At 58.2% G+C, this 57,318-nt stretch carries 50 protein-coding genes, 2 tRNA genes and 1 pseudogene (1 of these 53 cut by a window edge); 21 read left to right on the top strand and 32 right to left on the bottom strand.

Annotation, left to right across the window (positions count from 1 at the left end):
• Positions 1-375: 375 nt before the first annotated feature.
• Positions 376-519: pseudogene (locus M5G26_RS23095) on the top strand (helix-turn-helix domain-containing protein); the annotation flags it as partial.
• A 424-nt stretch (positions 520-943) separates the two neighbouring features.
• Here M5G26_RS23095 and M5G26_RS23100 read toward each other — a convergent pair.
• The 7 genes from M5G26_RS23100 to M5G26_RS23130 all read right to left on the bottom strand — a co-directional run bounded on the left by M5G26_RS23100 (position 944) and on the right by M5G26_RS23130 (position 6,928).
• Positions 944-1,933 (bottom strand): Abi family protein, encoded by a 990-nt coding sequence (locus M5G26_RS23100; RefSeq protein WP_273916572.1) that lies wholly within the window; start codon positions 1,931-1,933, stop codon positions 944-946.
• A gap of 277 nt (positions 1,934-2,210) precedes the next feature.
• A tRNA-Thr gene (locus M5G26_RS23105) sits at positions 2,211-2,286 on the bottom strand.
• Positions 2,287-2,715: 429 nt separating this feature from the next.
• Positions 2,716-3,951 carry a methyltransferase gene (locus M5G26_RS23110; protein WP_273916573.1) on the bottom strand — a complete coding sequence of 412 codons (1,236 nt, stop codon included), beginning with the start codon at positions 3,949-3,951 and terminating at the stop codon, positions 2,716-2,718.
• The gene (locus tag M5G26_RS23115) at positions 3,932-4,621 is read right to left on the bottom strand and encodes an ABC transporter permease (protein WP_007909164.1); all 690 of its coding nucleotides are present in this window, start codon (positions 4,619-4,621) and stop codon (positions 3,932-3,934) included. The genes M5G26_RS23110 and M5G26_RS23115 overlap by 20 nt, the downstream gene beginning before the upstream one ends.
• Entirely contained in the window at positions 4,621-5,313 is a 693-nt protein-coding gene (locus M5G26_RS23120; RefSeq protein WP_007909165.1) for an ABC transporter permease, read from the bottom strand. The genes M5G26_RS23115 and M5G26_RS23120 overlap by 1 nt, the downstream gene beginning before the upstream one ends.
• Positions 5,314-5,391: 78 nt before the next feature.
• A complete protein-coding gene (locus M5G26_RS23125) occupies positions 5,392-6,141 on the bottom strand; it encodes an ABC transporter substrate-binding protein (protein ID WP_034153033.1) in 750 nt (249 codons plus the stop codon).
• Between the two features lie 13 nt (positions 6,142-6,154).
• Positions 6,155-6,928 (bottom strand): ABC transporter ATP-binding protein, encoded by a 774-nt coding sequence (locus tag M5G26_RS23130; protein WP_007909167.1) that lies wholly within the window; start codon positions 6,926-6,928, stop codon positions 6,155-6,157.
• A 554-nt stretch (positions 6,929-7,482) separates the two neighbouring features.
• Here M5G26_RS23130 and gabP point away from each other — a divergent pair.
• Complete coding sequence (gene gabP, locus M5G26_RS23135; RefSeq protein WP_273916574.1) at positions 7,483-8,874, top strand: GABA permease; 1,392 nt, start codon at positions 7,483-7,485, stop codon at positions 8,872-8,874.
• Positions 8,875-8,944: 70 nt separating this feature from the next.
• Here gabP and M5G26_RS23140 read toward each other — a convergent pair whose 3' ends face one another.
• The 4 genes from M5G26_RS23140 to M5G26_RS23155 all read right to left on the bottom strand — a co-directional run bounded on the left by M5G26_RS23140 (position 8,945) and on the right by M5G26_RS23155 (position 11,947).
• The gene (locus M5G26_RS23140) at positions 8,945-9,397 is read right to left on the bottom strand and encodes a hypothetical protein (protein WP_134176235.1); all 453 of its coding nucleotides are present in this window, start codon (positions 9,395-9,397) and stop codon (positions 8,945-8,947) included.
• 6 nt (positions 9,398-9,403) lie between these two features.
• A complete protein-coding gene (locus M5G26_RS23145; protein WP_008080543.1) occupies positions 9,404-9,817 on the bottom strand; it encodes a hypothetical protein in 414 nt (137 codons plus the stop codon).
• A 28-nt stretch (positions 9,818-9,845) separates the two neighbouring features.
• A complete protein-coding gene (locus M5G26_RS23150; protein WP_443218395.1) occupies positions 9,846-10,820 on the bottom strand; it encodes an alpha/beta hydrolase family protein in 975 nt (324 codons plus the stop codon).
• Between the two features lie 68 nt (positions 10,821-10,888).
• Entirely contained in the window at positions 10,889-11,947 is a 1,059-nt protein-coding gene (locus M5G26_RS23155) for a PDDEXK nuclease domain-containing protein (protein WP_077570299.1), read from the bottom strand.
• A gap of 287 nt (positions 11,948-12,234) precedes the next feature.
• Between M5G26_RS23155 and M5G26_RS23160 the strand changes: the two genes are divergently transcribed.
• Positions 12,235-12,486, top strand: a complete 252-nt coding sequence (locus M5G26_RS23160; RefSeq protein WP_273916576.1) for a YceK/YidQ family lipoprotein — start codon at positions 12,235-12,237, stop codon at positions 12,484-12,486.
• Here the strand turns inward: M5G26_RS23160 and M5G26_RS23165 are convergent.
• The 9 genes from M5G26_RS23165 to M5G26_RS23205 form a co-directional block, all read right to left on the bottom strand.
• Positions 12,473-12,835, bottom strand: coding sequence for a hypothetical protein (locus M5G26_RS23165; RefSeq protein ID WP_273916577.1), 363 nt, complete (start codon positions 12,833-12,835; stop codon positions 12,473-12,475). The genes M5G26_RS23160 and M5G26_RS23165 overlap by 14 nt on opposite strands.
• Positions 12,832-13,713 (bottom strand): alpha/beta hydrolase, encoded by an 882-nt coding sequence (locus M5G26_RS23170; protein WP_273916578.1) that lies wholly within the window; start codon positions 13,711-13,713, stop codon positions 12,832-12,834. The genes M5G26_RS23165 and M5G26_RS23170 overlap by 4 nt, the downstream gene beginning before the upstream one ends.
• Positions 13,710-14,501, bottom strand: a complete 792-nt coding sequence (locus tag M5G26_RS23175; RefSeq protein WP_273916579.1) for a TSUP family transporter — start codon at positions 14,499-14,501, stop codon at positions 13,710-13,712. The genes M5G26_RS23170 and M5G26_RS23175 overlap by 4 nt, the downstream gene beginning before the upstream one ends.
• 77 nt (positions 14,502-14,578) lie before the next feature.
• Positions 14,579-15,658: a hypothetical protein gene (locus tag M5G26_RS23180; protein ID WP_273916580.1), complete on the bottom strand. Its 1,080-nt coding sequence runs from the start codon at positions 15,656-15,658 to the stop codon at positions 14,579-14,581.
• A gap of 558 nt (positions 15,659-16,216) precedes the next feature.
• Positions 16,217-16,292, bottom strand: a tRNA-Phe gene (locus M5G26_RS23185).
• Between the two features lie 104 nt (positions 16,293-16,396).
• The gene (locus M5G26_RS23190) at positions 16,397-16,669 is read right to left on the bottom strand and encodes an oxidative damage protection protein (RefSeq protein ID WP_016772129.1); all 273 of its coding nucleotides are present in this window, start codon (positions 16,667-16,669) and stop codon (positions 16,397-16,399) included.
• Positions 16,666-17,733, bottom strand: a complete 1,068-nt coding sequence (mutY, locus tag M5G26_RS23195; protein ID WP_273916581.1) for an A/G-specific adenine glycosylase — start codon at positions 17,731-17,733, stop codon at positions 16,666-16,668. The genes M5G26_RS23190 and mutY overlap by 4 nt, the downstream gene beginning before the upstream one ends.
• A complete protein-coding gene (locus tag M5G26_RS23200; protein ID WP_273916582.1) occupies positions 17,730-19,955 on the bottom strand; it encodes an AsmA family protein in 2,226 nt (741 codons plus the stop codon). Before M5G26_RS23200 ends, mutY begins: the two co-directional genes overlap by 4 nt.
• Positions 19,956-20,033: 78 nt before the next feature.
• Positions 20,034-20,438: an acetyl-CoA sensor PanZ family protein gene (locus M5G26_RS23205; protein ID WP_150692936.1), complete on the bottom strand. Its 405-nt coding sequence runs from the start codon at positions 20,436-20,438 to the stop codon at positions 20,034-20,036.
• Positions 20,439-20,755: 317 nt separating this feature from the next.
• On the opposite strand from M5G26_RS23205, the gene M5G26_RS23210 reads away from it, so the two are divergent.
• The 7 genes from M5G26_RS23210 to M5G26_RS23240 all read left to right on the top strand — a co-directional run bounded on the left by M5G26_RS23210 (position 20,756) and on the right by M5G26_RS23240 (position 26,581).
• Positions 20,756-22,420, top strand: coding sequence for an OFA family MFS transporter (locus tag M5G26_RS23210; RefSeq protein ID WP_273916583.1), 1,665 nt, complete (start codon positions 20,756-20,758; stop codon positions 22,418-22,420).
• A 270-nt stretch (positions 22,421-22,690) separates the two neighbouring features.
• Positions 22,691-23,284 carry an imidazoleglycerol-phosphate dehydratase HisB gene (gene hisB, locus M5G26_RS23215; RefSeq protein WP_007909204.1) on the top strand — a complete coding sequence of 198 codons (594 nt, stop codon included), beginning with the start codon at positions 22,691-22,693 and terminating at the stop codon, positions 23,282-23,284.
• Positions 23,284-23,922 (top strand): imidazole glycerol phosphate synthase subunit HisH, encoded by a 639-nt coding sequence (gene hisH / locus M5G26_RS23220; protein ID WP_007909206.1) that lies wholly within the window; start codon positions 23,284-23,286, stop codon positions 23,920-23,922. The genes hisB and hisH overlap by 1 nt, the downstream gene beginning before the upstream one ends.
• Positions 23,923-24,183, top strand: a complete 261-nt coding sequence (locus tag M5G26_RS23225; protein WP_003220751.1) for a DUF2164 domain-containing protein — start codon at positions 23,923-23,925, stop codon at positions 24,181-24,183.
• 42 nt (positions 24,184-24,225) lie between these two features.
• Entirely contained in the window at positions 24,226-24,963 is a 738-nt protein-coding gene (gene hisA / locus M5G26_RS23230) for a 1-(5-phosphoribosyl)-5-[(5-phosphoribosylamino)methylideneamino]imidazole-4-carboxamide isomerase (protein ID WP_003220753.1), read from the top strand.
• 9 nt (positions 24,964-24,972) lie between these two features.
• The gene (gene hisF, locus M5G26_RS23235) at positions 24,973-25,743 is read left to right on the top strand and encodes an imidazole glycerol phosphate synthase subunit HisF (RefSeq protein WP_007909211.1); all 771 of its coding nucleotides are present in this window, start codon (positions 24,973-24,975) and stop codon (positions 25,741-25,743) included.
• 82 nt (positions 25,744-25,825) lie between these two features.
• A complete protein-coding gene (locus M5G26_RS23240) occupies positions 25,826-26,581 on the top strand; it encodes a substrate-binding periplasmic protein (RefSeq protein ID WP_134176251.1) in 756 nt (251 codons plus the stop codon).
• On the opposite strand, the gene M5G26_RS23245 is transcribed toward M5G26_RS23240, so the two are convergent.
• From M5G26_RS23245 to gpmI, 5 genes are all read right to left on the bottom strand, one after another.
• Positions 26,562-27,935, bottom strand: a complete 1,374-nt coding sequence (locus M5G26_RS23245) for a Vps62-related protein (RefSeq protein WP_273916584.1) — start codon at positions 27,933-27,935, stop codon at positions 26,562-26,564. The genes M5G26_RS23240 and M5G26_RS23245 overlap by 20 nt on opposite strands.
• A 118-nt stretch (positions 27,936-28,053) precedes the next feature.
• Positions 28,054-28,830, bottom strand: a complete 777-nt coding sequence (locus M5G26_RS23250) for a divergent polysaccharide deacetylase family protein (protein ID WP_273916585.1) — start codon at positions 28,828-28,830, stop codon at positions 28,054-28,056.
• 2 nt (positions 28,831-28,832) lie between these two features.
• A complete protein-coding gene (locus M5G26_RS23255; RefSeq protein WP_016986344.1) occupies positions 28,833-30,152 on the bottom strand; it encodes a S41 family peptidase in 1,320 nt (439 codons plus the stop codon).
• 34 nt (positions 30,153-30,186) lie between these two features.
• Positions 30,187-31,473: a murein hydrolase activator EnvC family protein gene (locus M5G26_RS23260; protein WP_034153012.1), complete on the bottom strand. Its 1,287-nt coding sequence runs from the start codon at positions 31,471-31,473 to the stop codon at positions 30,187-30,189.
• 282 nt (positions 31,474-31,755) lie between these two features.
• Entirely contained in the window at positions 31,756-33,285 is a 1,530-nt protein-coding gene (gene gpmI, locus M5G26_RS23265) for a 2,3-bisphosphoglycerate-independent phosphoglycerate mutase (RefSeq protein WP_134176254.1), read from the bottom strand.
• Positions 33,286-33,438: 153 nt separating this feature from the next.
• On the opposite strand from gpmI, the gene M5G26_RS23270 reads away from it, so the two are divergent.
• From M5G26_RS23270 to secB, 3 genes are read left to right on the top strand one after another with little or no spacing between them, the layout of a single operon-like run.
• The gene (locus tag M5G26_RS23270) at positions 33,439-33,852 is read left to right on the top strand and encodes a rhodanese-like domain-containing protein (protein ID WP_016986346.1); all 414 of its coding nucleotides are present in this window, start codon (positions 33,439-33,441) and stop codon (positions 33,850-33,852) included.
• A gap of 1 nt (position 33,853) precedes the next feature.
• Positions 33,854-34,108, top strand: coding sequence for a glutaredoxin 3 (gene grxC / locus M5G26_RS23275; protein WP_038359971.1), 255 nt, complete (start codon positions 33,854-33,856; stop codon positions 34,106-34,108).
• Positions 34,109-34,165: 57 nt separating this feature from the next.
• The gene (gene secB / locus M5G26_RS23280; RefSeq protein WP_007909233.1) at positions 34,166-34,651 is read left to right on the top strand and encodes a protein-export chaperone SecB; all 486 of its coding nucleotides are present in this window, start codon (positions 34,166-34,168) and stop codon (positions 34,649-34,651) included.
• Positions 34,652-34,775: 124 nt separating this feature from the next.
• Here secB and M5G26_RS23285 read toward each other — a convergent pair whose 3' ends face one another.
• Positions 34,776-35,231, bottom strand: coding sequence for a tRNA (cytidine(34)-2'-O)-methyltransferase (locus M5G26_RS23285; protein ID WP_123449393.1), 456 nt, complete (start codon positions 35,229-35,231; stop codon positions 34,776-34,778).
• On the opposite strand from M5G26_RS23285, the gene M5G26_RS23290 reads away from it, so the two are divergent.
• From M5G26_RS23290 to M5G26_RS23305, 4 genes are all read left to right on the top strand, one after another.
• On the top strand, positions 35,230-35,670 hold the full coding sequence (locus M5G26_RS23290; RefSeq protein ID WP_273916586.1) for a hypothetical protein: 441 nt from the start codon (positions 35,230-35,232) through the stop codon (positions 35,668-35,670). The two genes, M5G26_RS23285 and M5G26_RS23290, sit on opposite strands and share 2 nt — an antisense overlap.
• A 193-nt stretch (positions 35,671-35,863) precedes the next feature.
• On the top strand, positions 35,864-39,166 hold the full coding sequence (locus M5G26_RS23295; RefSeq protein WP_273916587.1) for a leucine-rich repeat domain-containing protein: 3,303 nt from the start codon (positions 35,864-35,866) through the stop codon (positions 39,164-39,166).
• Positions 39,167-39,277: 111 nt separating this feature from the next.
• Complete coding sequence (locus tag M5G26_RS23300) at positions 39,278-41,275, top strand: leucine-rich repeat domain-containing protein (protein ID WP_273916588.1); 1,998 nt, start codon at positions 39,278-39,280, stop codon at positions 41,273-41,275.
• Between the two features lie 110 nt (positions 41,276-41,385).
• Positions 41,386-43,581 carry a leucine-rich repeat domain-containing protein gene (locus tag M5G26_RS23305; protein WP_273916589.1) on the top strand — a complete coding sequence of 732 codons (2,196 nt, stop codon included), beginning with the start codon at positions 41,386-41,388 and terminating at the stop codon, positions 43,579-43,581.
• 654 nt (positions 43,582-44,235) lie between these two features.
• Here the strand turns inward: M5G26_RS23305 and ntrC are convergent.
• From ntrC to glnA, 5 genes are all read right to left on the bottom strand, one after another.
• The gene (ntrC, locus tag M5G26_RS23310; protein WP_007909238.1) at positions 44,236-45,672 is read right to left on the bottom strand and encodes a nitrogen regulation protein NR(I); all 1,437 of its coding nucleotides are present in this window, start codon (positions 45,670-45,672) and stop codon (positions 44,236-44,238) included.
• Positions 45,669-46,754, bottom strand: coding sequence for a nitrogen regulation protein NR(II) (glnL, locus tag M5G26_RS23315; RefSeq protein ID WP_007909240.1), 1,086 nt, complete (start codon positions 46,752-46,754; stop codon positions 45,669-45,671). The genes ntrC and glnL overlap by 4 nt, the downstream gene beginning before the upstream one ends.
• A gap of 231 nt (positions 46,755-46,985) precedes the next feature.
• Complete coding sequence (locus tag M5G26_RS23320; RefSeq protein WP_150692943.1) at positions 46,986-47,609, bottom strand: DUF4124 domain-containing protein; 624 nt, start codon at positions 47,607-47,609, stop codon at positions 46,986-46,988.
• Complete coding sequence (locus tag M5G26_RS23325) at positions 47,606-48,118, bottom strand: DUF4124 domain-containing protein (RefSeq protein ID WP_273916590.1); 513 nt, start codon at positions 48,116-48,118, stop codon at positions 47,606-47,608. Before M5G26_RS23325 ends, M5G26_RS23320 begins: the two co-directional genes overlap by 4 nt.
• Positions 48,119-48,350: 232 nt before the next feature.
• The gene (gene glnA, locus M5G26_RS23330) at positions 48,351-49,757 is read right to left on the bottom strand and encodes a type I glutamate--ammonia ligase (protein WP_007909254.1); all 1,407 of its coding nucleotides are present in this window, start codon (positions 49,755-49,757) and stop codon (positions 48,351-48,353) included.
• A 328-nt stretch (positions 49,758-50,085) separates the two neighbouring features.
• Here glnA and thiI point away from each other — a divergent pair, with 328 nt between their 5' ends.
• Both thiI and typA read left to right on the top strand, forming a co-directional pair.
• Entirely contained in the window at positions 50,086-51,540 is a 1,455-nt protein-coding gene (thiI, locus tag M5G26_RS23335; protein WP_038359980.1) for a tRNA uracil 4-sulfurtransferase ThiI, read from the top strand.
• Between the two features lie 139 nt (positions 51,541-51,679).
• Positions 51,680-53,500 (top strand): translational GTPase TypA, encoded by a 1,821-nt coding sequence (gene typA, locus M5G26_RS23340; protein WP_038359982.1) that lies wholly within the window; start codon positions 51,680-51,682, stop codon positions 53,498-53,500.
• Between the two features lie 219 nt (positions 53,501-53,719).
• Here typA and M5G26_RS23345 read toward each other — a convergent pair whose 3' ends face one another.
• Positions 53,720-54,157, bottom strand: coding sequence for a YkgJ family cysteine cluster protein (locus tag M5G26_RS23345; RefSeq protein WP_273916591.1), 438 nt, complete (start codon positions 54,155-54,157; stop codon positions 53,720-53,722).
• A gap of 259 nt (positions 54,158-54,416) precedes the next feature.
• Between M5G26_RS23345 and M5G26_RS23350 the strand changes: the two genes are divergently transcribed.
• Together M5G26_RS23350 and M5G26_RS23355 are read left to right on the top strand one after the other, a co-directional pair.
• Positions 54,417-56,867, top strand: a complete 2,451-nt coding sequence (locus M5G26_RS23350) for a glycogen/starch/alpha-glucan phosphorylase (RefSeq protein WP_223025639.1) — start codon at positions 54,417-54,419, stop codon at positions 56,865-56,867.
• A gap of 167 nt (positions 56,868-57,034) precedes the next feature.
• A protein-coding gene (locus tag M5G26_RS23355) for a DUF2339 domain-containing protein (RefSeq protein ID WP_273916592.1) crosses the window boundary here: on the top strand, positions 57,035-57,318 show its 5' end (the start). It continues 3,301 nt past the right edge of the window; only the first 284 of its 3,585 coding nucleotides appear in the window; the start codon lies at positions 57,035-57,037; the stop codon falls past the right edge of the window.

Raw genomic sequence — 57,318 nt, forward strand, 5'->3', positions numbered from 1 at the left:
TGCCAATTCGTTATCAGACGAATGGGTGGCAGCTATGCGCGGGCTGATAAACCGGAGATACAGGAACCCGGCAGACCCGAAGGTCTCCCACGCACAGCCGCCATTGCACGGTAATGCAGACACAAAAAATGCGCCGGCAAACGTGAGTTGGGGCGCTGGTGCGCCTGTATCTTACCCGGGTTATCAGGCCCGGTCGCTGAATTGGCAGCGACGGGTTTGACGGTAGCTTGGGAGGTAGCAGGCGCGCAATTGTGGCCAGTAGTGGCTTTGCTTGGATTCTCGTTACTGCAGATTTCTCAGGATTTCGCGCCGTGCGTTTTGTCGGTCATGACTTGTCCTTAGCCTTTTCTAAGCAACAAAACGAGGAGATCAGCGATGGTCGATGAACTGGAGCAATTCCAGCAGGATTTACTGGAGTCTGTACGTCAGATGAAGGCCGGTGAAGCCGCGCGCGTAACGCCGATGCCGTTCTCTGCGGCGGAGAAACCAAGCGTCGAGGCATCAAGCACTCTTGGACTGGGAAACCGGGTTGCCATTGAGTCAGGCGGTTCAGTGCGCTGAGAAACGCTGCTCATGCAATTACACTTTTTTATGGGCTCGCCATAATTATTGCCAGTTCATAATTTGGCATAAAAGCGGAAATTTGAGCGTTTTGGTCAGAAGCTGTGCTTTTTGGGAGAAGGGCGTCTGGCAATTAGATCGACGTGTGCGGAGGAGAGACTCTATTTCTACTGAAGGTGAAACGCGGTTAAAGATATAGACGCCCAGAAACAACAAAGCCCCTGCATTTCTGCAGGGGCTTTGTTTTGTATGGTGCGGTACCGGACGAACGGATCCACGGTTGGCAATCTGTGGTTTAGGCACCACATTTTGCTTTTAGGCCTGCGTTCGCTCCTGACATTTCTCCAGACGCAATGGCAAAAAAACAAGACGTATGTCTTCCCTACCCCAAACACCACTGCGGTTGCCGTTTCCAGTCATCTGGAAATCCCATAAGTCTCAAATAACGCGGCTCTCTTTCGTCCATCATTTCGGCCAAGTGAAATTTCCAATGGCTGTCTGGACTGATCAAATCGGTTAGATACGCTAGCATCGTTAGTACTATGAATAGCCGCTGCTTGGGCTGAGGCCGATCGCCAGGTGCATTTTGGATGACCCATTCTTTAGGTAAGGATGGTCGAATCGAGAGCTCTCTGTTCCATAGTCGTGCGTGGTGGGCGCAGCAGTTTCGAATGAAGGTCAAAGTGTGGAGCCAGGAGGCCAGTACTTCGAAGGGGAGATTGAATCTGCTCGCGATCGCTTTTTTGTCGACGCTTTTGCCTATGGCATTGAACAGGGTGGATACCGTCCCAAGGCTAAGCTCTTCCAGAACAGCCCAAGCGGGCGGCAACTCGGGATTGGAATATGTTGATCCGTAGAATCGAAAATAGTTATCGCACGTGCGATTTTCAATTCGCTGCTGCTGGATCTGATCTGCTCGGCTGCTCTTTTTTATACGATCAATCTCACGTCCAAGTTTGTTGCGTTCCTTGCTCAGTTGATCTCGCAGGGGCCGCAATAAATCCGAATGTGAGTATGACGAGGAGAAGATTGACGCATCAGCTATCCAATCAGGCCCGTACTTCGGGCACATGTGATTGCTGATAGTCGCTCGTATGGCGACTTCGACACGTTCGATAGCATCCATGGTAATGCGTCGCAACGAACCATCGAAACGGTAGATGTCGACGACTGCTTTCAGAGTGCTACCAGGTTTGAAGGTGTGTTCAGGGTTTGTTTCCTGAAAAGGGCGCATATAGGGGCTCAAGCGAAACAGCGTGACCACTTCCAGGAAACGCATGGCGCGCTCGTCGTTTGCGACTTGCAGGCCTCGTTGCTTTAGCAGTTCCAATTGCTGTTCTACGCTGAGGGCCGGCTTGTCGAAGGGCCTCATGTAGTTTTCTCCAGGCAAAAAAAACCCGCACGATTTGAGCTTGCTGACAGGGTCAACCTAGGCTTGGCGGGTGTGTTGGGGTGCATTATAGGTAGGTGTAAGAGCCCGTCAATGTTGGGCTGATGTGAAATTGTAACGGGTCGAGGCGCGCGGGCTGAGTTGGCCTGTTGATTGAGTGGCGTCGCTGATCGCATCTCAGCGATGCGGAAGCTTCTACGGAGTTCTAAACGCCAGAAACAACAAAGCCCCTGCATTTCTGCAGGGGCTTCGTTTTGTATGGTGCCGGCACCAGGAGTCGAACCCGGGACCTACTGATTACAAGTCAGTTGCTCTACCAACTGAGCTATACCGGCGTTGTGGGCGACGATTATAGCGATTGGGAAGATCCTGTAAACCCCTGAATTCAGACTATTTTTGCATCGCGGTAAATTAAGCTCTGCGCAGTGCGCAACGTAGGATTCGCGCCTTACGCACGATAGGGCTGTTTTGCAGGGCAGGCAGTGGAGTTTCGGCTTTCGCGAGGCTGCAATTATTCACTCGGCGAGCCCATTATCCGGCGGTTATGTCGTTTTGATTGGCAGCTTATGCACAACTGAGAGGCGCGAGGACTGGCTTAGGCGAGGTTTTGTGAACCCATTCTCATTTTGTTCGCAAATCCCTGTTTTACAGGTTTTTTATTCATGTGAACAAAAAATGACCAGTGCTGTTAACGCAGCGAAACAGGCGCAGATATTGGATCCATGGGAAAACCATCAACAGAGTTATCCACAGGCTGTGATGTTTTAAACGCGTTCGGCCAGTAGCAGCAAATTACGCGGAGTCAGCGGGGTGTCGCAGAAGGTACCTAGGCGGACGGTGTAGCCCTGTTCTTCAAGGAAAAGCGCCCGATCCAAATTCAGCCAAAGCTCCAATGGCCGTCGGAACAGCCCGCGAAGCAATTCGAGGTTGCGAACTTCGGTCAATCGCTGCCAACCGGCTGCTTCGAGTCCGGACCAATCTGGCGAACCGATTGTGGATAACTCTTTGAGCGCAGCCAGATCGCGACAGTAATCGGCGAACGGTTTTTCCAGCCAAGCGCTGGGCAGGGAGGGCGTTGGCAGGTATTCGTCAACACCGCGCACTTGTCGTTGCAACAGGTCGAAGGCGAGGCGGCGGGACATTGAGGTGTCGCGCTGACGTCGGACGCGTGCACCAGCGGTGACAGTTTCGCTCATCGGCAGCGCCAGATCTTCCAGCGAGAGCTGTAGGAGCGATGCCGATCCTGCGCAGGACAATGCCTGATATTCGCTACTTCTGATGCGGTTGTAGCAGCAGGGCGCGATCGCCATTCGTTGGCAACCGGCTGCACTGGCCAGTTGCATCAAGCGCACATGCAGATCACCACACGCATGCAGGGCGACGGGCGTGTGAGCCGCGCTCAATACAGCAGAGGCATCAGTCGCCAGTACGTCTTGCTCCACATGCAAAGCGTGCAAGTGATGACGCTGACTTAACGCCTGACCGCTCGCGACCAATAAAGGATCGTATTCAACGCAAGTCAGTTGCTGCCCCGCGCGCAACAAGCGTCGCCCCAAATGCCCCTTGCCCGAACACCAGTCCAGCCAGTGCGTCGGTTGTGAGGCAAAAGCCAAACGGCTGGCAAATGCCTCGATCTGCTGCCACTTGCGTCCCGGCACATCGACATTCAGTCGATGGCCCGCAGCTTCCAGTGCATGCCCCGGCAACTCACCAACAGCACTCAGCTCAGCCGACAACGCCGCCAATGAAGCGAACGGTTCCGGCGCATCGACAAGATCAGCGGGTTGGTTGTGAGCACTTTCCGCGTCTTCCAGCGACCGTCCGCGTAGCCACAAGGCCAGCTCCGGGTAGGATGCTTCCCAATCAAGCGAAAGATGAGTGAACGGTCGAGGTTTCCACAGCGCCTGATGCTCAATCAAAAAAGCATCCAGCGCGGTGAAGCGGGCGAGTAAGTTCTCGCCCGTCAGCACGTAGGAAGTATCAGCGCCCTTGGCAGGCATCGACGCGCAGCCAGCGCTCCAGCAGCTTGAAGCCGCGCACGAGCACGTAAGCCATCAGCAGATAGAACACGCCAGCAGCGAAGAAGATCTCCACCGGCAAGTAAGTGCGGGCAATGATCGTGCGCGCCATGCCGGTCAGTTCCAGCAGAGTCACGGTGCTGGCCAGCGCACTGGCCTTGAGCATCAGGATCACTTCGTTGCTGTAGGCCGGCAGACCGATGCGCGCGGCACGCGGCAGGATGATGTAGAACATCGCTTTCGGCTTGGACATGCCCAACGCTCGCGCCGCTTCGATCTCACCCGGCGGAATCGCCTGAATCGCCCCGCGCAGGATCTCGGCGATGTACGCCGCCGTGTGCAGTGTCATGGTCACCGTGGCGCACCAGAACGGATCGCGCAGGTACGGCCACAACGCGCTTTCACGCACCGCATCGAACTGCGCCAAGCCGTAATAAACCAGAAACAGCTGCACCAGCAGCGGCGTGCCACGGAAAAAGAAGATGTAAGCGTAAGGCAGCGAGCGTACGTACCACAGCTTCGAAGAGCGGGCGATGCCCAGCGGAATCGCCAGCAGCAGACCGGCAATCACGGCGATGGCCACCAGTTCCAGGGTCAGGGTCGCGCCCTGTGCCAGTTTCGGCAGCCACTTGATGATGACTTCCCAGTTCATTAAGCGCTCCTCGCAAAGCCGCGAGCGGCGCGTTTTTCCAGGAAGTGCATGCCGGTCATCGCCAGCACGGTCAGGCCCAGGTACATGATCGCGGCGACCATATAGAAGGTGAACGGTTGTTTCGACACGGTCACGCCGATTTGCGCGTGACGCATGATTTCTTCCAGGCCGATCACCGAGACCAGCGCGGTGTCTTTCATCAGGATCATGAACAGATTGCCCAGACCGGGCAGGGCGATGCGCCACATCTGCGGCATGATCAGCCGGGTGAAGATCCGCCATTTCGACAGGCCCAGGGCCTGGCCGGCCTCACGGTGGCCTTTGGGAATGGCGAGGATCGCGCCACGGAACACTTCCGTGGCGTAGGCGCCGAAGCACAGGCCGAGGGCGATCACACCGGCGGCGAAGGCGTTGAGTTGCAGGTCGGGGTTGCCGAAGAACTCACCGAGGGCGCGCATCAGGTTGACCGTACCGAAATAGATCAACAGCACCCAGAGCAATTCCGGGACGCCACGCACCAACGTGGAATAAGTGCCGCCAAGCCATTGCAGCGGCTTGTACGGGGAAGTCTTGGCCAAGGCGCCGAGCAGACCGAGCACCAGTCCCAGGCACAGGGCCGTAAGGGCCAGTTGGACGGTCATCAGCGCGCCGGCAGCGAGGGCCGGGCCGAATCCGTAGAGGTCGATAATCATGGGTTTCTGTTCAAATTGCGGCAGGCAAAGTCGGGAGCCGGCGCCGTTGCATCACGGCGCCAGTCCCACAGGTCAGGATCAGTAGATGCTGAACGGGAAGTACTTGTCGTTGATCTTCTTGTAGGTACCGTCGGCGACGATTTCCTTCAGCGCGGCGTTGAGCTTCTCACGCAGTGGATCGCCCTTGCGCACAGCGATGCCGATCTTGTCGCTTTCTACGACCGGGTCACCTTTGAACTCGTAGTTCTTGCCAGCGTCGCTTTTCAGCCAGTCATAGTTGGCGTACTTGTCAGCGAGGATCGCGTCGACACGACCGGAAGTCAGGTCGAGATAGGCGTTTTCCTGGGTGTCGTAGAGGCTGACTTTGATGTCATCGGCGTAGGTGTCTTCCAGCCAGGTACCGGCCAGGGTCGCACGCTGGGTACCGATGGTCTTGCCTTTCAGCGAGTCCTTGTCGGTTTTGAAGTCGACGTTTTTCGGTGCGATGAACTGCAGCTTGTTCGAGTAGTACGGGTCGGTGAAGTCCACCGCGCCTTTGCGCTCTTCGGTAATCGACAGCGAGGAGATCAGGAAGTCGAACTTCTTCGCGTTCAGGGCCGGGATGATGCCGTCCCAGTCGGAAGTGACCACAGTGCACTCGACTTTCATCTTCGCGCAGAGGGCGTCGCCGATGTCTTTGTCGAAGCCGACGACGTTGCCGCTGGCGTCTTTATTGTTGAACGGCGGGTAGGCCGCTTCGATGCCCATCTTCAGGGTTTCAGCCATGGCACCGGCGCTGAACGCGAGGGTGACGGCGGCGGCCAGGAAGACCTTCTTGAAATTCTGCATGCATGTTGCTCCGTTAGCGGTTGCTGGACATGAATTGTTTGCAGCGCGCCGAAAGCGGGTTTTCGAACACCTGCTGAGGCGATCCTTGCTCTTCTATCAGGCCCTGATGAAGGAACACCACTTCGCTGGAGACCTGACGGGCAAAGCCCATTTCGTGGGTCACGAGCAGCATGGTGCGGCCTTCTTCGGCCAATGCGCGGATGACACTAAGTACTTCCTGAACCATTTCCGGGTCAAGCGCCGAGGTGGGTTCGTCGAACAGGATCACCTTCGGCTGCATCGCCAGCGTGCGGGCAATCGCCGCGCGTTGTTGCTGGCCACCGGACAATTGCGCCGGGTACGCGTGGCGCTTGTCGGCGATGCCGACCTTGGCCAGCAGCGCTTCGGCGACTTCGATCGCCTCGGCCTTGCTCTGGCCGAGCACGCGCCGCGGTGCCTCGATGATGTTGTCGAGGATGCTCATGTGAGGCCACAGATTAAAGTTTTGAAACACAAAACCAATCTCGGAGCGCAGGCGGTTGATCTGTTTGCCATCGGCGGCAACCAGTTCGCCATTTTTGGCGGCCTTGAGCTTGAGTTCTTCACCGGCCACCAGAATCTGGCCCTGGTGCGGGTTTTCCAGCAGGTTGATGCAACGCAGGAACGTGGACTTGCCGGAACCGGAGGAACCGAGGATCGAGATCACATCGCCGTCGCGGGCGGTCAGCGAGATGCCTTTGAGCACCTCAAGCTGTCCGTAGCGTTTGTGCAGGTTGCGGATTTCAAGCGCGGGCGTGGCCTCAGCCATGTGCGTTCCTCATATATGTTGCGCTCCAGCTGTTGGATGGCCTTCCTGGCGAGGCGGCCAAGCTAGCATAGCGTTTCAATGGCAGCCAACAGCGCTACGAGCGGTTAACGGGTGGCGTGTGGCAGGTTGTCGCATCGGCGCAGCAGACTGTCGCCCCATCAACAACCGAACGGGTGTTTGATCGTGCAAACCCGAGGGTGTCGCGTAAAAAAAGGCGCGATGTTGCCAGCTTTGGCGGGGTGTTGGAAGCGCTATCCGGCCGAACGTTCCTGAATCGCCCTTTTATTGTGCATCCCACACTTTTTCAGTGTGTTTCTGGTGCGCGAATTCGTCCTGAAAGTGAGTCGCAGGGTAACGCTCTGGCGGATTGCCATTAAATCCAAGGACTTGCGATGACTGTCCGGTCGCGCGCAAAGCCGCGGCACAGAAGAGTTTGAAACATTTTGGCGCAAAACTTGCGTGCAGAATAAGGAACGCCCCGTTGGTTTCTTTTTACGAGAAAGAAAATGCCAGACGGGCCGGACGCAATCGCTTTCCTTGCAAAGGTAGTTTCGATGAGCAGTACCTCAAGCTCCAATGGCCTCGAACAGGGGCTCAAACCGCGTCATGTGACCATGTTGTCGATCGCCGGTGTAATCGGCGCCGGTCTGTTCGTTGGCTCCGGCCACGCCATCGCTGCCGCCGGCCCTGCCGTGCTGCTGGCCTACGCCGCCGCCGGTACCCTGGTGGTTTTAGTGATGCGCATGCTCGGCGAAATGGCCGTTGCCTCGCCGGACACTGGCTCCTTCTCAACGTACGCCGACCGTGCCATCGGGCACTGGGCCGGTTTCACCATCGGTTGGCTGTACTGGTGGTTCTGGGTCTTGGTGATTCCACTGGAAGCCAACGCCGCCGCAACCATTCTCCATGCATGGTTCCCTGATGTCGGCATCTGGGCGTTCGCACTGGTCATCACCCTGTTGTTGACCGTCACCAACCTGTTCAGCGTAAAGAATTACGGCGAGTTCGAATTCTGGTTCGCGCTGATCAAAGTGCTGGCGATCATCGGCTTCATCATCCTCGGTCTGGCGGCGATCTTCGGCTTCCTGCCGAACAGTCAGGTCAGCGGTGTTTCGCACCTGTTCGACAGCGGCGGCTTCCTGCCTAACGGCATGGGCGCGGTACTGGGTGCGATCCTGACCACCATGTTCTCTTTCATGGGGACCGAGATCGTGACCATCGCGGCCGCGGAATCGAAGAACCCGGGCAAGCAAATCTCCAAGGCCACCAACTCGGTGATCTGGCGGATCGGCCTGTTCTACCTCGTGTCGATCTTCATCGTTGTGGCTCTGGTGCCATGGAACGATCCTACGCTGGCCAACCTCGGCTCCTACCAGACCGTGCTTGAGCGCATGGGCATCCCGAACGCCAAGATGATCGTCGACATCGTGGTTCTGGTGGCGGTGACCAGCTGCCTGAACTCGGCGCTGTACACCTCGTCGCGCATGCTCTTCTCCCTCGGCAAGCGCGGTGATGCACCGGTCATGGCGACTCGGGTGAACAAAAGCGGCACGCCTTACTGGGCGGTCATGCTGTCCACCGGCGCGGCGTTCCTGTGCACCTTCGCCAACTACGTGGCACCGGCCGCAGTGTTCGAATTCCTGCTGGCCAGTTCCGGCGCCATCGCCCTGCTGGTGTATCTGGTGATCGCGTTCTCGCAACTGCGCATGCGTAAACAACGCATGGCACGCGGCGAGAAAATCGTCTTCAGCATGTGGCTGTTCCCGGGCCTCACCTACGCGGTGATCATCTTCATCGTCGCGGCCCTGACCATCATGTTGTTCCAGGAAGCGCATCGCGTGGAGATCCTCGCGACTGGTTTGCTGAGTCTGATGGTGGTGGCTGCCGGTTTGCTGGTGGCACGCCGTCGCAAGCTGGAAAAACGTGGTGCGGTGGTGTTGAACTGATCCGTTACGCGTAATGCAAAACGGCCGCTGTCAGTGATGACGAGCGGCCGTTTTTGTTTACGAGCGTTGTTTATTCGCTCTTGCCTTCCTGTGCTTCCACCGACTTGCCATAAGCATCCAGCGCAACCCCGAAATCGGTGATGAACTGCGGTTCGCTCAGCCAGGCCTGGGCCTCTTCGATCGTTACGCCTTCGGCCCACATGCGATAGTCGATCAGCATGTCGGCGGCCAGGTGGGTGGCGGCCATGCCTTCGTTGTCGGCGTTTTCCATGTCCAGCAGCTCTGGATGGTCAACGATGACGAACGCCAGTTCGCGCAGCAGGGTCAGCAGCATCTCGTTGCGGCTGATGGCTTCGGCGTCGCGCATTTTGCTGAACATCGCCAGGGTGTATTCCGGGATCGGCTCGGCGAGGTGGTCGAGGTCTTCGTCCTGCTCCAGCGGCTTGCGGCCGACCATACGGATTTGCTTGGCTTTGGCCTTGGCGCGTTTGGCGCGTTTCTGTTGCTTGTTCAGGGATGCCATGGGAACTCAGTTCTTCTGTTGGGTTTGCGCGGCGATCGCGTCGGACGCCGCCACATAGTCGGCCTGGAAGGCCGGGGATTCGATCCATGCCAGGGCGCCGGCCTCGTCGGTTTCCTGCGACCACTGGCGATACTCGATCAGCGCGGCGAGGATGAAATCCATCGCGCCTTCTTCGCCTTCCTGCTCGTAGACCAACTCCAGCAGCGGATCTTCTAGGAACGCGGTGCACAGGGCTTGCTGGCTGATCTTCTCGGCGTCGATCATTTTCTTGAACAGCTCGGTCAGGTCCACCGATTCGAAGTCGATGCGGTCATCGTTCGGGTCCAGCTCGACCGGCGCTTCGGCGCGTTTGGTGCGGTTCTGCTTGGCCTTGGCTTTGGCCCGGGTGGCGCGTTTTTGCTGCTTGTTGGCGGAGGCCATGATGTGTTCCGTCGTGCGTTGAGAGGGCTCAGCTGCGCGGGACTTGCCGCCCGGGGGTGTCGGGGGCCAGTGCGCCGGTTTGCAGCCAGGTCAGAGCGATGGGCCATAGTGTGGCTTGGTATGCGCTGCGAAAAAAGGCGAAATGTCCGACTTGTTGTTCGCCGATGTCCTGCGGGGTGATGCGCAGGTGGATTTTTTCAGCGTTGTCGAAGTAATCGAGCAGGCGTTCGATGGCCGCAATCGTGCCGTAGGGATCGTCGCTGATGCTGATGGCCAGAGTCTGTGCGCGGACATTGGCGAAGGGCAGGGCGCCGGTCTTTTTCATCAGCACGCGACCACTTGGGCGCCGTTCGTAAAGCGCGGCAGGCGCGCTCCAGTCGTGCACAACGCCTGTCGGCGTATCTTCCAGCCAGCCGAGTCGCTTGCCGGGGAAGAAGCCGCAGAATAGCGTCAGCAACGGCATCACGACGTGCCATTTGCCGAACATTCGCCAGCGCTGTTCCGGCGCGTAGTCGCGCCAGTAGGCGAACTGCGCGCCGACGGTGACCAGCCGTCGGATAACCTGCCCGGACTCGCCCAGGCCCGCCGCGCAACCGCCAAAGCTGTGGCCGACCACATCGATCGGCTGACCGGGAAACTCTCGTTGCGCGCGTTTGAGCATCGCTTCGAAATCCAGTGCGCCCCAATCTGTCCACGAGGCGTTCAAGCCTTTGATCGAAGCGGGTCGCGATTCGCCGATGCCGCGGTAGTCGTAGGTCATCACGTCGAAGCCGTTTGCGAACAGATAAGCCGCGAAACGCGAGTAGTGGCGGCAACGTACCGACGTGGCGGCGCTGATGATCACTACAGGGCGTTGGCTATCAGGCAAGAACTGACGCCAAGTGAAACCGCCAAGTGCAATGCCGTCGGCGGCAGCTTCTTTGAAAGGCTCACCTTGCTCAGCAGTCAAGGTTGGCGACCCTGACTGCATGTCTTGCCTTGCGGGCGTGTCCTGACAGCTCATGACGCTCGACCTTGAAGAGTAAGCTGACAACGATAGTCTCAGCGCCGCCCAGCAACAATCCGCAAGTTTTACTCGGTGGATTGAGTGAGCCTGCGCTCTTCGATCAACGCCTGCTCGCGATTGAGTTCCGCGCGTAACTCGTCTTCACTCGGCAGGATCGTCTTGTAACTGCTGGCAAACAGTTGCTCATTGCCCTTGAGCATTGAGTAGCGCGCCACCGAGTCGTTGCTCTCGGCAGACAGAATAATCCCGACTGTCGGCTTGTCGCCCTCGCTGCGCATGAGTTCGTCGTACATGCGCACATACATGTCCATCTGCCCGACATCGCGGGCGCTGAGCTTGCCGCGTTTGAGATCAATGATCACAAAGCATTTGAGCAGGTAGTTGTAGAACACCAGATCGATATACAGATCGACGCCGTCGGTACTGATGCGTTGTTGGCGGGCGACGAAGGAAAAGCCTTTACCCAGCTCAAGCAGAAAGCCCTGCAGATGGTCGATGAGCGCTTGTTCGAGACCGCTTTCCCTGACCTTGCCTGCTGAGGGCAGACCGAGAAATTCGAGCATGACGGGATCACGAATGAATTCACGCGGGTTGCATTTCAGCGCTTCAATGTTGGTGGTGGCTTCTTCGATCACATCGGCTTTGTCGCGACTCATGAGAAGCCGCTCGTAGTAGAGCGTAAGTATCTGGCGATCGAGGGCGCGGCTTGACCAGTTCAGGTTGGCGCATTCGTCCATGTACCAGTGGCGTGCTTTTTCATTGGTCACGCCCAGAAGCCGACGATAGTGGGTCCAGCTCAATTCGTGACGCAGTGCGTCACGAATTGGAAACGCCTGATAAAAGAGGCGCATATAACGCAGGTTGGAAGCGTCAAACCCCTTCCCGAATTGCGCCGTCAGATCCTTCGCCAACAACACGAGCAACTGTTTTCCATAGCCCGCACGCTGGGCTCCCTCTTGTTCAAACTCGACAATATGCCTGCCGATCTGCCAGCAGGTTTGCACTTGAATCGTGTCCACCGCACGCAGCACTTTTTGCCGCGCCTGGCGAATCAATTCGCCCAGCTCCCCCAGCAACGAATCGATTTTCGGGTCTTGCGTGTCAGCAGGTTTTAGCGGGCTCATTGGCTCTTCCACATCGTTGGAAACAGGCGTCAAAGCATGCCAAGAGTCGCTGCGTGGGTATGTCGGGCGAGCCGGTGAAGTCGGAAGGAAGAGGGGATTGGTATTGCAGGACGTTGCCGGTGAAAGAGGCGTCAGACAGAAAGGGTCTGTAGTCCTTTTCGTACATGCTCGTGAGTCGTGGTGATTGCAAAGCCTGGGCGCGGGTACAATCCCGCGCCTCATCTTTTGTGACGTAGGGAAGTGCTGGTTTGAAAGGGATTTTGCGTGTTGTTGGTGTTGCAGGCCTCATGTTGCAGTTGACCGGCTGCGGAACGTTTATCGGGCGTTTGAATGACGGTTTGTCCGATGCCCAGTATTACCGAGGGGTTGATGGCAACCTTCACCTGCTGGGTGTGCGTGGCGGTGGTAGCGATGGCATGCCGGCGGCGATCGTCTGTTACATGATGATTGTCTGCCCGGTCATCACCGTCGTCTCCCTGCCAGTGGATGCCGCGCTGGATACGGTTCTGCTGCCGATTGATTACATCAATACGCTTTAGGTTTCTTTGCGCGGCGCTTGCTTTTCGGCGTGTGCACGGGCTCTTGCACTTTGCGATAGATCCACACGCCGAACACACCCACTGCCAACAGAAACACTGTGCCAACGCTCTGCCAGAAAAACTCGAACCAGAACCGCCGAGGCTGCAGGGCCAGGGTGTAAGTGCTGCGCGGGCCGCGATTGTTGGTGGTGATGGAGCCGGTGATCCAGCTGTCGATCAGCATCCAGATCGACAACCCGATGGCTAAAGTAATCAGCAGAGCAGCGAGAACAGTCAGCCAGTACGTCACGCGACTTGGCCGATAGGGTGGTGGATGGGGCAGGGGGATGCGGGTTTTCCTTTGACTCATGACGCTTGTGACCTGTTTCCGGTATTGATGAACCGCGCTATCTCGTTGGCCAATTCCACTGCGCGCGGCGGGTTTTCCCTGAGCCACGTCGATACCGCGTGGTCGCAGCCTGGCAGGACGATTTTTTTCAACTGATGAGGTGCCAGGCTCTTTTCAATGGCCTCGATGACTTCATACGGAATCGCGCTGTTGATCTCGCGTGCGCCTATTTGCAGCGTCCCGGCAGACGTACCAGCGATCCCGCCAAAAGTGGTTGCCTGAAGACCATCGTATTCGCCGATCACCAGCAAGACCTCGCCGTCGAACGTGCGCAGGAACTTCAGCGATGGCGAGTCGAGAAAACCGTAAGGCACCGAAATGGCACGTTTGAAGGGTGGGCCAAACGGTTGTTGCCAGGCCGCCTCCGCGTACAGGGCCGGACAGATCAGTACGATGCGTTTGACTGAAGCGCGATGCGCCTGCGCCACCTTGAGCGCGAGTGCGCCGCCCAGGCTGTGTCCGATCACCGTGTTGAGCACGCCGCCAAGATGATCGGCAAACTGCAACGCCTCCTGAAGGTTCTGCGCCAGCGAAGTGCTTTCGAGGGCGATGTCGGCGTTGTGGGTGTGGCCGGAGAGATTGAAACTCAGGCTGCCAATGCCCAGTGCCTGCAAGGGGTGCAGGATGGCGTTGAGTCGCGAATAGTCAGAGCGGGCGCCGTGAATGGCCAGCACCTTCGGCGTTGACGTTTCCCCGGCCGAGTCGGCCAGTACCCGCCCCTCCAGTTGATAGCCGGCGAAGGTTTGCGCAAAGAAAAACTCAGGGCCGGTTGGCGCATCGTCGAACTGCAATCGAGAGCGAAGTCGAGATGCGTCGGTCAACGCCAACCGATTGATCATAGCGCTGCCAGGGAGTGGAGGACTGCAACGCGCAGTGGATTGGTCTCCACGCTCAGAAGCTTGATCGCCAAGGCGCAGCAAACCACGATCAACATGGGCTTGATCAAGCGCGGGCCGACCCGGACAGCCGCTCTTGCGCCCAGTTGTGCGCCGACGAAGGCCGCCAGCGCCATGGCAATCGCGATCGGCCAGATGATTACGCCTTTGGTGATGAAGACTGACAGCGACCCCAGGTTGCACGAAGCGTTGGCCAGTTTGGTGAAGCTCATGGCTCGCATCATGCCAAGCCCGCAGAGCAGCACGAAACCGACGATAAAGAACGAGCCTACACCTGGGCCGAAGATACCGTCGTAGAAGCCCAGTATCGGCGCTACGGTGAACGAGAACAGCAGAATACCGATTCGTTTGCGTCGATCCTCATTGGCCAGTTTCGGCGAGAGCGCAAAGTAGATCGCCACCAGAATAAGCATGACGGGCACGCACACTTCCAGATAGCGCTTATCAATGGAACTGACCAAGAGAGCCCCGCTGGCGCCCCCCAGGAACGCGCAGATAACCAGGAAGCGTCCTTCGCGCCATTCAATCATGCCCTTGCGAGCAAAAGTGACCGTGGCCGAGATAGTTGCCGAAGCGGCCTGGAACTTGTTTGTGGCAATCGCACTGATCGGGTCGACACCGGCCAGAAACAGGGCAGGCAAAGTAATCAAGCCGCCGCCTCCGGCAATCGCATCAAAAAAACCGGCGCAAAATGCTACGAGCGCCAACATGCCAATTACATCCCAAGCCATTACATTTTCCCTTTTTATAGTTATTGGCCAGCCATCCACATGGCTGGCCATTCAGCAGCTTTGACGTGCGCTGAATATCAGCCCTGAATCAGTAGCGGATCATCTGAAATGACAATCGGGGATGAGAACTTCGACAGGCCGAAGATGCGCACCAGCACTCGTCGGTTGTCTTTGATGACATCGCGACAATGCAAGGCCCGAACGTTATTGATCACCATGGCCGACTCTTGCGTCAGCGTGTATTGCACCGGTGTTGCTTTACTCACGCTTTGGCAAAGCGCGGAATAAGCCTCTTTTATAAAGTCCGAGGCGTTGTCGTTGACCGAAAAACGGTACGAATTGAATCGCGCGGCGAATCCGACGTTGTCATCGAACTCCAGAATCGAAACATTGCGGCCATCCTCGCCCTTGCCATTGACGAAAGAGTCGCTACGGGTGAACTGGAAGCTGCCCGTCGTCAGTGCCAGGCATCCGGTGACACCGATTTCGTCCAGCAGAGGTGGCAACGGAATTACCGAGGTGGGCTCCAGGCTTGGATTCCACAGGGCCGAGAGTATCAACGATGATGGTGAGGGCGAGTGCCCGTCTTGCGCGTTCACCGCGCACCAGTACGGCGCTTCGGTGTGCGGGCCGAGCGCGAGACCGGAGTGGGAGCTCAGCTCTTTGATTTCCGGTTCATCATTGATTTTGGTCAGTCCACCGCCCTTGAAGTTGGCGACGAGGCGGACCAGTTTGCCTTCGTTGTCCATGTCGTAGGCAAAGGAGCTGTTATCCACCAGTTTCAACAGAATCTGATTGCGTGCCGCCAGACAAAGTACGTCGTGACGATTCTCCAGAGCGGCCAGGTCGGGCAGTTCATCCGGAGGGCTCGTGTCGGTGAATGGTTGCATCCCCTCAAAGATCAGCAGGGAAACCAGGCCGTCGGAGTAAGCGCCAAGCAGTTCGGATTGATCTTTGGAAAATGAAAACTTCAACTCAGTCGCTGCCAGCGAGGCTTTGGACTTGGCGCCAGCGGCTTGGGGTCCGCCCATGGCTGCCAGTTCTTCAGAGAAGGTGCGCAGCAGCGTTGCTTGTTGCTTATCAAAACTGAAAGTTCTGACTTCCTGTTCAACTAAAGACTCAACGGTTTTATTAGTGTGTTGTAGGACTTCGGTCATTGTTTACATCCCTGTCGTATCGGCTCCCTTTGTATTTTTTTGTGGGAGCTGTTGGCTGTTTCGATGATGCAATGCGTGCCGAGCGCACGCACAGATCCGGACGTGGGCGAGTTGATACAGGTCTGGTTTTTTCGGGAGGGCGCAGGGGGCTGTGACGCGACAGTTCAAACAAGTGTTGAATGCCTCGTCGGTGTTTGCTGTCGCTTGCCTGACAGCTGAAACAACAGCAGATGACCTGCGCTGAGGTCTTGTCCTCCATGACAACGTTATGACCGGCTTTGATCTGCGAGCTACCCTGCTCGCAGGCACAACTTTCCTGATGCCTGCAACAACCTCGGAAGGTTCCGATAGTTCGAAGGCGCGGAGTGCGTTATTGGGGTGGTGCGTTAAATGCGTGTCATCTTTCGACAGTCATTAATGACCTGCCGGAAAAAAGCTGGCTGAGCCTAACATCAAAATAATGGCCAGCAAAAGCACTGGAAGAGGGGATGAAGTACGGCTTATCAAATCGCAGGCATAAAAAAACCCTGAATCTTGCGATTCAGGGTTTTCGGTATTTGGTGCCCAGAGACGGAATCGAACCGCCGACACGGGGATTTTCAATCCCCTGCTCTACCGACTGAGCTATCTGGGCAACGGGGCGCATTAAAAGGGTTTTTCGGATTTACGTCAACGACTTTTTTAAAATTTCTTAAATTAATTCCGTCGCTTACGATCCGACCCCCGATTTTGCGGGGTTTACTCTGCAGGCGGAACGTAGCCTTCGGCCTTGGCGTATTCCTCGCCGGAGAAGTACTTGTCCATTTCGCCCTGAAGATATTTGCGGTCTTCGGCGTTCATCATGTTCAGACGCTTTTCGTTGATCAGCAGGGTCTGGTGTTTCTGCCAGTCAGCCCAAGCCTTGGCCGAGACGTGGTCAAAAATATCCTGACCTTTGGCGCCCGGGAAAGGGGCGCGTTCCAGCGCGGGCAATTCTTCTTTGTACTTGCGGCACATTACGGTGCGGGTCATGGCGACTCTCCTGCATTCAAGACGGCGGCCGCGCGTTCGAGCAAGGTTTTGACCGGGGCGGCGAGGCCCAGGCGCGGCGGGGTGGCGAGGTTATACCAGAGCCAGTCGGCCTCGGCCACGTGATGGGCGGCCTCCTGCACCTGAACCAGCCAGGGTTCGATGGACAGCTGGAAATGGCTGAACGTGTGGACGAGGCTCGGCAGCGCCTGCTGCTCGCCCATGGTCAGCGAATGCTGATCGGCGAGATGTTGCAGGTCATCGAGGTCGTCGAGTTCCGGCAGGCTCCACAGACCGCCCCACAAGCCGCTCGAGGGGCGACGGTAAAGCAGAATCGCCCCTTCGGCGTTGGCCAGCATCGGCATCAGCGTGCGCTTCTGCGGAATGGCTTTGCGCGGCTTGGGAATCGGGTAGCGGGTTTCGAGGCCGAGCATGTGCGCCTCGCAACCACGCTCCAGCGGACATAGCAGGCAACTTGGCTTGCTGCGCGTACACAGCGTGGCGCCGAGATCCATCATCGCCTGGGTGTAGGCGTTGACCCGATCGTGCGGCGTAAAGCGCTCAGCGTTGGCCCAGAGCTGTTTGGCGACCTTCGGCTCGCCGGGGTAGCCCTCTTGCGCGGTAAAACGTGCCAGCACGCGTTTGACGTTGCCGTCGAGGATCGGCGCGCGCAGCCCCATGCTGATGCTCGCAATGGCGCCAGCGGTGGACAGGCCAATGCCCGGCAGATCGGTAAGCTTTTCAACGTCACGGGGAAACTCTCCACCGTACTGGCTGACGACGATCTTCGCAGTCTTCTGCAAATTGCGCGCACGGGTGTAGTAACCCAGCCCGGTCCACAGGTGCAGCACCTCGTCTTCTGGCGCCTCGGCTAGCGTTTCGACCGTCGGCAGCGCGGCCATGAAACGGTCGAAGTAATTGAGCACGGTGCTGACCTGGGTTTGCTGCAACATGATCTCCGACACCCACACCCGATACGGGTTGATGTCCTGCTGCCAAGGCAGATCGTGGCGGCCGTGGCGGTCGAACCAATCCAGCACCGCCGTGGAAAATTGCTCCGCTCTCATCGCTTGAACAGCCCCTTCAATGCGTTTTTCAGTTCCGGACTGACCTTGTCACCGAGTTTCTCGTCGATCTTCTCACTGAGCTTGTCGCCGGCCAGTTTGGTCGCGACCTGACCGAGGCGATCGTTGTCGACGCGGCAGGCCTTGGCGCCCAATTCCAGTGGGCCTCGGCAACGCAGCGGCCACTCGATGCCGACGAATTTCTCACCGACCTGGCAGGCCGGATCCGGCATGGCGCTGGTGTCGCCTTCGACGATGATGCCGACGCGATAGTCCATGCCGAGCACGCGCAAATCGATGTCGCCGTCACCGTTGACGGTCATGCCGGGGATGCGCACTTTCAGGTCAGGGTTGCTGGCGATGCCGTTGCGGAAGGTCAGGTTGCCTTTCAGCTCCTGGAACGGCGTGTCCTTGCCCCGTGGCTCACCACTGAGGGTTTTGCGGTTGAGCGTGGCGATGCCTTTGCACAGTTGCTGCTCAAGATTGGCGTTGAGCAGCACACCGTTGTTGATCACAAAACTGGCGTTGCCGTTAAGCGTGTCGATCAGCGCCTGTTGGCTGTTGCCGCTACCGGTCACGTTGCTGGTGAGGGTCACCAGGCCTTTGACGGGCGGGTTCTTGCCTTGGCTTTCGAGGATTTTTTCTACAGGCACGCGATTGAGCTTGGTCTGCAGGTTGAGCACCGGTGCGCTTGGGCGTACATCGAGAGTGCCGTTGGCTGCGAATTCGCCGTTGTACAGCTCGCCACTCAGGTTGCTCAAGGTCAACAGGCCGCCCTGACCGGTGGCCTTGAGCGCTGCGTTCTGGATCGGCAGTTTGTCGAGGGTCAACTGGCCAAAGGTCAGGTCGGCATCAACGTCGAGTTTGGCCAGGCGTTCAACCGGCAGCAGGCGCTCGGTGCTCCAGGCGGTTTTGCTCGGTTTGTCCGGCAGAGGCGTGGAGCCGGCCCCGGCCATCGCATCGGCTTCGGTGCTGGCGACTTCGGCCTGACGCACTTGCGTGGCGCTATTGGCTTGCGCCGATTTCGGCGGCAGGTAGCGGTCGACGTTGAACGTGTCAGCCTTGAGGACTGCGCGTAGCGATTGTTTGGCGAAATCTTCGACGGCAAGACGACCGCTGAAGCTGCTGTCGTCAAGTTTCAGGTTGATGTTGTCGAAAGCGATGCTGCTTGGGGTCGCTGCAACGCGGCTGACCAGTTCGACTTTGCTCAGGCTGCCTTCGGCCATGGCCGGCAGCTTCTGGCCGATGCTGTCGACGAATTTCGCCAGATCGAACTGGGCGATGGAGATGCCGCCGGTGATCTGCGGGGTTTTGTCGAGGTCATTGGCTTTCAGTTCGCCCAAGGCGCGCAACTGGTTGGCGGAGATCTTGATGCCGGTCCATTCGGCGACGTTGGCGGCTTTATCGAGCAATAACTGCCCTTGGGCAGCAAAGGTCATGGTCTTGCCCTGCAGCGGATCGCCAGCCAGTTCGCCGGACAGCTTCAGGTCTTCGAACTTGTAGCGTTGCAATGCGCGTTCGATACGCAGCTCGCCGGTGAGCTCGGTGCGCACGCGCAGAACTGGCTGATTGGTGCCGAGGAATGCGGTGGCTTTGATCGGGATATTGGTCGAATCGTGAACTGGACCTGTACTCAGCTGAATGCTTTCGGCGCTGAATTGCTTGCCGGTCTTTTCGTCGTTGTACTCAACGCGGGCGTTATTGACGGTCAGGCTGTCAATGTCGAGGCGGATCGGCTGCGGTGGCTTTTCCACGGCCGGGATGGTTTCACTGGGCGGTTGGCCTGCAGTAGCGGCTGGTGGCGTTGCTCCGGCCGGGGCCGGCACCTTACCGATGTCTTCCCAGTTGCCGTGGCCGTCCTTGTCGCGTTTCAGGCGCAAATTCAGACCTTCAACGCGCACATCGCTCATTTGCACTTCACGGCGCAACAGCGGTAGCACGCGCACGGACAGGCCGAGCATCTGCAGATCGGCATACGGTTCGGTCGGATTGATCAGGGTGGCGACGCTGGCTTCGTGCAATTCCAGGCCGAGCCACGGGAACAGGCTCCAGCCAATATCGCCATTGAGCGTCAGCTCGATGTGGGCCTTGTCGCGGGCTATCTGGCGGATCTCGTCTTTGTAGTCGTTGGGATCGAAGAGGTGGGTCAGGGCAAAGCCTGCTGCCACAATGATCAGCAACAGCCCGAGAAGTACCAGACCCAGGATTTTGCCGAACGCTTTCATGGGCGAGTCCTTGTAGTTAGTCGAATTCGTAATTTAGCCGGGGAGTATAGCGCCGCAACCGCCCGGTTCGCTGTGACGTCATGTTGCCAGGACCTCCAGCCGTACCTGCAACTTGGCGGCCAGTGCCTGAGCCTCAAGATGCTCCGCAGGGGCCAGCAGACGCAGTTCGGCCCCCGCTTGCGACGCCATTTTCTGCGCTTGGTTCACCAGTCGTTCGGCCACTCCACGGCGACGGGTAACTTTTCTTACGCATAAATGGGACAAGTACCAGACGTCGTGGTGCCTTTGCAGAAAGCCGGCACCGAGCAGGCGGTCGTTGAAACGTCCGGCAATAAAACTCCCGTCCGCGAGGGCGCTTTCGATCAGCCCGGCCTCCCCGGAAAACGGCGCGAACAGCCACTGCGGGGCGTCGCGATAGATCTTCTGCAGATCCTGTTGATCCTGATAACTGGCGTCTTTCAAGGCTTGGACAATGACTGGCATACGTTCCCCCGCAGGAATGCTTCTGTAGGAGCTGCCGAACGCTGCGATCTTTTGATTTTGCTCCCGCAAAAAAGATCAAAAGATCGCAGCCTTCGGCAGCTCCTACACGTTTGGAGATCAGATGACAGAAAAAAGGTGATATCAGTTTGGTTTTTCTGTCACGTGCAAATGGTAACCTTCGCCCGTTCGTCCGTCCTTCTGCGACTTAACGTCGCGCCTTCAAGGAGCTTCACCCAAAAAAACGGTCATGCCTGCGTGCATAAAGGCCGGGGGTGAACAGTGGCTGGCGAACCATACTAATAATTGGGGGATACACAATGAGCACGAGCATCACGGCGGACGGCCTTCGCGCCGACCAGCCTGCGTTCCTGTCCAAGGAACGCATCATCGCCAAGCCCGGTTTCAACCGCTGGCTAGTTCCACCGGCCGCTCTGGCCATCCACCTGTGCATCGGCATGGCCTACGGCTTCTCGGTGTTCTGGTTGCCGCTGTCCAAAGCACTGGGCGTTACTGCTCCAGTGGCTTGCGCACCGGACATGAGCTTCATCGCACAGGTATTTTCGTCGCAATGCGACTGGCCGATCTCCATGCTCGGCTGGATCTACACGCTGTTCTTCATCTTCCTCGGCTGCTCGGCAGCGATCTGGGGTGGCTGGCTGGAACACGCAGGCCCGCGCAAGGCCGGCGTGGTATCGGCACTGTGCTGGTGCGGCGGTCTGCTGATCTCGGCGCTGGGTATTTATACCCACCAGATCTGGCTGATGTGGATCGGCTCAGGTGTGATCGGCGGTATCGGTCTGGGCCTGGGCTATATCTCGCCGGTGTCGACCCTGATCAAGTGGTTCCCGGACAAGCGCGGCATGGCCACCGGCATGGCGATCATGGGCTTCGGTGGCGGCGCGATGGTCGGTGCACCGTTGGCGACGGCGCTGATGAGCCACTTCGCTTCGGCTGAAGGTGTTGGCGTCTGGCAGAGTTTCGTGGCCATGGCCGCGATCTACTTCGTGTTCATGATCGGCGGTGCTCTGGCTTACCGCGTGCCGCCAACTGGCTGGAAGCCTGAAGGCTGGACCGCTCCGGCGAAGAAAGCCGCCAACGCGATGATCACCAATCGCCACGTGCACGTGAATGTGGCGTGGAAAACCCCGCAATTCCGTCTGGTCTGGCTGGTGCTGTGCCTGAACGTATCCGCCGGTATCGGCATCCTCGGCATGGCTTCGCCACTGTTGCAGGAAGTGTTCGGCGGCAAACTGCTGGGTGTTGATGTGCCGTTCGGTCAGCTCGATGCCGGTCAGTTGGCTTCGATTGCTGCGATTGCTGCCGGTTTCACCGGTTTGCTGAGCCTGTTCAACATCGGTGGTCGCTTCTTCTGGGCTTCGTTCTCGGACTACCTGGGCCGCAAAAACACCTACTTCGTGTTCTTCGCCCTGGGTTTTGCCCTGTACGCGTTGATTCCGAACATGGGCCATCTGGGCAACGTTGCGCTGTTCGTGGCGGCGTTCTGCATCATTCTGTCGATGTACGGCGGTGGTTTTGCCACGGTTCCGGCGTATCTGGCTGACCTGTTCGGTACACAAATGGTCGGCGCGATCCACGGTCGTCTGTTGACCGCTTGGGCTGCCGCTGGCGTGCTCGGCCCGGTGCTGGTGAACTACCTGCGTGAATATCAGTTGAGCATCGGCGTTGAACGCGCTGCCGCTTACGACATCACCTTGTACATCCTCGCCGGTCTGCTGGTGCTGGGCTTCCTGTGCAACCTGCTGGTGCGTCCGGTGGCCGACAAGTACTTCATGACCGACGCTGAACTGGCTGCTGAACAGGCGCTGGGTCACGACAAAGGTGCTGATGCCAGCACGGTTCTGGAGTGGAAAGCCGCACCGGGCAGCAAGCCGCTGGCAATCGCTGCGTGGCTGGCTGTAGGTATTCCGTTGGCGTGGGGTGTGTGGGTGACCCTGCAGAAGACGGCGGTACTGTTTCACTAAGTTCGTTTCTACCTGATCATTCCCACGCTCTGCGTGGGAATGCCTCCCGTGGCGCTCTGCGTCACATTCGAAGCGGACGCAGAGCGTCCGGGGCTGCACTCCCACGCAGAGCGTGGGAGCGATCATTGCCCTTTATGGCTTGTATGGACATGTCTACCCGCGACAGCCGGGCGTTCTATCCGTCTGCCATCTCACCTCTCGTGTTTCTGTTTCGGCCCCGCGTGCCTATAATGGCTGCCTTTTTCGCCCAATGATTTTGCGGAGCTGGTGATGGCCGAACGTAAGGCGTCTGTCGAGCGCGACACTCTGGAAACCCAGATCAAAGCCTCGATCAACCTTGATGGCACCGGAAAGGCCCGATTTGATATCGGTGTTCCTTTTCTTGAGCACATGCTGGATCAGATTGCCCGTCACGGGTTGATCGACCTGGATATCGAATGCAAGGGCGATCTGCATATCGACGACCACCATACGGTGGAAGACGTCGGTATCACCCTCGGCCAGGCGTTTGCCAAAGCCATCGGCGATAAAAAAGGCATCCGTCGCTACGGTCATGCCTACGTGCCGCTCGATGAAGCGCTGTCACGCGTGGTGATCGATTTCTCCGGTCGTCCAGGCCTGCAGATGCACGTGCCGTACACCCGCGCTACCGTCGGCGGCTTCGACGTTGACCTGTTCCAGGAATTCTTCCAGGGCTTCGTCAACCACGCGCTGGTCAGCCTGCACATCGACAACCTGCGTGGCACCAACACCCACCACCAGATCGAAACCGTGTTCAAGGCTTTCGGCCGCGCGCTGCGCATGGCCGTTGAGCTGGACGAGCGCATGGCCGGGCAAATGCCATCGACCAAAGGCGTTCTGTAATGCAGACGGTTGCAGTTATCGATTACGGCATGGGCAACCTGCACTCGGTGGCCAAGGCCCTCGAGCACGTCGGTGCCGGCAAGGTGCTGATCACCAGCGATGCGGCGGTGATTCGCGAAGCTGACCGCGTGGTGTTCCCAGGTGTTGGCGCGATTCGCGACTGCATGGCGGAGATCCGTCGCCTCGGTTTCGATTCGCTGGTGCGCGAAGTGAGTCAGGATCGTCCGTTCCTCGGCATCTGTGTCGGCATGCAAGCCTTGCTTGACACCAGCGAAGAGAACGACGGCGTCGACTGCATCGGCCTGTTCCCGGGCGCGGTGAAGTTCTTCGGCAAAGACCTGCATGAAGACGGCGAGCACCTGAAAGTCCCGCACATGGGCTGGAACGAAGTTAAGCAGAAGGTCAGCCACCCGCTGTGGCATGACATTCCCGACATGGCGCGTTTCTACTTTGTGCACAGCTACTACATCGCTGCCGCTAACGCGCGGCAGGTGGTCGGCGGCGGTCATTACGGTGTCGATTTCGCTGCGGCGCTGGCCGATGGCTCGCGTTTCGCCGTGCAGTTCCACCCGGAGAAGAGCCATACCCATGGCCTGCAATTGCTGCAGAACTTCGCCGCGTGGGACGGTCGCTGGTAAGTGGCTGCCAAGAAGTCCAAACCGCCTATCCTGACCCTCACTCCCGAACAGGAGAACGAGGCCAATCGCAAGATTCAGCGGTTCATGGAAGACCGTTTCGAACTGGACCTGGGTTCGTTCGAAGCGGCGGAAATTCTTGAGCTGTTTACCCGCGAAATTGCTCCGCACTATTACAACAGGGCGATTTTCGATGTGCAGACCCACCTCAAAGAGCGGTTTGAAAGCATCGAAAGCGACCTGTGGGCGCTCGAGAAAAACTGATTTCCGAGCCAAGCTGAACATTCAAATTTGAAGGTTTGCCAGATGCTGATTATTCCCGCTATCGATCTTAAAGACGGTGCCTGCGTACGTCTGCGCCAGGGCCGCATGGAAGATTCCACAGTGTTCTCCGATGACCCGGTGAGCATGGCTGCCAAGTGGGTGGAGGGCGGTTGCCGCCGTCTGCATCTGGTCGATCTGAACGGCGCGTTCGAGGGCCAGCCAGTCAACGGCGAAGTGGTCACCGCAATTGCCAAGCGCTACCCGACCCTGCCGATCCAGATCGGTGGCGGCATCCGTTCGCTGGAAACCATCGAGCACTACGTTAAGGCTGGCGTCAGCTACGTGATCATCGGCACCAAAGCCGTTAAAGATCCGGCGTTCGTCGCTGAAGCCTGCCGCGCGTTCCCGGGCAAGATCATCGTCGGTCTGGACGCCAAAGACGGTTTCGTCGCCACCGATGGCTGGGCTGAAATCAGCACCGTACAAGTCATCGATCTGGCCAAGCAGTTTGAAGCCGACGGCGTGTCCTCGATCGTTTATACCGACATCGCCAAAGACGGCATGATGCAGGGCTGCAACGTGCCGTTCACCGCTGCGCTGGCCGCTGCCACCAAGATCCCGGTGATCGCTTCCGGCGGCATCCACAATCTGGGTGACATCAAGTCGCTGCTCGACGCCAAGGCGCCGGGCATCATCGGCGCCATCACGGGCCGGGCGATCTACGAAGGCACCCTCGACGTCGCCGAAGCGCAAGCTTTCTGCGATTCGTACCAAGGCTGAGGACTGACCATGGCGCTGGCCAAACGCATCATCCCTTGCCTGGACGTGGACAACGGCCGGGTCGTCAAAGGTGTGAAGTTCGAAAACATTCGTGACGCCGGTGACCCGGTGGAAATCGCCCGTCGTTATGACGAGCAGGGTGCCGACGAGATTACCTTTCTCGACATCACCGCCAGCGTCGATGGCCGTGACACCACGCTGCATACCGTCGAGCGCATGGCCAGCCAGGTGTTTATCCCGCTGACCGTCGGCGGTGGCGTGCGTACCGTGCAGGACATCCGCAATCTGCTGAATGCCGGCGCGGACAAGGTCTCGATCAACACCGCTGCCGTGTTCAACCCGGAATTCGTTGGCGAAGCCGCGCAGCATTTCGGCTCGCAATGCATCGTCGTCGCCATCGACGCCAAGAAAGTCTCGGGACCTGGCGAAACCCCGCGCTGGGAAATCTTCACCCACGGCGGGCGCAAGCCAACCGGCCTCGACGCGGTCGAGTGGGCGAAGAAAATGGAAGGCCTCGGTGCCGGCGAAATCCTGCTGACCAGCATGGATCAGGACGGCATGAAAAACGGCTTCGACCTTGGCGTGACCCGCGCGATCAGCGATGCGCTGGGCATCCCGGTGATCGCTTCCGGCGGCGTTGGCAATCTGCAGCATCTGGCCGACGGTATCCTCGAAGGCCACGCCAGCGCAGTCTTGGCGGCGAGTATTTTCCATTTCGGCGAATACACCGTGCAGGAAGCCAAGGCCTACATGGCCAAACGCGGCATCGTGATGCGTTAAGCGTCAAATTCGATACAGGCCAGTGGACACCATGGCGCACCCAAGGCACTCTTGGGCACGCCATGGATTTCGGTAGCCCGACATGATCAAACGCCTGCTTCTTGTTCTCGCCAGCGCCTCGATGTTGCTCGTCAACACGGCCCGCGCCGAAACCAGTCCCGACACCGATCTGGTGCTGCTCACCGAAAACTTCCCGCCGTACAACATGGCGAAGAACGGCAAGAATTTCGCTCAGGGCGAGAACATCAATGGCATCGCCACCGACATCGTGCGCGAAGTGTTCCAGCGTGCCGGCATCACCTACAGCCTGACCCTGCGTTTTCCTTGGGAGCGCGTCTACAAACTGGCTCTGGAAAACCCCGGTTACGGCGCCTTCGTGATGGCGCGTCTGCCGGATCGCGAAAAACTGTTCAAATGGGTCGGACCGATCGGCCCGGATGACTGGATCCTGCTGGCCAAGGCTGACAGCAAGATCACCCTCGAAACCCTTAATGACGCACGCAAATACAAGATCGGCGCCTACAAAGGTGACGCGATTGCCGAGACACTAGCCAAGCAGGGCCTGAAGCCGATCGTGGTGCTGCGTGATCAGGACAACGCGAAGAAGCTGGTCAATGGTCAGATCGACCTGTGGGCCACCGGTGATCCTGCCGGGCGCTATCTGGCGCGGCAGGAGGGTGTCACCGGCCTCAAGACCGTGCTGCGCTTCAACAGTGCAGAACTCTATCTGGCGCTGAACAAGGACGTCTCCGACGAAGTCGTCACCAGGCTTCAGGCGGCGCTGGATCAGCTACGCAAAGAGGGCGTGGTTGACGAGATCATGGGGCGGTATCTGTAGCGGCTGGCAGCTCCGGCACCACTAGCGCTGCGCTGATTTCGTCGTCTGTCAAAGGGGGCTGCACGGTGGGTTCCACGACTGGCTCAGGCGCAGGAAGGATAACGGCCTCAGGCTCCGTCGGCACGTACTGGCTGATGTGCAAGCTGCTGCCATCGGTGTAGCTGAAAGTATTTGTCACGGATGTGCCGTCTGCGCGCAGCAGTCGGTAGTCGCTCTGCATCAGATAAGCTGCCACGGACCTGTTTTTGTCCACGACGGCGACCACTTCAATCGCCGCTGCGTTGAGCCATTCGTTCGAGTGTATTTCACATTGGGTGAAGTCATGGTCCAGCCGCGCCGAAAACAACAGTGGGTCTTGCAGGTTGGTCTGCCATTGGGCTCCGAACTCGACAGAAGTGGTATGGGTGAATGCCTGCAGGCTTCCCGCTTGCTGCGCGCGTGGCGCTGTCCATCTGAAAATCCGGCTCTGGTTCTCTGTGTTGTTGGCGTAGCCGACGAGCAAGTACTGATCCGTGCGTTCCAGAAGGTAGAAGGGCGAGCGGCTGAGTTGCTCGATACGGGAGAAGCGCGGATCCCTGATCGTGAACCAGGGCAGGATGGCGATGTAAGAAGGATTGTCCGGCGAAACCACAGGCGTCGGCGTTTCTGCGCAAAGCAAGGGTGCCATCGGGCGCGGGTTGACCTGAAGCCCTATCTTCAGGCGCAAGCAGTAGACCGGGAAATTTGCCGGTTTGTTGTAGTCGCTCAATCCGACAAAGCTGCCGGATGCCAGGTGGATTTCACCCGGTGCGGCGACGGGAGGAACGGCACTCCAGGTACTGACGCGCCGGCGAGCGCCACTACCCTTGTCGTCCCAGGCCAGGTCGCTGGTATTGGAGGCGATGACCAAGTCCTCCCGGACGCACCTGACAGCATTGAACGAGGGTTTTTCGTGGTCGCTCGAACACACCGATCCCAAGGCTATATAGCCTTCGGGGGGAATCGGTCGCCAGATCGACAGGTCTCTTTTCGAGCCTGAGCCAGAATCCTTCCAGATCAACTCGTAATCGTCCGGGCGGCGCAGTGCCTTGCCTTTAGTGGGATCAGAACTTGCAGTATCAGCATCGCAAACGACTGCTACCACTGTGTTGCCGTTGATATTGCCGTGGCCTCTTGTAACGACGTCGCCCAAGGGGAAATAGCCCGGCAGCACATCGGGAGCAGGGGTGGGGTGCCAAAAGGACGCCGGTTTTGCCCGTAAGCCGTCGGTGTCCCAGATTCGGAGATACTCTGTTGTGAAGCTGATCAGCAGGTTGTCGACCCTGATGGGTTCGATTCGCCCGGCAGGCGGGGTGATCGTGGGATTGGTTGTCATGGTTACTCCTGATAGTGAGAAGACGACTCGAGGCAGTCGCGACCTGTTGCAGGTCTCACTATCCGGAAAGGGGGCAGGTGTCTGGCGGTAACTATGTATTGTTCAGCGCTACAGCGTATTACCGATAAACCCCGTCTTTACCATGACCGACCATGGCGCGATTGCTGCGCACGCTGATCATTTGCTTGATATCGATCCACTCGATGCCCTGAGCCTTGAGTCTGGGCAATTCGCGCTCCAGCACCGCCAGCGTCTGCGGATACGGATGCCCGATCATCACTGCCGAACCCTGCTTGTGCGCCAGGCTGATCGCGGTCTGCAATTGTGCGTAGATCGCCGCCTCAGTGCGCTCATCATCGAGAAACACATCGCGCGAGACGCTGGCCAGATCAATCTTCTGCGCCTGTTGCGCCGCCACGGTCTGGGCGCTGGTGCGGCTGTCGACGAAGAACTTGTGCCGGCGCTGCAATTCGCCCATCAACCATGCCATCGCCACTGGCTGCGCGGTCATGCGGCTGCCCATGTGGTTATTGATGCCGGCGGTGTACGGGACCATTTTGAATGCGGCGTTGAGGCGTTTTTCCAGCTCTTCGATAGGCAGTTCGGGGTGCCAGGCGTACGGCCCGGTGGCCGGGTCCATCGGCATGTGCAGAATGACGATCTTGCCGGCGCGATGGGCCTCGCGGGCGAACTCGGTGGCGTGCGGAGTATCCGGCATGATCGCTGCGGTCACCGGGCCGGGCAGGGCCAGCACGCGGCGATCCCGGGGCAGGTTCTGCCCTAGGTCGTCGATGATCAGTGTCAGGTAGGCTTTGTGTGGCTTTGGGCTGACGGGCTCTGCGTGAGCAGCACCCGCCAGACAGCACAACAGAACGAAGACGAAGCGCAGAGACATCCTCAACGGCCGGACGTGATGCTCAGCCCTTTGAGCAGGCTCAGGGCCTGGGCCAGTTGGTAGTCGTCGTCCTGTGGCATGGCTTTAGGCTTGGCGCCCGAGCCGGTCGGTTTGTCCGCGCCGCCGTTGCCGTTGCCCAAGTGACCTTGCAGGTCGGCTTCCTTGAAGTAATCGCCATCGGCTTCGTTGGTGATCTTGGCCTTGCGTACTTCGATGTCCGGAACGATGCCCTGTGCCTGAATCGAGCGACCATTCGGCGTGAAGTACAGCGCGGTAGTGATCTTCAGCGCACGGTCGTTGTTCAGCGGCAGCACGGTCTGTACCGAGCCTTTGCCGAAACTGGTGGTGCCCATGACCACCGCGCGTTTTTGATCCTGCAAGGCGCCGGCGACGATTTCCGAAGCCGAGGCACTGCCACCGTTGATCAGCACGACCATCGGCACGGCTTCACTTTCGTCTTTGCCGGTGGCCGAGAAACGCAGTTCGGAGTTGGCGATCCGGCCTTTGGTGTAGACGATCAGGCCTTTGGTGATGAAGTGGTCGACCACTTCCACCGCCGCCTGCAACACGCCGCCCGGGTTGTTGCGCAGGTCGAGAATGATGCCGTTGAGCTTCTTGCCGTTGTCCTTGCGCAGCTTGGCCAGGGCCTTGGAGACCTCTTCGCCGGTCTTGACCTGGAACTGGGTGATGCGGATGTACGCATAGCCGGTTTCCAGCAGTTGCGCCTTGACGCTCTTCACCTGAATCACCGCACGGGCCAGGGTCACGTCGAACGGCGTGCCACCGTCGCGTACCAGGGTCAGGGTGATCTTCTGGCCAATCTTGCCGCGCATTTTGTCGACGGCTTCGGTCATGGTCTGGCCGCGCGTTGGCGCACCGTTGATCTTGACGATGAAGTCGCCGGCCTGAATACCGGCCTTCGACGCCGGGGTGTCATCGATTGGCGAGACCACTTTGATGAAGCCATCTTCGGCGCCGACTTCGATGCCCAGGCCGCCGAATTCACCGCTGGTGCTTTCCTGCAGCTCGGTGAAGTCTTCCGGGCCAAGGTAGGCCGAGTGCGGATCAAGGTTGCTGAGCATGCCCTTGATCGCGTTTTCCAGCAGAGTCTTGTCGTCCACCGGCTCGACGTAGGCGGCTTTGATCCGGTCCATGACCTCGGCAAAGGTGCGCAACTCTTCCAGCGGCAACGGCGCCTTGGAGGTCGCGGCAGTGCCTGCCGGAGCGACGGCCGGGGCTGGTTGAGCGGCGAACGCCAGAGGCGCGCCGATCACCAGGGCGATCGTCAGGGCCAGCGAGGTAAGGCGGGACAAATGCAGCATGTCGAACGAACTCCTAATGTAGGTGACTCAACGCCTATCCTTGCGCGCGGCACCATTGCGCTGGATCACTCGGGTGACCCTGCTGACGAATTGCGAAATACAGCGCTGGTGTGTCCTGGCCGCCACTGTTACCGACAGTGGAGATCGACTCACCGGCTTTTACCACGTCACCGGCCGACTTGAGCAGCGTCTGGTTGTGACCGTAAAGACTCAGAAAACCGTTGCCGTGATCGAGGATCACCAGCAACCCGGCACCGCGCAGCCAGTCGGCGAACACCACGCGACCACCGTGTACGGCATGCACCTGGCTGCCGGCGGAGGCGCTGATCATCACGCCGTCCCACTTGGTCCGGGCGTCGTCGCCACGGCTTTCGCCGAAGCGTGCCAATAGTCGACCATCAACCGGCCACGGAAGTTTTCCCCGGGTTGCAGCAAAAGGACCACCGAAGGTCTCGCCGCTGCTGGAGACCAGTGCGCCGGGAGTCGATCTGGCGGGTTTTCGTGGGGCGTCGCTGTTTTCAGCCTGCGCCTCACGCAAACGCTTTTTTTCCGCTTCCTGCTGGGCGATCAGCGCTTTCTGCCGCGCCTCTTCTGCCTCACGGGCCTGGCGGGCCAGGGTTTCTTCAATGGTTTTAAGGACTTTAGACAGGTCTGCCTGATCCTGCTCACGCGCGGCGAGTTTCTGATCGCGGGCCTTCACGTCATCGTTGAGCTTGGCGAGGACTTGCTGGCGTTCCTTGCGAACATTTTCCAGTTCGTCGCGCTGGGTATCGAGGCTGCTTTTCTGTACCAGCAATTGGGCCTGCTGGGCGGCGATGTCTTTTTCGACATTGGCCAGCTGGCGCAGGGTTTCGTTGAAGTTCTTCAGCTGCTCCAGGCGGGCCTGGCTCAGGTAATCGTAATAGGTGAGGGTGCGGGCGAATTTCTCGGGATTCTGCTGGTTGAGCAGCAATTTGAGGTATTCCTGCCGACCGTTCTGATAGGCCGCACGGGCCTGAATGGCGATCAGTCGCTGCTGTTCAGTGCGCGCGCTCTGGAGTTTTTTTTTCTCTGCATCGAGTCGCTGCAGCTCGGATTCGCTTTTCTGCAGTTCTTTCTGCAGTGCATCGACCTGCTTCTGCAGCTTGCCCAGCTCGGTTTCAGTGCCCTTGAGCTCTTTCTGTACGCCGGATTTTTCTTCCTGGACTTTGCTCAGCAGCTTTTTCAGCTCGGCAATGTCCTGACGCGTGGCGTCCAACTGCTGTTGGGTTTGCGCGCGCTCGTCAGCGAAGGCCGGTTGGAGCAGGCAGGTCAGAGCGAGGGCGATCAGGACGCGGAGCATAGAGGCGGGCGGCACCAGGGTAAGGGACGGCCTAGTATGCCCGCCCGAGGCTGCAAAAAAAACGCCCAATTGGGGCTGTGTGATAACTGGACCAAGCAATACACCGAATTCCATTTCGAAAACTCCATAAACCACTGTGGGAGCTGCGGTGCGACGATTCGACTTGCCAGCGATGGCGTCTGCACATTCAACATAGATGTTGGCTGTCAGATTGCTATCGCTGGCAAGTCGAATCGTCGCACCGCAGCTCCCACAGGGTTTTGTGGTGCGTGATCGAGCGGATTACACCAGGATAGACGTGCCGGTCATTTCCGCCGGTTTTTCCAGGCCCAGCAGCTTCAGCATGGTCGGTGCCACGTCCGCCAGCACGCCGCCTTCACGTACTTTCAGGTCGCGCTTGCCGACATAGATGAATGGCACCGGCTCGGTGGTGTGCGCCGTGTGCGCCTGGCCCGTGGATTCATCAGCCATTTGCTCGACGTTGCCGTGGTCAGCGGTGATCAACGCTTCGCCGCCAACCTTCTCCAGTGCATCGACAATGCGACCGACGCAGGTGTCGAGGCATTCAACAGCCTTCACGGCCGCGTCGAACACGCCGCTGTGGCCAACCATGTCGCCGTTGGCGTAGTTGACCACGATCACGTCGTAACGCTGGTTTTCGATGGCTTCGACGATGCGGTCGGTGACCTCGGGTGCGCTCATTTCCGGTTGCAAGTCGTAGGTGGCGACTTTCGGCGACGGGATCAGAATGCGTTCTTCGCCCGGGAACGGTTCTTCACGACCGCCGGAAAAGAAAAAGGTCACGTGGGCGTACTTCTCGGTTTCAGCGATGCGCAGCTGGGTTTTGCCGTTTTTCGCCAGATAGTCGCCCAGTACGTTTTCCAGGCTGCCCGGGGCGAATGCCGACGGTGCCGGAATGCTTGCCGCGTATTGGGTCAGCATGACGAACCCGGCCAGTTTCGGCTGGCGTGCGCGTTCGAAATCCTTGAAATCGTCTTCGACGAACACGCGAGTCAGCTCGCGGGCACGGTCGGCGCGGAAGTTCATGAACACCACGGCGTCGCCGTCTTCAACCTTCACCGGCTCACCGATGGACGTGGCTTTGACGAATTCGTCGCTCTCGCCGCGCGCGTAGGCAGCGTCCAGACCTTCTTGTGCTGTGGCTGCGTGGAATTCGCTGTTGCCGTCGACGATCAGGTTGTAGGCCTGAGCCACACGGTCCCAGCGGTTGTCGCGGTCCATGGCGAAGTAGCGGCCGATGATGCTGGCGATGCGGCCCTTGCCAAGTGCCTGGAACGTCGCGTCGAGCAGTTCGATCGACGATGCAGCGCTTTTCGGCGGCGTATCGCGGCCATCGAGGAAAGCGTGCAGGTAGATTTTTTCGGCGCCGCGCTTGAACGCCAGTTCAGCCATGGCGATCAGGTGATCCTGGTGGCTGTGCACGCCGCCGTCGGACAGCAGACCCATGAAGTGCACGGCTTTACCAGCGGCCACGGCTTTATCCACAGCGGCGCAGATGGTCGGGTTCTCGAAGAACTCGCCGTCGCGGATCGATTTGGTCACGCGGGTGAAGTCCTGATACACCACGCGACCGGCGCCAAGATTCATGTGGCCGACTTCGGAGTTGCCCATCTGGCCGTCCGGCAGGCCGACATCCATGCCGCTGCCCGAGATCAAGCCGTTCGGCACGGTGGCCCAGAGGCGATCAAGAACAGGCTTCTTCGCCGCGAAAACGGCGTTGGATTCGGGGCTGTCGCTGTGACCGAAGCCGTCGAGAATCATCAGGACCAAAGGTTTAGGCGTAGTCGTCATGGAATCCACTCGTGGCTAATAAAGAAGAGGGCGATGGAAAAGGGAGTTGGAGTTTAAAGCTAAGTTCCGACCGCGTCACCGCCGGACGGGGTTTGGCCGACCATAGTGGCTGTGTATACTGGCCGACATTTTAACGCCCTGGAACCTCCTTCGATGGTTGCTCACCTGATTGAATTTGCCACTAACCACTACATTCTTGTCGGTATCTTCGTCGTACTGCTGGCTCTGTTGCTGGCGCACACGATGCAGGGCGGCGGTAAAAGCCTGAGCACCGGCGAGCTGACCGCGCTGGTCAACAAAGATGCAGGCGTGGTGGTGGACATCCGTCCGGCCAAGGATTTCGCTGCCGGCCATATCGTTGGCGCGGTGAACATTCCCCAGGACAAACTGGCTGCGCGCGTTGCCGAGCTGGAAAAGCACAAGGCCAAGACCATCATTCTGGTCGACGCCCTGGGTCAGACCGCCGGCACCCACGCCCGCGAACTGATGAAATCCGGCTTCACCGCCGCCAAGCTGTCCGGCGGTATTTCCAGCTGGAAAGGCGACAACCTGCCGCTGGTGAAGTGATATGAGTGAAGTCATCGTCTACTCCAGCGATTACTGCCCTTATTGCTCGCGAGCCAAGTACCTGCTCGAGAACAAAGGCGTGGCCTTCAAAGAGATCAAGGTCGATGGCAAGCCGCAGGTGCGCGCCGAAATGACCCAGAAAGCCGGACGCACGTCCGTGCCGCAGATCTGGATCGGCAGCAAGCACATCGGCGGTTGTGACGATTTGTATGCCCTGGAGCGCGCCGGCAAGCTCGACGCGCTGCTCAAGGCCTGAACGGCTGCACCCACGTACAGCAATCCCTTAAAGACCCGAGATCAGAAAGGATCTGAGATGACTGACCAACAGAACACTGCAGCCAGCGAAGAAGAAACCGCACCGCAATTCTCCTTGCAGCGCATCTACGTACGCGACCTGTCCTTTGAAGCCCCGAAAAGCCCGGCGATCTTCCGCCAGCAGTGGGATCCGGCGGTCGCACTGGATCTGAACACTCGCCAGAAAGCACTGGAAGGTGATTTCTACGAAGTGGTGCTGACCCTGTCCGTTACCGTGAAAAACGGTGAAGAAGTCGCCTTCATCGCTGAAGTGCAACAGGCCGGTATCTTCCTGATCAAGAACCTGGACGCGGCTTCGATGAGCCACACCCTGGGCGCGTTCTGCCCGAACATTCTGTTCCCGTACGCGCGCGAAACCCTGGACAGCCTGGTGACCCGTGGTTCGTTCCCGGCGCTGATGCTGGCTCCGGTGAACTTCGACGCTCTGTACGCGCAAGAATTGCAGCGCATGCAGGAAAGCGGCGAGACGCCAACCGTTCAGTAAGACGGTTTAGCAACACCCCATGTGGGAGCGAGCCTGCTCGCGAAGAGGGCGTGTCAGATGACAGTTTTGTCGACTGATACACCGCTTTCGCCAGCAGGCTCGCTCCCACATTTGTTTTGTGGTGTTACTTGAAGTCGTTCTGGCGCCAGGCTTCGTACACAGCGACCGCAACGGTATTGGACAGGTTCAGGCTGCGGCAGCCTTCACGCATCGGCAGGCGCAGGCGCTGTTCCGACGGCAGGGCGTCGAGCACTTCCGGCGGCAGGCCACGGCTTTCCGGGCCGAAGATGAACGCATCGCCTGGAACAAACGCGGCATCATGAAACGGCCGCGAGCCTTTGGTGGTGAACGCAAACAGTCGTGGATTGCCCAGGCTTTCCAGGCAACTGGCCAGGTCCGCGTGACGTTGCAGCGTGGCATATTCGTGGTAATCGAGACCGGCACGGCGCAAGCGCTTGTCGTCCATCTCGAAGCCCAGCGGTTCGATCAAATGCAGGTGGCAGCCGCTGTTGGCGCACAGCCTGATAACGTTGCCGGTATTCGGCGGAATTTCTGGTTGAAAAAGGATGACGTGAAACATGCACGGCTCCGAAGGTAAAGATGAGCGGCATTCTACGCCGCCTGTGGACAACCGTTCGAAACTATTGCCGCGAGTCATCGGTTCGCTGGCGATTGTTGGCTTGATGATCGGCTTGATGATCGGCCGCCTGACCACGCCGGACCCGAGCGTGTTGCAGCAGGTTGAGGTGACCGATGGCGCTTTGGTGGTGTGGTTCAACAACGAGCCCAAGCTGCACGGCGAAATCATCGACGGCACGGTGGCGCTGCTGTTCCAGGCTGAGGGCCGGGCGCAGAAGGGCCAGCTCAAGCTCAACGGCAAGGACGTCAACTGGCGTACACGCATGAGCGACGGCGGATTGTTGCTGACGGTGCTGGCGGCGCGGCCATTACAGGGAGACTGGGCTGGCAGCAAGGTCGACGACCGCTGGCGGCTGGAGATTCGCTTGCAAACGAACTGATCGCAAACCTGCCGACTCTCTCTCCTGTTCTCCTACGTTTCCTGGCGTTGTTTCTCACTGCGCCAGTCTGCCTTTCCTATCTCCTTCAACACCTATGCACGCTATCGTGCGCTCCTCTTTTAAACCGGCAGGATGCCAATATTTTTGTCCCTTGGGCGAATGCCAAGGGCGAATTTTTCAAGGATGAAAAAACATGCCAGTAAAACCACCTACCGGTGGCAGTACCCCCGTGAAAGTGGACGCGTCCACCAGTCCGACCCGACCGGCGGAGGTGGACATTCCGCTTCCCGGTACATCGGGCCGCAGAGGTTCGGGTTCAAATATCTTTCCCGATGATCCGCAGTCGGGAGCCGGGAGATCCGGCACTCCAGACATTGAAACCGTCCATCCGGCTCCTGCCGTCGTCGTACACACGGTTCCCGTTCAAACTCCTCGGCTGGCACCTCAACCGTCGCTGGATGATTACGTAATCCCCTTCCAGGCGTTACTTCCTGAAATCAACGGCGAAGGTTTAAGGGTTTTTAACAATCGCCCCTTCGCTGAGGTGTCCGATGGCATTTTTCTCCCTGTCGCCGTGGATCCGAGGACTGGATTGCTTCATGCCCGACGGTCAAGCGAGCTGCTTTTAGGCCCGGTGGTGCTGCGTAACGCCGACAGCGGTTTTTGGTACCAGCGTACGCTCGTTCAGCGCACCACCCGGGATCAGGTCCGACGATATCTTCCGGAAACGACCGATCTGGACGCTGATGCCTTCATCGCCCGGTTTGGCGACAAGGATGTGGCAGATGTGGAGCTGAGGCGCATCGAGGGAGCGCGCTCTGAGCTGGAGCGCGAGCATTTTGGTATCAACGAGGAAATGGCGAGCAAGATACGCAGACTTTTCAAGTGGCAGGGCGAACCCGGTGAGCGTGTCTATCGCGAAGACCGACTAGTGGGTTTCAAGATGGAACTCGATTTCGGTTCTCATTCAAACAGTTTTCCTTACCTGGAAAAACTCAACTCTGTTGTAGCCCTGACCCTCAGAGCGAGTGAACATCTATACGCGCATCGTTTATCGGTGCAATTTCCCAACATTGAAAGTCTTACGGTGGCTGGCTGGACACCCCCCATTTCCCCTGGCTTTCACTATCCCCGGGCTGTCTCGAGGCTTAAGGTTGAGGGGGATTTCGTTCACGCACTGGCGAAGCTTCCCCATTTACGCGAGCTGAACCTGCACAACTGCAAGTTGCCAGCCGGGTTCTCGCTGACACGCATGACCGGACTGCGAGCTCTGGCACTTGGCAACATTGAGGGGGTGACGGATCTGAATGCCGTAGTGAATGGCCTGCCAGGGCGGTTGAGCTTGCAGGTCCTCGATCTGAACCAGAATGCGTCCTTGAAAGTGGCACCTGACGTGACGGGGATGACCGAGTTGCGTGTATTGGATCTGACGCAGACCGGTATAGAGCAGCTCCCACTCGGACTTGATGCTGACAACGGGCCGTTGCGCCTGGAGGTATTGAGGCTCGGCAACAATCCGCTTTCTGTTATGCCTTCACTGAAAGTCAGGACTGCGCTGCAGGAGCTGGACCTTTCCAACACTGGTTTAGACAGGTTTCCGGAGGGCATCACGTCCGACATCCCCGGGAAAGTGCTGAATCTTTCCAACAACCGAATTACATCGATCCCTGAGTCCGTTGAAATCAGAGCGGGCTTCAATCTCATCGGCAATCCCATAACGGATCTGCCGACCCTCCGGCGGCTGATGGTCGCGCGTATAAAAACAGGCACGGACATCTGGTTGGGAAAAAAAAGTACTGATCTCTCGCCAAATGCCTGGCTGCGACATACGCCGTTAGAGGAGCTAGCTGAAAATTTGAAGCTTTGGGACAGTGTTGACTCATATTGGTCAGTTGCGAGGCAAATTGCCTTGGACCTGACTCGTACGCCCGAATTTCACGTTGAGCGCCCGCGTCTGCAGCAACGGGTCTGGCGGTTTTTCGAGAACTACCGCAAGACTGAGCCTGGCGCTCAGGTCAGGCTGAAGGACATTTTGGAGAATGAACCCAGTCCCTTGAAAAAGCTGGAAAGGCTGGAGGCAGAAACAGGGCTGTCAAGCGAATCACTGCCGGCGGACCCGGTGTTGCGCAGTGATACCGGCAGCGACGTTGGGCTCTTGCTCGATGCCGCTGAGCCAACCACCCGAGCGCAGGTCCGACAATACTTCCCGGAAGTAACCGATCAACAAGCAGATCACTTTCGCGTGCACTTCGGTGAAAAGGATGCAGCAGAGGTGGAGCTCAAACGGCTTCAGCCTGGACTTGCTCAACTGGACCAGGAACTCAGCCGTTGGACGAATGCCTCTGGAATTTACGGAAATAAGGCGGGTCCCACGTTGCGCCGTCTGTACACGTGGCAAGGGGAGCCCGACGAGTTGGTCTTTCACGGAAAACGGCCGGTGGGTTTCAAGCTGTCTTTGAATTATTCGGGATGGCCAAATCATCACCCATTCTCGACAACATTCAACTCCATCGTTTCCCTAGAGCTAAGAGGGGTAGACGTGCCTCTTCTGGAAGGTTTTTTTTCAGCTTTCCCCAAACTTGAAAGTCTGAGGGTGGGTTTCGGATTCAGGATTTCCTCTGATAATCCCCGCCTGAGGCTCCCCGTGGAGCCGCGCAATGTTGAAGGTTTGGCATGGGTTGCGCGGTTACGAGAGTTGCAGCTGCAAGAGGCTAACTTGTCGCCTGATTTTTCGGTGGCCGGCATGACCGGGTTGCGTGTATTGGATCTGCAGTGGAACGGAATACACCATCTCCGAGGACTTGATGCCGACAACGGGCCATTGCGACTGGAAGTATTGAAACTCAGCCATAACCCGCTATCTGTCGTGCCTTCACTTAAAGGAATGACCGCGCTGCAGGAGCTGGATCTTGCCAGTACAGGCTTGGACAGATTTCCGGAGGGCATCACCAACGAGATTCCCGGGAAGGTGCTGGATCTGACGAACAATCGCATCACATCGATTCCCGAATCCATTGAAATCAGAGCCGGCTTCAAGCTCAGTGGCAATCCTGTTACCGATCCTTCTTCCTTCCGACGGCTGATCCACGCACGTATGGAAACGGGCACCGATATCTGGCTGGGAGAACCAAGTACTGACCGGTCGGCAAATCTTTGGCTGCGTAATGTGCCGCCGGGAAAGGAGTTGACTGACAAACTGGAACTCTGGGACACCTTCGGTCCTCACCCGCGCATGATGGACGCGATCCGGCAACTGAGTCGAACACCGGAATTTCATGTCGAGTATCTGCTTTTGCAGCGGCGGGTCTGGTCGTTCCTCGAGATCTACAGCAAGCGCGGATCTGACGAGCAGGCACGGCTCGACAACATTTTGCTCACAGAGATAAGTCCCGGAAAAATGCTCGACAGGCTGGAAGCCGAGATCCGGGAATATGACTCGGGACGGCAAAATCCGCCTCTGCATCATTTGCCCAAGCGTCCGAGGCTTGATCCGTAATCGTTTTCGACGAGCAATAAAAAGCGCCGCGTTCAATTGATATCGGCAGGATGCCAAAACCTTCGTCCCTTGCACGAATGCCGGGGGCGAAATTTTCAAGGATGAAAAAACATGCCAATAAAACCCCCTACCGGTGGCAGTACCCCCGTGAAAGTGGACGCGTCCACCAGTCCGACCCGACCGGCGGAGGTGAACATTCCGCTTCCCGGCTTATCCGGCCGCAGAGGTTCCGGTGCGGGTCATTTTCCCGATCTGCCGCCGCGAGCCGGATCATCCAGCGCGATTGATGCAGATGCCATTCGTATGACTCCGGCGGTCATGATTCATGCGAACCCTGGTGGAGTTCGTTTACCGGCGCCTCAATCGTCGCTGGACCGTTACTTGATCAGTGCCCGGGCGATGCTTCCAGAAATCAATGATGAAGGTTTAAGGGTTTTTAACGGGATCCCCTTCGCTGACGTGGCCGGTGGCGACTTTGTTGCTGTTGCCTTGGATCCGAAGACAGGATTGTATCGAGCCCGACTGACCAGCGAGTTGCTATTAGGCCCGGTAATACTGCGCGATGCCGGCAGCGGCCTTTGGTACGAGCGTCAGGTGGTTGAGCCGACCACCCGAGCGCAGGTTCGAAGATACCTTCCGGAAACGACCGATCTCGACGCCGATGCCTTCATCACCAAGTTTGATGACAAGGACGTGGCGGAGCTTGAGCTCCAGCGTATTCAGCTAGGGCTTCCTCAGTTTGACAGCAAACACATCAGCATTCCGCACCATCAAAATCACATTGCACAGTCCCATGAGGTAACCGAGGCGTTTGCCATGTGGGGCACGCTAAGCCAATTGTACAAGTGGCAAAGCCAGCCTGATCAGCGGGTTTATAGCGATGGGCGATTGTCGGGTTTCAAGCTGGATATCAATCTCACGCTATGGCCAGTGGATAAGTTGCTTTCATTGAAATTCAACTCCGTCGTTTCTCTTACTTTAAGAGGTCAAGCGCCGCTGGACCCGGAGGTGTTTTTTGCGCAGTTTCCCAGCATTGAAAGTCTGACGATCACAAGCCAGACAGTCACCAGAAGAACCTTTGGGGATCTTGCGAATGAGCTTGCTTATTCAAGATTCAATATGGATTCGCGCTTTACCGAGCAATTAAAGAGGCTCCCCCGCTTACGAGAACTGAATCTTCAGGATTGTGACTTACAGGCTGATTTTTCGGTGAGGGGCATAACCAGACTGCAGGTGTTGAGGCTTGGTAGCACACAGGGGGCTGCGGTGAATGATTTGCCTGGCCCGTTGCGCTTTCAAGTGCCTGTTGAACACCAGAACGATTTTTTACGAACGGATCCTGACATTTCCGGGATGACCGAATTGCGTGTGCTGGATCTGACAGGTGCCGGATTACGCCGAATCCCTTTCGGGCTTGATACCGACAACGGGCCATTGCGACTGGAAGTATTGAAGCTCAGACATAACCGGCTCTCTGTTGCGCCTTCGGTCAAAAGAATGACCGCGCTGCAGGAGCTGGATCTTGCCAATACAGGCTTGGACAGATTTCCGGAGGGCATCACCAACGAGATTCCCGGGAAGGTGCTGGATCTGACGAACAATCGCATCACATCGATTCCCGAATCCATTGAAATCAGAGCCGGCTTCAAGCTCAGTGGCAATCCTGTTACCGATCCTTCCTCCCTCCGACGGCTGATCCACGCACGTATGGAAACGGGCACCGATATCTGGCTGGGAGAACCAAGTACTGACCGGTCGGTAAATCTTTGGCTGCGTAATGTGCCGCCCGGAAAGGAGTTGACTGACAAACTGAAGCTCTGGGACAGCTTTGGTACTGACTCGCGCCTGCTGGACGCGATCCGGCAGTTGAGCCGAACACCGGAATTTCATGTCGAGTATCTGCTTTTGCAGCGGCGGGTCTGGTCGTTCCTCGAGATCTACAGCAAGCGCGGATCTGGCGAGCAGGCACGGCTCGACAACATTTTGCTCACAGAGATAAGTCCCGGAAAAATGCTCGACAGGCTGGAAGCCGAGATCCGGGAATATGACTCGGGACGGCAAAATCCGCCTCTGCATCATTTGCCCAAGCGTCCGAGGTTTGATCCGTAGATGTCTCGACGGGCAATACCAAAGCGCGGCACTCCATTGATATCGGCAGGATGCCAAAACCTTCGCTCCTTGCACGAATGCCGGGGGCGACTTTTCAAGGATGAAAAAACATGCCAGTAAAACCACCTACCGGTGGCAGTACCCCCGTGAAAGTGGGAGCTTCCACCAGTCCGACCCGAGCGGAGGGCGCGGACGCGCCGCTTCCCGGCCCATCAGTGCGCAGAGGCTCCGGTTCAGGAATTGATCCTGATAATTCGCAGCCCCGGGCGGGGACTGCCGAAGCTCATGACGCCGATGCCACTCATGCGGCTCCGGCTGTCTTGGTTCACGCTGCCCCCGTTGAAATCCGTTCCTCACCACCTGAGTTATCGCTGGAAAGTTACCTGCTCGACCCCGGAGTGACGGTGTCAGCTCAACCCAACTCAGAAGGTGTACGGGTTTTTGATAAACGCACCTATGTCGACGTGGCCGGCGGACGCTTTGCTCCTGTCGGACTGGATCCTGATACGGGATTGTATCGGGCACGCAAATTAAACAAATTGCTTTTAGGTCCGGTGATGCTGCGCGATACCGATAGCGGCCTTTGGTACCTGCGTGAAGTCGTTGAGCCAACCACCCGGGCGCAGGTTAAAAAATACTTTCCGGAGGCGACCGATCAGCACGCGGATGATTTCATCGCCCGGTTCGGTGACAAGGATGCAGCAGAGGTAAAACTCAAGGGGCTTCAGCTTGGGCTTGTTCCGATGCACCAAGAGATCAGCGCCTGGGAGGCCACTTACAAGGGCAGTGACGACCAAGAGCGCAACAGGCGACTTGCGATCGGAGACAAATTTCGTCGGTTGTATAAATGGCAAGGTGACGAAACCGAGAAAGTCTACCGGGGGGGGCGGCTGGTGGGCTTTGAATTGGAGCTCAATCTGGGGAGTCGCGCCAATCTGAATTTGCCGATTTTTTCGAAACGACTGGACTCGGTTGTTTCTCTAAGCCTGAAGGGAAGTGTTGTACGTAACCTGGGAGATTTTCTGTCCACGTTTTCTCATGTTGAAACCCTCAAACTGAAAGAATTCGGCATACGCGGTAAAGAATTACTTGATGCTATCGCCAGGGTTACCGAGTTGAAAACCCTGAGTATTCAACACACCAGTCTTAGACCGCTGCCTCCTGATGAATTGCAGTTCAAGGTATTGCCTCGTTTGCAAGAACTGGATCTGGACCACTGCACCATCCACCCTGCTCTGTCAGTGTCCGGCATGACGGAGTTGCAAGTGTTGAAGGTCAATAACTCTGGTTTGTTTCATTTGCCTGAAGGGCTGAATGACTTGCCCTTGCGGTCACGTTTGCAAGTGCTGGATCTTCATGGAAGTCGATATCTGGAGGGAACTGTAGTGCTGTCCGGTATGCCCGAGCTGCGGGTACTGGATTTGTCGGATACCAAAACAAGTCCAGTGTTCGGTGGGCCTGGTTCCGAAGCCGGGCCGTTGCCGTTAGAGGTATTGAGGCTTGCGAGCATTCCTTTACGGGATGCGCCGTCGCTCATGGCAATGCCTGCGTTACGGGAGCTGGATCTTTCGCACACCCTGATAAAACAGCTGCCTGCCGGGCTGGGAACGGAGGGCGGGCCGTCGAGGCTGGAGGTATTGCAACTCAATGGCAATCCGCTGTCTTCCGTGCCGATGCTGGCAGGCATGACAGCGCTGCGGGAGGTCGATTTGAGTTATACCGGAATAGACAGGTTTCCAGAGGGCGTCACGCGTGAGATTCCCAGGGACAGCTTACGTCTCTCCAATAATCTAATAAAGTCGATCCCCGACACCGTAGAACTCAGGCAGGGTTTTGAGCTGTTCAACAACCCGATATCCGACCCGGCTTCGCTTCGACGACTCATCACTGTGCGTCGACAAACAGGCGCTGACGTCTGGTTGGGGCCGGGGCTAGCGAACTCTCCTCCGCGGATAGATTACTGGATGAAAGACGTGCCCACGGCGCAATCCCGGGAAAAGCATGATCTTTGGGATTGGTTTAACCAGGATCGTCAACACTCGCAAATTACGTCGAGCATGGGAAAACTGACTAGCACGCCTGAATACCAGGTCGAGCATCCATCTTTGCAGCTCCGGGTCTGGATCTTGCTCAATAAATATAAGAAAGCCGACCCGGTTGTTCAGGAGTTATTAAGAAAGATTGGAATGTACGAGCATAGTCCCGCAAAAATGCTGAACAGGATGGAAGATGAAGTACGCAAGCACAGAGAAAGCGGTGAACCCGCTCCTGCATTGCCCAAGCGTCCTCGATTGATACCGGGCTGAAGGCCTCGGTATGAGGTGTAAAAGCGGGAATCCCTGACCTGCCTGTATCAGGGTTCCCAAAACGGGGTGGACTTCGCGTGACGCGTCGGTCCGGTGTAAAGAGGGAACCCCCGGCCTGCCTGTACCAAGGATCCCAAAAGGGTGGGCGCGTCGCGTTGCGTTATGCGCCCGGTGTAAAGAGGGGAATCCCCGGCCTGCCTGTACCAAGGTCCCCGAAACGGGTGGTGAATCGAATCACCTGTAAGAGGTATTGCAGGGGACGTGCCAGGTTTTAATCTGTTGAAACAAAAAAGCTGATCAGAAACGCGAAAGCCCCGGGATTCGGGGCTTTTGAGCATTTTGGTAGTTGATTTTTCGGTGGTTTCAGAAGCGAATGTGGCGATACGGCTGTGCGCGATCGCGGGTCATTGTGCATTGATGCGGTGCACGGTGGCCCTCACCCTAACCCTAACCCTCACCCTAACCCTCCCGAAACGTCGGACCGCCCATAGGGAGAGGGGACTGACCGAGTTGCTGGTTCAAGTTACGCCGACCTGAAATATTGAGCCGGACTCAGGTTTCGAAAACATCCGAGATCGGCTCCCTTTCCCCTCTCCCCCTTGGGGTGAGGGGGATCGATCCTGAGTACACAACCATCCTCAAGCGAACAAGGTTTTAACCCTCATCCCCTTCATCATCATCGCCGCCATCCACCTTCATGCCCAATTCCTTGATCTTGCGCGTCAGGGTATTGCGCCCCCAACCCAGCAACACCGCCGCATCACGGCGACGCCCCGCAGTGTGCTTCAACGCCGTCTCGATCATGATCCGCTCAAACGCCGGCACCGCGCTGTCGAGCAGACTCGACTGGCCACGCGCCAACGCTTGATCGGCCCACTGACGCAGTGCTTGTTCCCAATTGGTCACTGGCGCTGAATCCTGCGGCAGGTTCAGCAGCTCCGGCGGCAGGTCGCTGATGTGCACCTCGCGCCCGGACGCCATCACGGTGATCCAGCGGCAAGTGTTCTCCAACTGACGCACGTTGCCGCCCCACGGCAGGTTCTTCAGGTATTCCTCGGTCTCGCTTTTCAGCAACTTCGGCTCCACCGCCAGTTCTTGCGCAGCGCGGCTGAGGAAGTGCTTGGCCAGGGTCGGAATGTCTTCGCGACGATCCGACAGGCGCGGGATGTGGATGCGGATCACGTTGAGGCGATGGAACAAGTCCTCACGGAATTTGCCGGCGTGCACCAGGGTTTCCAGATTCTGGTGCGTCGCGGCGATGATGCGCACGTCGACCTTGACCGGCACATGCCCGCCCACGCGATAGAACTCGCCATCCGCCAGAACCCGCAGCAGACGGGTTTGCGTGTCCGCCGGCATGTCGCCGATTTCGTCGAGGAACAGCGTGCCGCCGTCCGCCTGTTCAAAGCGACCGCGACGCAGATTCGCCGCGCCGGTGAACGCGCCTTTCTCATGCCCGAACAGTTCGGATTCCATCAGATCCTTTGGAATCGCCGCCATGTTCAGCGCGATGAACGGCGAGGCCGCGCGCGGGCTGTGGCGGTGCAGGGCGTGGGCGACCAGTTCTTTACCGGTGCCGGATTCGCCGTTGATCAGCACGGTGATGTTGGAGTGGCTCAAGCGCCCGATGGCGCGAAACACTTCCTGCATCGCCGGCGCTTCGCCGATGATTTCCGGGGTACGGGTCAGCGCCGGCACGACTTCCAGGCCTTGCTGTTCTTGGGCGTGCTGGTTGGCACGTTTGACCAGCGACACCGCCTCATCAACGTCGAACGGCTTCGGCAAGTACTCGAACGCGCCGCCCTGATACGAGGCGACAGCGCTGTCCAGATCGGAGTGAGCGGTCATGATGATGACCGGCAACCGTGGGTGCTGTTCGCGAATCCGCGCCAGAAGGTCCAGGCCGCTGGCACCGGGCATGCGAATGTCGGAAATGATCACGTCCGGCTGCTGACGGGCCAGACGACTCATCACGCCATCGGCGCTGTCGAAGCTCTGGGTGGTCATGCCTTCCTGCTGCAAGGCTTTTTCCAGAACCCAACGGATAGAACGGTCGTCATCGACGATCCACACGGTTTCACTACGGCTCATGTCGATGTGGCTCCTTGTTCCAGTGGCAGAAAGATCGAGAAGGTGGTGTGGCCTGGATGGCTGTCACACTCGATCAGACCCTGGTGCTGGCTGATGATGTTCTGGGTAATGGCCAGGCCCAGCCCGGTACCGTCCGGGCGACCGCTGACCATGGGAAAGAAAATGGTTTCCTGAAGTTCCGCCGGGATCCCCGGGCCGTTGTCGATGATCTCGATCTTGGTCACCAGACGATGGCGGACGTGGCCGATGGTGAACTGGCGCATGGTTCGGGTGCGCAGGCTGATGCGACCCAGGCGCAGCTCGTTCTGGCTGCTGATCGCCTGCATCGCGTTGCGCACGATGTTCAACACCGCCTGAATCATTTGCTCGCGGTCGATCAAGACGTCGGGAATGCTTGGATCGTAATCGCGCACCAAGGTGATGCAGCCCTGGCTTTCGGCTTCGACCAGTTGGCAGACGCGCTCCAGCACTTCGTGGACGTTGCACATGGCCAGCGACGGCAATTTGTTCGAACCGAGCATGCGATCGACCAGATTGCGCAGGCGGTCTGCCTCTTCAATGATCACGTTGGTGTAATCGCGCAGGCTGTCTTCCGGAAGCTCGCGGGCCAGTAATTGCGCAGCGCCACGGATGCCGCCCAGTGGGTTCTTGATCTCGTGGGCGAGACCGCGCACCAGCATTTTGCTGGTTTCCTGCTTGGACAGCTGCGCCTCTTCCTTGGTGATCCGCAGCAAGCGGTCACGCGGGTGGACTTCGAGCAGGAGCATGGTCGCGCCATTGCTGAGGATCGGCGTCACCGCGTAATCCACGGTCAGCGTCTGGCCGGTGAGGGCGGTGAGCATCGCTTCGCGTTTGGTAAACGGGTGTGCCTGCTCTACCGCCTGGCGCAGGGAATTGAGCGCCTCGGTGGATTCAGTGAACAGCTCGCTGATGAACTGCCCATGGCTACGCTGCCCGCTGATGGCGAGCAGCATCTCCGCCGCCGGGTTCATGTACTCGAGGCGCAATTCGGCGTCGAGCAGGATGGTGGCGGTGGTCAGGTTGTCGAGCAGCAAACGGTGGATTGCGTCACTTATAGTCATCAGGGCCTCTTTTGGGGGCGGAGCGTGCGCAAGAAGCAGGCGTCGTTAAACGGAAAATGCAAAAACCAAACCAAGGCTCCGAAAAGAAGCGTTTAACCTGTGAAACAGGCGTTTGACGCTCGTTTGCGTGGCACAGGGCCAGCTCTCACGGGTAGTTTCGAACCAAAATGGGTTGGATTGTGAGTACGGTGAAACCTATTGCACCAATATAGTGCGCAAAGCTGAGCGGCGTTAGAAGAAACGCAGGAAGGGATTTTTCGGCTCGGGCGGTTTGTCTTTCAAGGGGCATTCCGGGCGTACGCCGTAGTCGTCGGCGACGCAGGGTTTGACCTGTCGTTTCTGCGCGAGGGAGATGCGCAGCATGTGAAACGGCTGGTTGGCGGTGCGTTCGACGGTGCGGCCTTCGGCATCGAGTATTTCCACGGACAGGTTATGGCTGCCACGATCAATGTTGTTCAGCGGGAAAACCGGACTCAGACCGGGTTCGCCGGTGGCTTGGCCATCCAGCAACAGGCGATAACGGTGGCCGCGTTGCAGGCCGGGTTCGCTGGTGACGCTGACGATGATCTCGCCGGCACTGCTGCGAATTGTGGCATCGGGTTCGGGTACCAGAATGCGCAGCATGTCGTAGTGGAACGGTGGTTGTTCCGGGGATTTTTTTGCGGTGGTGATCGGCGCAGCGGCGCCGGGGTTGGCCGACATGCGATTGCTGGTCGCGATCGGTACGCGCTTGGCGTTGCTGCGCGGTTGATCGGTGTAGACGCGATTGCCCTGGGCATCAATGTAAGTGAACACCTCGGCTGAGGCCGGCAGTGTCACCAGCGCCATCGCGACGATCAGCCACGCGCGGATCATGGTGTGTGCACCCGCTGCACGCTGAGGGCGACGGGCGGGCTCTGTTGAATGATCGTCTGACCGTCAATGACCTGCACGGCGAGGCGATGCTCGCCGCGATCGACGTTGACCAATTGCAGGATCGGCACATTGCTTGGCTGGCCGTAGGGTTCGTCATCGAGTACCAGTCTTAATTGATGCGGCGGTTGCAGGCGTGGCTTGATCAGCACGTTGACGGTAAAGGTGCCGTTGTTCGCGCGCAGGGCTTCTTCGGTGGGCAGCCCGGCGAGTTCGAGGATGTCGTAGGCGTTGCGCTGAGGTTCGCGGTTGCCGCTGACGGGCGCAGGGGGTGCGCTCGGCGCTTGCGGCTCGACGCGATTGAGCGGCGGCAATTCCACGGGCTGCGCCTGTACGCCGTCCGGTGAGTGATCGCTGTAGACCGTGTTGCCGTTGGCATCGGTGTACTTGTAGATCTGCGCGGCGGCGGGCAGGGCTATCAACAATAGAATGTAGAGAAAGGTGCGACCCATGAAATCGACCGGGATTGAAAGCGATGGGGTGCAGCATAGGTCAGGGTGGGCGAGAGGCCCAAGCTGTTAACAATTGGAATTGAAAAGCAAAGTCAAAAGATCGCAGCCTTCGGCAGCTCCTACAGGGATCGATGTAGGAGCTGCCGAAGGCTGCGATTTTTTGATCTGCAATAAAAAAGGCCTCCCGAAGGAGGCCTCTTTCACTCACGCCACGTAACGCGGCGCTACCGGATCAGCAGCTGTAGTACAGCTCATATTCCAGTGGGTGTACGAAGGTGCGAACCTTGATTTCTTCTTCCGATTTCAGCGCGATGTAAGCGTCGATGAAGTCGTCGGAGAATACGCCGCCCTTGGTCAGGAACGCGCGGCCCTTGTCCAGCTCTTCCAGGGCTTCTTTCAGGCTGCCGCAAACTTGCGGGATCTCTTTCGCCTCTTCAGGCGGCAGGTCGTACAGGTTTTTGTCGGCAGCGTCGCCTGGGTGAATCTTGTTCTGGATACCGTCCAGACCGGCCATCAGCAGTGCAGCGAAGGCCAGGTACGGGTTGGCAGCCGGATCCGGGAAACGTGCTTCGATACGGCGGGCTTTCGGGCTCGACACGTAAGGAATACGGATCGAAGCGGAACGGTTGCGAGCCGAGTAGGCCAGCATTACGGGAGCTTCGAAGCCTGGTACCAGACGCTTGTAGGAGTTGGTCGCCGGGTTGGTGAAACCGTTCAGGGCCTTACCGTGTTTGATGATGCCGCCGATGAAGTACAGAGCGGTATCGGACAGGCCGGCATAGCCTTCACCAGCGAAGGTGTTCTTGCCGTCTTTCCAGATCGACATGTGCACGTGCATGCCCGAACCGTTGTCGCCGTACAGTGGCTTCGGCATGAAGGTCGCGGTGCGGCCGTATGCATCAGCAACGTTGTGCACAACGTACTTCAGGGTTTGGGTTTCGTCGGCTTTCTTCACCAGGGTGTTGAACTTGACGCCGATTTCGTTCTGGCCGGCAGTCGCCACTTCGTGGTGGTGAACTTCAACGGTCAGGCCCATTTCTTCCAGTGCGTTGCACATGGAGGTACGGATTTCGTGGTCGTGGTCGAACGGTGGCACCGGGAAGTAGCCGCCTTTGACGCCTGGACGGTGACCCTTGTTGCCGCCTTCGATGTCCTGGTCGGACATCCACGAACCTTGCTCGGAGTAGATCTTGAACATCGAGCCGGAGATGTCCGACTTGAATTTCACCGAGTCAAAGATGAAGAATTCTGGCTCTGGACCAGCGAACACGGTGTCACCGATACCGGTGGCTTTCAGGTGTTCTTCGGCACGCTTGGCGATCGCACGTGGGTCGCGGTCGTAGCCTTGCATGCTCGAAGGTTCGATGATATCGCACACCAGGATCAGGGTGGCGTCTTCGGTGAACGGGTCGAGAACGGCAGTTTCGTCAACCGGCATCAGGATCATGTCGGAGGCTTCGATGCCTTTCCAGCCAGCAATGGAGGAACCGTCGAACATCTTGCCGACTTCGAAGAAGTCTTCATCCAGCGCATCGCGAGCCGGCATGGTCACGTGGTGCTGAGTGCCTTTGGTGTCCGTGAAGCGCAGATCAATCCACTTGACGTCATGATCTTTGATGAGTTGAACCGTCTTCGACATATGTCCTCCGGGTGGCTTCGGGCTTGGTAGTGGATGCCCTTGAATTTGGGTGATGCCGGCGCGAATACTCTGCCAAGGCAACCTGCCTCACAAGGGAGCAAATTGCATGCCAGTGCCCCAGCATGGGTTTTTTGCCCCAAATTCACGCTTATAAAGGCTTCAAACGCCTGAACGCTGGAAATCTCGCCCTCTAATGTAGCGTCTTGATTCGAAAATGACCTGTTTTGGTGCATGCAAAACCTTCTGCACATTAACTGGTTAAACCTTGAGCAATTTCCGCTATAATCCGCGCCCCCCTTTTTCGGCTGGCCGTTCGCGCGCTGTTTTCATGAAACTAATCGTAAAAGTCTTCCCCGAGATCACCATCAAAAGCCGACCTGTCCGGACGAAGTTCATCCGCCAGTTGGCCAAGAACATCCGCACCGTGCTCCGCGACCTGGACCCGGCCGTGGTGGTGAACGGTGTGTGGGACAATCTCGAGCTGGAAACCCGCGTTACCGACGCCAAAGCCTTGAAAGAGATGGGTGAGCGCCTGACCTGCATGCCGGGCATAGCGCACTTTCTGCAGATCGACGAGTACCCGCTGGGCGACTTCGACGACATCACCGAGAAGTGCAAACAGCACTACGGCGATGCGCTGGCCGGGAAGATTTTCTCGGTGCGCTGCAAGCGTGCCGGCAAGCACACCTTCAGCTCGATGGACGTCGAAAAATACGTCGGCAGCAAGCTGCGCCGTGAGTGCGGTGCCGCCGGGATCGACCTGAAAGCGCCGGAAATCGAAGTCCGGATCGAAGTTCGCGACAAACGGTTGTTTGTGATCCACAGCCAGCACAATGGCATCGGCGGCTACCCGCTCGGCGCCCTGGAGCAGACGCTGGTATTGATGTCCGGCGGCTTTGACTCGACGGTTGCGGCCTACCAGATCATTCGTCGGGGCCTGATGACGCACTTCTGCTTTTTCAATCTGGGCGGTCGTGCCCACGAATTGGGCGTGATGGAAGTCGCGCATTTCATCTGGAAGAAGTACGGCAGCTCGCAACGCGTGCTATTTGTCAGTGTTCCGTTCGAAGAAGTGTTGGGCGAAATTCTCGGCAAAGTCGATAACAGTCATATGGGCGTCGTATTGAAGCGTATGATGTTGCGCGCGGCCTCCAACATCGCCGACCGTCTGCACATCGAAGCGCTGGTCACCGGCGAGGCGATCTCCCAGGTGTCGAGCCAGACGCTGCCGAACCTGTCGGTGATCGACTGTGTGACCGACAAACTGGTCCTGCGTCCGCTGATCGTGGCGCACAAGCAGGACATCATCGACACGGCCAACGAGATCGGCACTGCCGATTTCGCCAGGCACATGCCGGAATACTGCGGGGTCATCTCGGTCAATCCGAAAACCGCCGCCAAACGCGGTCGTGTTGAACACGAAGAGAAAGAATTCGACATGGCAGTGCTCGAGCGTGCGCTCGAAAACGCCAAACTGGTGCCGATCGATCGGGTGATCGACGAATTGGGCCAGGACGTACAGATTGAAGAAGTCAGCGAAGCACTGGCCGGCCAGATCGTGATCGACATCCGTCACCCGGATGCCGCCGAGGATGAGCCGCTGGAACTCGCTGGCGTAGAAGTACAGACGATGCCGTTCTACGCAGTGAACGCTCGTTTCAAGGAGCTGGATCCGACTCGCCAGTACCTGCTGTATTGCGACAAAGGCGTGATGAGTCGCCTGCATGCTCACCATTTGCTCAGTGAGGGGCATGCCAATGTGCGCGTTTATCGACCGAGCTAAGTGCCCGGGGCTGTTTGCCTGTGGCCTGCGTCACCGGCCCCCCGACACCGCCGTCAAGCTGTAACGGCCATGCCGGACACTACTGCTAATCGCTGCCAAGACTTGTCAGCAAACCGAATCCTCTGATCGAGATACACAAGTGATCGAAAATCTACGCAACATCGCCATCATCGCCCACGTTGACCATGGTAAAACCACCCTGGTAGACAAACTCCTGCGTCAATCCGGCACTCTGGAGCGCAACGAGCTCAACGACGAGCGCGTGATGGACTCCAACGACCAGGAAAAAGAGCGCGGTATTACCATTCTGGCGAAAAACACCGCCATCAACTGGAACGGCTACCACATCAACATCGTGGACACCCCGGGCCACGCCGACTTCGGCGGCGAAGTTGAACGTGTAATGTCGATGGTTGACTCCGTTCTGCTGCTGGTTGACGCTCAAGACGGCCCTATGCCGCAAACCCGTTTCGTGACCAAGAAGGCTTTCGAAGCCGGCCTGCGTCCAATCGTGGTAATCAACAAGGTTGACCGTCCAGGCGCGCGTCCGGACTGGGTTCTGGATCAGATCTTCGACCTGTTCGACAACCTCGGTGCTACCGAAGAACAACTGGACTTCCAGGTTGTTTACGCCTCGGCCCTGAACGGCATTGCCGGTCTGGATCACACCGCCATGGCGGAAGACATGACTCCGCTGTACCAAGCGGTCGTCGACCACGTTCCGCCTCCGGCTGTTGACCGTGACGGCGCGTTCCAGATGCAGATCTCCGCTCTGGACTACAACAGCTTCCTGGGTGTTATCGGCGTTGGTCGTATCGCTCGTGGCCGCGTCAAGCCGAACACCCCGGTTGTAGCGATCGGTGCCGACGGCAAGCGCCGTAACGGCCGTATCCTGAAACTGATGGGTCACCACGGTCTGCACCGCATCGACGTTGAAGAAGCTGCAGCAGGCGATATCGTTTGCATCAGCGGTATGGACTCGCTGTTCATCTCCGACACCCTGTGCCACCCGGACACTGTCGAGGCGATGAAGCCTCTGACCGTTGACGAGCCAACCGTTTCGATGACCTTCCAGGTAAACGACTCGCCATTCTGCGGTAAAGAAGGCAAGTTCGTGACGTCCCGTAACATCAAGGACCGTCTGGACAAAGAGCTGCTGTACAACGTTGCCCTGCGCGTTGAAGAAGGCGACACCGCTGACAAGTTCAAGGTTTCCGGCCGTGGTGAGCTGCACCTCTCGGTACTGATCGAAACCATGCGTCGCGAAGGCTTCGAAATCGCTCTGGGTCGTCCGGAAGTGATCATTCGTGAAGTTGACGGCGTCAAGCAAGAGCCGTTCGAAAACGTGACCATCGACATTCCTGAAGAAGCTCAGGGCAAGGTCATGGAAGAGATGGGTCTGCGTAAAGGCGACCTGAGCAACATGGTGCCGGATGGCAAGGGCCGTGTTCGTCTGGAATACAACATCCCTGCTCGCGGTCTGATCGGTTTCCGTAACCAGTTCCTGACCCTGACCAACGGTGCTGGCATCCTGACCTCGATCTTCGATCGCTACGACACCGTCAAGTCGGGCCACATGTCCGGCCGTCAGAACGGCGTTCTGGTTTCGGTTGAAACCGGCAAGGCACTGACCTACTCGCTGGAAACCCTGCAGGCTCGTGGCAAGCTGTTCGTTGAACACGGCCAGGAGATCTACAACGGTCAAATCGTTGGTCAGAACAGCCGCGACAACGACCTGGGTGTAAACCCGACCAAAGGCAAGAAGCTCGACAACATGCGTGCTTCGGGTAAAGACGAAACCATCGCTCTGGTACCACCTGTTCGCTTCACCCTGGAACAGGCTCTGGAATACATCCAGGAAGACGAGCTGTGCGAAGTCACTCCTAAGTCCATCCGTCTTCGCAAGAAGATCCTGGACGAAAGCGAGCGTACCCGCGCTGCCAAGAAAGCCAAGAACTGAGTCATTAGTTCAGGCTGAATGAAAACGCCCCCGGTCGCGAGACCGGGGGCGTTTTTGTTTGTCTGGGGTTCAGGCGGTATTTGTGCTGGCTCCATCGCTGGCAAGCCAGCTCCCACAGGGTTTTGGGTCGTATATAAAATATGTGTACGACCACAATCATTGTGGGAGCTGGCTTGCCAGCGAAGGCGGCCGATCAGCCGCCGAAAACCTTAGGGCCGATCAAAACTTCTCAATCGCGCGGAAATTCTGCACGCGCACCACTTCCTTCGGCTTGTAAGCGCAATACCCCGGACGCGGCCCGATCTTCGGGTGATTGCGGCAGGTATCCGGGCGCTTGTCATAAATGGTGCACAGGCGGCTCTTACGATCCAGGTAGTAGCAATCGTTGTTGCTCATGCGCTGCAGGGTGAAGATGCCGGACTTCTGATTGAAACGTTCAACCAGGCCTTCCTTCTGCAAACGCTTGGCGATGTTCTTCGGCGGGTCACCCAGTTCGAACTCGTCTACCACGCCGATGCGCACCAGATCCTTGATCTTCACCTCAACCGGCAGCGTGCAGCAGCTCGACACGCAGGAACCGCACATCGGGGCTGAGTATTTTGCCCACGTATCGAGACGATCGATCTCGGCGGCGGCAATCAGGTTGGGCTTCATCATCGGGAGTTACCAGGCGTGTGTGCATCAGGGCGCGCGATCATACCGGGACTGGTGGATTTTTGAACAACCTTTCGCCAGATTTTTTCTGCGTGCAGGCACATTGCCGGACAATTCGGCACGGCCCCTGCATTCATTAGCTCACTCGCCAAGGTAATGCCGGGCTATCTCACAGTCTCAGGAAATACTGCCGAACCAGAGCCCTCACCGTCGGTCAGACCGTCTAGGCTCAGACAATTCCCGCTCGCTCGAGGTCCTATTGATGACTCAAGAACCACTAGTTCGCGAAGCAGAGGTGGCCGCATTCCGCGACGCCGTCCTGACCAAGCTCACCTACGCGGTGGGTAAAGACCCCGATCACGCGTTCGACCATGACTGGTTCGAAGCCATCGCCCTCGCGGCGCGTGATCACATGGTCGAGCACTGGATGGACCACACCCGGCAGATCTACCGCAAAGGTCAGAAACGGGTGTACTACCTTTCACTGGAATTTCTTATCGGCCGCCTGCTCTATGACAGCCTGAGCAATCTGGGTCTGCTCGACGTCGCCCGTGAAGCGCTGACCGAACTCGGTGTCGATCTGGAGCGCATCCGTTTGCTGGAGCCTGACGCAGCGCTCGGCAACGGCGGCCTCGGGCGTCTGGCGGCGTGCTTCATGGAAAGCATGTCGACCCTCGGCATCGCCGGTCACGGCTACGGTATTCGTTATGAGCACGGCTTGTTCCGTCAGGCCATCGTCGACGGCTGGCAGCAGGAGCAGACCGAGCACTGGCTGGATTTCGGCAACCCGTGGGAATTCGAACGGCCGGAAGTGGTTTACACCATCGGCTTCGGCGGCAGCGTTGAAACCGTCACCGATGTCAGCGGCAAATCCAAACAAGTCTGGTCGCCGGCAGAAACCGTGCGCGCCATTGCTTACGACACGCCCGTGGTCGGCTGGCGCGGGGCGAGCGTCAACACCTTGCGGCTGTGGCGTGCCCGCGCCATGGAAGATTTGCACCTGGAGCGCTTCAACGCCGGTGACCACTTGGGCGCCGTTGCCGAAGTGGCCCGGGCGGAAAGTATCTCCCGCGTGCTCTACCCGGCGGACAGCACCGAAGCGGGGCAAGAGCTGCGCCTGCGTCAGGAGTACTTCTTCGTCGCTGCTTCCTTGCAGGATCTGCTGCGCCGCCATCGCAACATGCACACCTCGGTGCTGACCCTGGGCGATCACGCAGCGATCCAGCTCAACGACACCCACCCCTCAATTGCCGTTGCCGAATTGATGCGCCAACTGGTCGACGTCTACGACGTGGCCTGGGATGCGGCGTGGCAAGTGACGGTCGATACGCTGTCGTACACCAACCACACGCTGCTGCCGGAAGCGCTGGAAACCTGGCCGGTGGGCCTGATGGAACGCATGCTGCCGCGACACATGCAGATCATTTACCTGATCAACGCCCAGCACATTGATTCCCTGCGGGCCAAAGGCATTCACGATTTCGACGTGCTGCGCGCGGTGTCGCTGATCGAAGAAGACAACGGTCGCCGGGTGCGCATGGGCAACCTCGCTTTCCTCGGTTCGCACAGCGTCAATGGCGTGTCTGGCTTGCACACGCAACTGATGCGCAAAACCGTGTTCGCCGAACTGCACAAGCTCTACCCGGAGCGGATCAACAACAAAACCAACGGCATTACCTTCCGCCGCTGGTTGTACCAGGCCAACTCCGAACTGACTTCGATGCTGGTCGATGCGCTCGGTCCGGACTTGCTCGACAACCCGGAAGAGCGTCTGCTCGATCTCGAACCGTTCGCTGAAAAAACCGCATTCCGCAAAGCCTTCGCCGAGCAACGCCTGCATAGCAAAAAGGCTTTGGCCTATCTGATTCACGAACGGCTGGGCATCGCGGTTAACCCGGCGGCGATGTTCGATGTGCAGGTCAAACGGATCCACGAATACAAACGCCAGTTGCTCAACCTGTTGCACACCGTGGCGCTGTATCAGGCGATTCGCGCCGAGCCGGAAGTCGACTGGGTGCCCCGGGTGAAAATCTTCGCCGGTAAAGCGGCGGCGAGTTATCACCAGGCCAAACTGATCATCAAACTGACCAACGACATCGCCCGGGTGGTGAACAACGACCCGACCGTGCGCGGCCTGCTGAAAGTGGTGTTCCTGCCCAACTACAACGTCAGCCTCGCGGAGAGCATCATTCCGGCGGCGGACTTGTCCGAGCAGATTTCCACCGCCGGTTTCGAGGCGTCGGGCACCAGTAACATGAAGTTCGGCCTCAACGGCGCACTGACCATCGGCACGCTGGACGGCGCTAACGTGGAAATGTGCGAGCGCATCGGTGCTGAGCACATGTTCATTTTCGGCCTCAGCGCCCAGCAGGTGGAAGCGCGCAAACAGAATCACGAGTTCAGCGCGTTGCCGGACATTGCCGCGTCGCATCGTTTGAACGATGTGCTGCAAGCGATTCGCAGCGGGGTGTTCTCGCCGGATGACACTTCGCGCTACACCGGGCTGATCGATTCGCTGGTGGATTACGACCGCTTCCTGGTCTGCGCCGACTTCGACTCCTATTGGGAAGCGCAGAAACGCGTTGAAGAGCATTGGCACGACAGCAACAACTGGTGGCGTTCAGCGGTGCTGAACACGGCGCGGATGGGCTGGTTCTCCTCGGACCGGACGATTCGCGAGTACGCCACGGATATCTGGAAAGCGTTGGAGTAACTTTCCACTCGGCTCGATATAATCGCGCGCCGGAAAAGATTGCAGCCTTCGGCAGCTCCTACACAGGTGTTCGCATAACCCTGTAGGAGCTGCCGCAGGCTGCGATCTTTTTGGGTCAGGCTGCGCTAATCTTCCCGGATTAGCCTTCGCGCTTAGGGATATCGACCATGCAATGGATGTTCATGTTGATCGGGCTGGTGCTCGGCTGGCTGCTCGACGAGTCGTTCAGTGATGCGCTGTTGGGCGCGTTGCTGGGGCTGGTGATCGGGCAGACGATTCGCATCGCGCGGCTTGGTTCGCAGGCGATGGAGCAGCAACGTCAACTTGAGCAGGCGAAGGTCGCTTTGCAGGGCGTCGAACAGCGCCTGTTTCTGCTCGAAGGGGCACCGGTCCGTTCCGCGTCGCCACCAACCGCGGCGCCCGTGACCGAGCCTGTCGTAGAACCGGTCAA

This window comes from Pseudomonas sp. TNT2022 ID642 (genome assembly GCF_028656995.1).
In the GTDB taxonomy this organism is placed as follows: Bacteria; Pseudomonadota; Gammaproteobacteria; order Pseudomonadales; family Pseudomonadaceae; genus Aquipseudomonas.

Bases quoted from the DNA above. Each gene is read 5' to 3' on its own strand.
- M5G26_RS23100 (WP_273916572.1), bottom strand. From the start codon at position 1,933: ATGAGGCCCTTCGACAAGCCGGCCCTCAGCGTAGAACAGCAATTGGAA.
- M5G26_RS23110 (WP_273916573.1), bottom strand. From the start codon at position 3,951: ATGCCTGCCAAGGGCGCTGATACTTCCTACGTGCTGACGGGCGAGAAC.
- M5G26_RS23115 (WP_007909164.1), bottom strand. From the start codon at position 4,621: ATGAACTGGGAAGTCATCATCAAGTGGCTGCCGAAACTGGCACAGGGC.
- M5G26_RS23120 (WP_007909165.1), bottom strand. From the start codon at position 5,313: ATGATTATCGACCTCTACGGATTCGGCCCGGCCCTCGCTGCCGGCGCG.
- M5G26_RS23125 (WP_034153033.1), bottom strand. From the start codon at position 6,141: ATGCAGAATTTCAAGAAGGTCTTCCTGGCCGCCGCCGTCACCCTCGCG.
- M5G26_RS23130 (WP_007909167.1), bottom strand. From the start codon at position 6,928: ATGGCTGAGGCCACGCCCGCGCTTGAAATCCGCAACCTGCACAAACGC.
- gabP (WP_273916574.1), top strand. From the start codon at position 7,483: ATGAGCAGTACCTCAAGCTCCAATGGCCTCGAACAGGGGCTCAAACCG.
- M5G26_RS23140 (WP_134176235.1), bottom strand. From the start codon at position 9,397: ATGGCATCCCTGAACAAGCAACAGAAACGCGCCAAACGCGCCAAGGCC.
- M5G26_RS23145 (WP_008080543.1), bottom strand. From the start codon at position 9,817: ATGGCCTCCGCCAACAAGCAGCAAAAACGCGCCACCCGGGCCAAAGCC.
- M5G26_RS23150 (WP_443218395.1), bottom strand. From the start codon at position 10,820: ATGAGCTGTCAGGACACGCCCGCAAGGCAAGACATGCAGTCAGGGTCG.
- M5G26_RS23155 (WP_077570299.1), bottom strand. From the start codon at position 11,947: ATGAGCCCGCTAAAACCTGCTGACACGCAAGACCCGAAAATCGATTCG.
- M5G26_RS23160 (WP_273916576.1), top strand. From the start codon at position 12,235: ATGTTGCAGTTGACCGGCTGCGGAACGTTTATCGGGCGTTTGAATGAC.
- M5G26_RS23165 (WP_273916577.1), bottom strand. From the start codon at position 12,835: ATGAGTCAAAGGAAAACCCGCATCCCCCTGCCCCATCCACCACCCTAT.
- M5G26_RS23170 (WP_273916578.1), bottom strand. From the start codon at position 13,713: ATGATCAATCGGTTGGCGTTGACCGACGCATCTCGACTTCGCTCTCGA.
- M5G26_RS23175 (WP_273916579.1), bottom strand. From the start codon at position 14,501: ATGGCTTGGGATGTAATTGGCATGTTGGCGCTCGTAGCATTTTGCGCC.
- M5G26_RS23180 (WP_273916580.1), bottom strand. From the start codon at position 15,658: ATGACCGAAGTCCTACAACACACTAATAAAACCGTTGAGTCTTTAGTT.
- M5G26_RS23190 (WP_016772129.1), bottom strand. From the start codon at position 16,669: ATGACCCGCACCGTAATGTGCCGCAAGTACAAAGAAGAATTGCCCGCG.
- mutY (WP_273916581.1), bottom strand. From the start codon at position 17,733: ATGAGAGCGGAGCAATTTTCCACGGCGGTGCTGGATTGGTTCGACCGC.
- M5G26_RS23200 (WP_273916582.1), bottom strand. From the start codon at position 19,955: ATGAAAGCGTTCGGCAAAATCCTGGGTCTGGTACTTCTCGGGCTGTTG.
- M5G26_RS23205 (WP_150692936.1), bottom strand. From the start codon at position 20,438: ATGCCAGTCATTGTCCAAGCCTTGAAAGACGCCAGTTATCAGGATCAA.
- M5G26_RS23210 (WP_273916583.1), top strand. From the start codon at position 20,756: ATGAGCACGAGCATCACGGCGGACGGCCTTCGCGCCGACCAGCCTGCG.
- hisB (WP_007909204.1), top strand. From the start codon at position 22,691: ATGGCCGAACGTAAGGCGTCTGTCGAGCGCGACACTCTGGAAACCCAG.
- hisH (WP_007909206.1), top strand. From the start codon at position 23,284: ATGCAGACGGTTGCAGTTATCGATTACGGCATGGGCAACCTGCACTCG.
- hisA (WP_003220753.1), top strand. From the start codon at position 24,226: ATGCTGATTATTCCCGCTATCGATCTTAAAGACGGTGCCTGCGTACGT.
- hisF (WP_007909211.1), top strand. From the start codon at position 24,973: ATGGCGCTGGCCAAACGCATCATCCCTTGCCTGGACGTGGACAACGGC.
- M5G26_RS23240 (WP_134176251.1), top strand. From the start codon at position 25,826: ATGATCAAACGCCTGCTTCTTGTTCTCGCCAGCGCCTCGATGTTGCTC.
- M5G26_RS23245 (WP_273916584.1), bottom strand. From the start codon at position 27,935: ATGACAACCAATCCCACGATCACCCCGCCTGCCGGGCGAATCGAACCC.
- M5G26_RS23250 (WP_273916585.1), bottom strand. From the start codon at position 28,830: ATGTCTCTGCGCTTCGTCTTCGTTCTGTTGTGCTGTCTGGCGGGTGCT.
- M5G26_RS23255 (WP_016986344.1), bottom strand. From the start codon at position 30,152: ATGCTGCATTTGTCCCGCCTTACCTCGCTGGCCCTGACGATCGCCCTG.
- M5G26_RS23260 (WP_034153012.1), bottom strand. From the start codon at position 31,473: ATGCTCCGCGTCCTGATCGCCCTCGCTCTGACCTGCCTGCTCCAACCG.
- gpmI (WP_134176254.1), bottom strand. From the start codon at position 33,285: ATGACGACTACGCCTAAACCTTTGGTCCTGATGATTCTCGACGGCTTC.
- M5G26_RS23270 (WP_016986346.1), top strand. From the start codon at position 33,439: ATGGTTGCTCACCTGATTGAATTTGCCACTAACCACTACATTCTTGTC.
- grxC (WP_038359971.1), top strand. From the start codon at position 33,854: ATGAGTGAAGTCATCGTCTACTCCAGCGATTACTGCCCTTATTGCTCG.
- secB (WP_007909233.1), top strand. From the start codon at position 34,166: ATGACTGACCAACAGAACACTGCAGCCAGCGAAGAAGAAACCGCACCG.
- M5G26_RS23290 (WP_273916586.1), top strand. From the start codon at position 35,230: ATGCACGGCTCCGAAGGTAAAGATGAGCGGCATTCTACGCCGCCTGTG.
- M5G26_RS23285 (WP_123449393.1), bottom strand. From the start codon at position 35,231: ATGTTTCACGTCATCCTTTTTCAACCAGAAATTCCGCCGAATACCGGC.
- M5G26_RS23295 (WP_273916587.1), top strand. From the start codon at position 35,864: ATGCCAGTAAAACCACCTACCGGTGGCAGTACCCCCGTGAAAGTGGAC.
- M5G26_RS23300 (WP_273916588.1), top strand. From the start codon at position 39,278: ATGCCAATAAAACCCCCTACCGGTGGCAGTACCCCCGTGAAAGTGGAC.
- M5G26_RS23305 (WP_273916589.1), top strand. From the start codon at position 41,386: ATGCCAGTAAAACCACCTACCGGTGGCAGTACCCCCGTGAAAGTGGGA.
- ntrC (WP_007909238.1), bottom strand. From the start codon at position 45,672: ATGAGCCGTAGTGAAACCGTGTGGATCGTCGATGACGACCGTTCTATC.
- glnL (WP_007909240.1), bottom strand. From the start codon at position 46,754: ATGACTATAAGTGACGCAATCCACCGTTTGCTGCTCGACAACCTGACC.
- M5G26_RS23320 (WP_150692943.1), bottom strand. From the start codon at position 47,609: ATGATCCGCGCGTGGCTGATCGTCGCGATGGCGCTGGTGACACTGCCG.
- M5G26_RS23325 (WP_273916590.1), bottom strand. From the start codon at position 48,118: ATGGGTCGCACCTTTCTCTACATTCTATTGTTGATAGCCCTGCCCGCC.
- glnA (WP_007909254.1), bottom strand. From the start codon at position 49,757: ATGTCGAAGACGGTTCAACTCATCAAAGATCATGACGTCAAGTGGATT.
- thiI (WP_038359980.1), top strand. From the start codon at position 50,086: ATGAAACTAATCGTAAAAGTCTTCCCCGAGATCACCATCAAAAGCCGA.
- M5G26_RS23345 (WP_273916591.1), bottom strand. From the start codon at position 54,157: ATGATGAAGCCCAACCTGATTGCCGCCGCCGAGATCGATCGTCTCGAT.
- M5G26_RS23350 (WP_223025639.1), top strand. From the start codon at position 54,417: ATGACTCAAGAACCACTAGTTCGCGAAGCAGAGGTGGCCGCATTCCGC.